Below are 55,811 nucleotides of genomic sequence, written 5' to 3'. Positions count from 1 at the left end.
CGGTCCAGTGCACCACCGCCGAGCCGGGGAAGTGCCCGCCGGGCTGGCTGAGCACCACGCCGGGCAGCACCTCGCGCTCGCCGTCCGCGCCGGGGGACCACGTCTCGATCACGGCGTCCGGGCGCGCGACCCACCCGGCGTCGGCCTCGCTCACGAGCACCGGGACGGTGCGCCCGGTGGCCTGTGCGAGACGTCGGCTCCACTCCACCTGCACGCCGAACATGTGCGGGTGGCTGGCCGCGATCACCACGTCGCCGCCGCCCGCGGCCTCCACGACCGCCGCGACGCCGCCGTCGTCCACGAACCCGAGCGGGTCCCACAGCAGCGCGCCCGCCTCGGTGCGGACCACCTTCGCCTGCTGCCCGATGCCGACGCGCGGCGTCGCGTGCAGGGCGAGCAGGCCGGGCTCGAGCTCGGCGACCTCGACGGCCAGGCCCTCCGCCGCGAGCTCGTCCAGGGTGGTCCACTCCTGGCCGGTCGCGGGCACCCACTGGCGCTCGTCCGCGCAGATCGCGCAGACCCCCGGGCGGGTGGCGTGCTCGACGGCGCAGGTGCGGCAGATCCAGAACTCCGACGGCGTGGGGAGGCTCATGGGCCCACACTTCCACCTCGCGGCGGAGGCGCCCACCCGGTGGTGCTCCCTAGGCTGGCCGGATGCCGCAGCAACCCGCCGGGTGGACCACCCGCCTCGCCGACTGGTGGGGGATCGACTCCGGGTGGGAGCGCGTGCCCGCCGACCCCGCCCGCGCCTACCGCAACGACCTGTGGCTGGGCGCGGCGTTCGTGGTCGTCTCCCTGGTGGGCGCCGAGCTCGCCCGCAGCTTCGGGTACTTCGAGGACGACCCCGCCCCGACCTGGCTGATCTACCTGCTCTCGGCCGTGGGCGCCGCGCCCCTCATGTGGCGGCGGCGGTTCCCGCTGGTCGTGCTGTCCGTGGTGTACCTGCACTTCCTCGTGGTCGGGCTGACCGTCCCGATGGTGACGATCCTCGTGCCGCTGCAGGTCGTCTACTTCGTCGCCCTGTTCAGCGCGGTCGCCTGGGCGCGCGACCGGCAGGCGATGGTGCTCGTCGTGGGCGCCGCGCTGCTGGCGATGTTCGGCTGGCTGGCCTGGCAGTTCGCCGTCGGGGCGGGCATCGACGGCATCGTCGAGCAGATGGGGCTGGCCGACGAGCAGCCCGGCCTCGTCGACCCCGGCGTGGCGTTCACCGCGTACAACCTGCTCATCAACGTCGCCTACTTCTACGGGGCGGTCGTGGCCGGCCAGCTCATGTGGCACGGCACGCGGCGCCGCGAGCAGCTCGAGGACCAGGCCGCGACCATCGAGCGCCAGACGGCGGAGCTGCAGCGGCAGGCGGTCGTCACCGAGCGGCTGCGCATCGCCCGCGAGCTGCACGACGTCGTCGCGCACCACGTGTCCGTCATCGGCATCCAGGCCGCCGCCGCCCGGCGGATGCTCGCCGCGGACCCGGCGGCGGCCGCCGGGCCGCTGGCCACCATCGAGGGCGAGTCGCGCGAGGCCGTGACGCAGATGCGCGGCCTGCTCGGCACGCTGCGGGGGGTCGACGACGACGACGGCGACGGCGACGGCGGACCCGGCGGGCGCGCGCCGGAGCCCGGGCTGGCCGACGTGCCCGCGCTCGCGGACGACGCCGGCCTCGACGTCGAGGTGCGGGTCGTCGCCGAGCCGGGTGCCGTCGACGCCGTGCCCGCGCCGCTGGGGCTCAGCCTGTACCGCACCGCGCAGGAGGCGCTGAGCAACGTGCGCAAGCACTCCACGGCCCGGTCCGCGCGCGTCGTCGTGCGCGTGGACCGCCGCCCGGCGCGGCGCGACGACCCGGCCGCGGACCGGTTCCCGCACGGCTTCGCCGAGGTGGAGGTGCTCGACGACGGCCGCCCTCGCCCCGGCTCCACGGGGACGGGTCTCGGCCTGGTCGGCGTGCGCGAGCGCGTCGCCACGCACGGCGGCATCGCCGACGTCGGCCCCCGCGCCACCGGCGGCTACCGTGTGCGGGTGCGCCTGCCCCTGCCCCGCTCGACGTCCCCAGACCGCCCGTGACCGGCACCGACGCGCCCACGCGCGTGCTGCTGGTCGACGACCAGAAGCTGGTGCGGTCCGGCTTCGCGATGATCCTGGGCGTCGAGCCCGACCTCCGGGTGGTGGGCGAGGCCGCCGATGGCGCGCAGGCGCTCGAGCAGGTCCGGGAGCTGCGCCCCGACGTCGTGCTCATGGACGTGCAGATGCCGGTGATGGACGGCATCGAGGCCACCCGTCGCATCGTCGCCGACGACCTCGCCCGAGTGCTCGTGCTCACCACGTTCGACGACGACGCCTACGTGGACGACGCCCTGCGCGCGGGCGCGTCCGGATTCCTGCTGAAGAACTCCGACGCCGACCGCCTCGTGGACGCCGTCCGCACCGTCGCCGCCGGGCACGCCCTGCTCGCGCCGGAGGTCACGAAGCGCGTCATCGCGCGGATGGTCGCGGGCGAGGTGCCGTCGGGCACCCCGGTCGAGCCGGCCGGTCCCGCGGTCCCGGCCCGCCCGTCCGGGACGGGCGGCGTGGACCCGTCCGGCGTCCTCACCCCGCGTGAGCGCGAGGTGCTCGAGCTCGTCGGCCAGGGACTGTCGAACGCCGAGATCGCGGGTGAGCTGTTTCTCGGCGAGGCCACCGTCAAGACGCACGTCTCCAACGTGCTGGCCAAGCTGCACCTGCGCGACCGCGTCCAGGCGGTCGTCTTCTACCACCGGTCCGTCCGCCCCTCGACGTAGCGATCGGCCATGGTTCCAGTCCGGGAACCACGGCCGATCGCTACGTCGACGTCGGCGGGCTGTGGATGAAGGACGCGCGACGGCGTGCGCATCGGGTCTGCTGGGCGGATGCCCCGAAGGATCGTGGTCCCGCCGGCGCTGCTCGACGTCGCCGCCCGCCAGCAGAGCCTGGTCTCCCGCCGCCAGTGCCGCGAGCACGGGATGACCGACCAGCAGGTCGACGCGCTCGTGAGCGCCGCGCGCTGGCGGCGTGTCCTGCCCGCCGTGCTCGACCCGCGTGTCCCCGCCGACGGACGCTTCGACGCCCTCGACCGCTCGCGGCGGCGCGGCGCGATCGTCGGTGCGCTCGCCCTCCCGGGTTCCGTCGTCACCGGCGTCCCCGCGCTCGTGCTGCACGGCGCTCAGGGGGCGCCGCGGCGGGTGCTGCCGGAGGTGACGTTCCCGAACGGCGCACCCCGCAGGAACGGCAAACCCGTGCGGGTGCGGCGGGAGCGCCTGCAGCGATGGACGTTCGTCGACGGGGTCCCGTGCGTGACGGCGGAGCTGGCGCTCGCCCAGGCCGTCCCCGGCCTCGACCGCAGCCATGCCATCGCCCTCATGGACTCCGCCCGCCGGCGGCGACTCGTCACGGAGGACGGCTTCCGCCGGGCGCGCGAGCTGGCACGTGGCCGGCGTGGCGCAGCCCGCACGACGGCGTGGTGGGACCTCTCCGACCCCCGGGCGGACTCGCCCGTCGAGTCGCAGGCGCGGGTCGACTTCGTGGACGCGGGCTACCCGCCGGACGCCGTCCAGCTCGAGATCTTCGACGAGCAGGGCCGGTTCCTCGCGCGCCCCGACCTGGTCTGGTTCCTGCCGGGCGGCCGCGTCGTGCCCGTCGAGCTGGACGGGCACGAGGCTCATTCGACGCCGGAGGCCCTCTTCCACGACCGCCGCCGACAGAACGCGTTGGTCGCCCGCGGGGCCCGGATGCTGCGGTACACCGGCCGCGACGTGACGCGGGGCGTCGTCGTCCCCGACGTCCGCCGGCTCCTCGACGTCGAGGGGTGGGCGCCGCGGCCGTGGACCGGAGACGGCCCGCTGATCCTGCCTCGTCGTGCGCCGACGTAGTGATCAGCCATGCCTCCCGGCCGGGAATCTTGGCAGATCGCTACGTCGAGCCCTGGTGAGCCGCGCCTCCTGGGCCTGACGCTCGACGCGGAGGCCGTGGCGGCGCTCGACGAGCTCGCCGGCCGCGTGGTGGGTGCCCGCTCCGACCAGTCGAACCCGGACTGGGTCTCCCACCACCCGCGAGTGAACGGGAGCAAGGGTCCGCCGGCAGGGGGAGGCGCGGATCTCCGCCGCCGGGCGGATCACACGGGGCCGCCCGGTCCGTAGCGTCGTCGTCATGGACAACGACTCCCTCGAGGTCCGGGGCCTGACCCGGACGTTCGGCGACCTCACGGCCGTCGACGACGTCTCGTTCGCGGCCCCTGCGGGGCTGCTCACCGGGTTCGTCGGCGGCAACGGCGCCGGCAAGACGACCACGATGCGCATGATCATGGGCGTCCTGGCGCCCACGGCCGGCGAGGTCCGGTTCGGCGGCGACCCGGTGACGCGCGCGGACCGCCGCGCGTTCGGGTACATGCCGGAGGAGCGCGGGCTCTACCCGAAGCAGCCGGTGCTCGACCAGCTGGTCTACCTGGCGCGGCTGCGCGGCATCGCGGCTTCGCGGGCGCGGGCCGAGGTGCTCGACATGCTCGACCGGCTCGGCCTGGCCGGCCGGTCCAAGGAGCACGTCGAGAAGCTGTCGCTCGGCAACCAGCAGCGGGTGCAGATCATCGCCGCGCTCATGGGCACGCCGCGCCTGCTGGTGCTGGACGAGCCGTTCAGCGGCCTCGACCCGGCCGCCGTCGACGGCATGGTCGACCTGCTCGCCGAGCACACCGCCCGCGGCGTGCCCGTGCTGTTCAGCTCCCACCAGCTCGACCTCGTGGAGCGGCTGTGCGAGCGGCTCGTCATCCTCAAGTCCGGCCGTGTCATGGCCGACGGCGCCCCCGCCGACCTGCAGCAGACCGGCGCGCTGCGGCACCGCCTCGTCACGAGCGGCGACGCCGGCTGGGTGCGCGGCGTCCCCGGCGTCCACGCGGTCGACGTCGACGGGCCCGTCGCGCTGCTCGAGGTTGCCGACGACGCCGCCCTGCAGCGGCTGCTCGCCACCGGCCTCGAGCGCGGCGGAGTCCGCGAGCTCACCCCCGTCCGGCCCACGCTGGCCCAGATCTACCGCGAGGTGACGGCATGACCACCACCCTCCCCACCCCCACCGGCACGACGGCGCCGGACGACGCCGCGGAGAGCACCCGCGGCGCGTGGCTCGTCGTGATGAAGCGCGAGATCGTGGTGCGCGCCCTCAACAAGACGTTCCTGGTCGGGCTGCTCGTCTCGGTCGCGATCATCGCCGCGCTGGCGGCGTTCATGGCCTGGCAGGGCAGCAGGACCGACAGCTTCACGGTCGCGGTGCCGGCCGGCGACGCCACCGCGACGGCGGCCGTGGAGGCCGCGGCCGCGATCCCGGAGGAGCAGGGCGGCGGCGCCGAGCTCACGACCCTCGAGGTGGCCGACGACGCTGCCGCCCGCGAAGCGCTCGCCGACGGCGGCGCCGACGGCTGGCTCCACCCGGCGAGCGGGAGCGACGCCGGCTGGGTCCTCACCGGCCAGGCCGCACCCGACAGCACGCTGACGCGCCTGCTCACGGCGGGGGTCGCGGGGCAGACGCTCGAGGCCAACGCGGAGGCCGCCGGCACCACCACCGCCGAGCTCACCGCGGGCGGCACCCTCACCACCGACCGGGTCGACGGCGACGCCGTGGACTCGCAGACCCTGTTCTTCGCGTCGTTCGCGCTCGCCCTGCTCTTCTTCATCGGGGCGCTGGGCTCCGGGCAGATGATCGCCGGCAGCGTGGTGGAGGAGAAGCAGTCGCGCCTGGTGGAGATCATGGCCACCGCCGTGCCGCTGCGGCACCTGCTGGCGGGCAAGATCCTCGGCAGCTCGGTCGTGGCGCTGGCGCAGAACGTCGTGTTCGCGGCCGTCGGCCTCGCCGCCCTGTCGTTCACGCCGACGGCGTCGATCCTGCCGTCGCTGTCGACGTCGCTCGTCTGGTTCGTGCTCTTCTTCGCGGTCGGCTTCCTCGGCCTCGCGGCCCTGTACGCGGTGGCGGGCGCGCTCGCGTCGCGCACCGAGGACCTGCAGCACACCACCACCCCGATGACGATGGCCATCATGGGCGTGTACTTCCTGACGTTCTCCGCCAGCGGCACGTTTGAGACGATCCTGTCCTACGTCCCCGTGGCGAACGTCGTCTCGATGCCCGTGCGCGTGTTGTCCGGCGACGCCGCCTGGTGGGAGCCGATCGTCTCCCTGCTGATCCTGGCCGCGTTCGCCGTCGTCGCCCTGCTCGTGAGCGAGCGGGCCTACCGCGGCGCCCTGCTGCAGACCGGGGGCCGCGTCGGGTGGAGGACCGCCCTCCGGCCGCAGTCCTGAACGGGGTAGGGGAGACCCCCGAATTCCGTCAGGGTTGCCCCCCGAACCTCCCCAGAACCCTGGGATCGCGGGCCTCGGGCGCCCTAGCGTCAGCCGCATGACCGCCGTCGACGCCGCCCGCCTGCAGTTCGCGCTGCTCGCCGGGACCCACTTCCTCTTCGTCCTCGTGACGCTGGGGCTCGGGCCCGTCGTGGCGATCCTGCAGACCCGGTGGGCGGCGGCCCGCGACGCCGGCCGGGCGGCGACGCTCGAGACCGCCACCCGCTTCTGGGGGCAGCTCTACCTCGTCAACTACGCGCTGGGCATCGCCGCCGGCATCGTCATGGAGCTTCAGCTCGGCCTCCACTTCCCGGGCCTGCTGGACGTGGCCGGCGGCGTGTTCGGCGCCCCGCTGGTGATCGAGACGATGGCGGCGTTCTTCCTGGAGTCCACGTTCCTCGGGCTCTGGGTGTTCGGGTGGCACGTGCTGCCGCGCTGGGCGCACACCGCGGCGTTCTGGGCGGTGGTGGTCACCGGCTACCTGTCGGCGTTCACGGTCATGGTGGCGAACGGCTTCCTGCGCAACCCCGTCGGCTTCGAGATGGTGGACGGCGTCGCCCACGTCACCGACGCGGCGGCCCTCGTCTCCAACCCGGCGGCGCTGCTGTCCGCGCTGCACGTGGTGGGCGCGTGCCTCATGGCCGGCGCATTCCTGCTGGTCGGGGTGAGCGCGTGGCACCTGCGCCGGGCGCCGTCCCGGCTGCCCGGCGTGGTCGCGGCCGGCCTGCCCGGCGCCGTCATGTCGCCGGAGAACGACCTGTGGCGGCGGTCGATGCGGATCGGGCTCGTCGCCGGCACCGTCGGCGCGTTCCTGGCGACCGCCTTCGGGTACGCGCAGTTCACCTACCTCGACGACGTCCCCGCCGGCCATCCGCCGGTCGTCGGTATCGGCTACGTGGTGATGCAAGGCGTGGGCGGGCTGGCGTTCGTCGTCGGGTGCGTGCTGCTGCTCCTGCTGCCGCGCGACGTGCTGTTCCGCATGTGGCGGCCGCTGCGCGTCGCCGTCTTCGGCACCCTCACCGCTCTGCTGCCCGTGCCGTTCCTCACGGGCCTGCTCGGCTGGGCGGCCCGCGAGATCGGCCGCCAGCCCTGGGCGATCGCGGGCGTGCTGCGCACCGAGGACGCGGTGTCCGACGCGTCGGCGGCCGCCGTGATCACGTCCCTCGTCGTCCTCGTGACCGTGATGCTCGCCCTCGCCGTCGTCGACTGGTCCGTCATGGCACGACTCGCCCGCCGCGGCACGACCCGCCTCGCCCTCGGCGCCCCGCCCGGCGTCGTGCTCCGCGACGTCGACGGCGGCGCCGACGACGCACCGGGCGGAGCGGACCACCGCACCGAGCTCCTCACCTTCGGAGGCACCCGATGAACGCCCTCGGCTGGGGCCTGCTGCTCGCCGCCCTGCTCGCCGGCTGGGCCGCGCTCGACGGCGCCGTCCAGGGCGGCGTGCCCCTGGTGCGTGCGCTCGGCGGCCGCGACGATTCCCGCCGCCGCACCGTGCTGGCCACGGTCGCGCCGTTCCTCCTGCTGGGGGAGGTGTGGCTCGTCGCCGCGGCGGGCGTGCTGCTCGCGGCGTTCGGGCACGTCGAGGCGACGCTCTGGTCCGCCGGGTACCCGATCGTGGTCGCGCTGCTCGTGGCCTGGGTCGTGCGCGACGCCGCGCTGTGGCTGCGCAGCCGCCTGCCGTCGCCGCGCTGGCGCCGCGGGTGGGACGTCGTCGGCCAGGCCGCGAGCCTCGCGCTCCCGGCGGCGTTCGGCGCCCTGGCCGGGGTCGCGTGGGTGCGGTTCTCCGTGGTCGGGGCGCAGGCCGACGGCGGCTCCGGCGCGGCGCAGGCGCTCGCGCTCGGGCTGCCGGTGCTCACCGCGGGGCTCGCCGTCGCGGCGGCGCAGGTGCACGGCGGGCTCGTCGTCGCGGCCCGGGCGCCGGAGGCGATCGCGCGGGAGGCGCGCCGCCGCGTGCGGCGCGCCCTCGTCCCGGCCGCCGCGCTGGCCGGCCTGGCGGCGCTCGGCGCGCTCGCGGTCGCGGCCCTGGGGACGGCGTCCGCGCTGGTGGCGGCCGTGCTGCTCGTCGCGGTGGCGGGCGTCGCGCTCGCGGCCCGGTTCGACCTGGACCGCGGCGTGCACCGCACCGGCGTCGTGCGCGCGGCCGGCCCGCTGCTGGCCGTGGTCCCGGTGGCCGCGACCGCCGCCGTCGTCGGGCCGGCCGTGCTCGCGCTCGCCGCGCCCGAGACCGTGCTGCACGGCCTGACGTGGCCCGTCCTGGGCGCCTTCGCCGCCGTGCTCGCGGCGCAGGCGGTGAGCTGGCGCGTGCTGGTGCGCCCGCTCGGGCCGCGCACCGCCGTGTTCCTCTGAGCGCTTCTCCGGGTCCTGACGCGGTCGTGACGCCGGGGCAACACCGCGGAAACGGCCGGCGCGCAGCATGGGAGGGAGCGGCCGCCCGGGCCGCGCGAAGGAGGCCCCGCCCATGGCTGCCACGATGCCCGTCCCCACCCCCGTGCCCGCCCCGTCGCGGGCGGTCCTGTCGTCGCCGCACCCCGCGCCCGCCGCCCCCGGGGCGGGTCGTCGTGCCAACCCGGGCGACCGGCTCACGGTCGACCCCGACGACCGCCGCCGCCGCGCCCGCACCGCGCTGCTGGAGCTGGCCGTCGCGCGCTCCGTCGAACGGCGCCGGACGGTCTGAGCAGCGGGGTCGTGCACGGGTCGCCGGGCACGGGGGGGCGGGCTTAGGTTCGAGACGTGGCCCGACGACGCGGCGCCCGCCCGGACGCCTACACGTTCGACCTCGACCCGGACGGCGCGGAGCCGGACGACCTCGAGGATCGCGCGGACGCGCCGGAGGACGCCCGCGACGGCGCTCTGGACGCCCCCGTCGCCCCCGTCGTCGCGCCGGCCGTGCACGCCACCCGCGGCGCCGGGCCCCGCGCTCCGCTCCTCATCGACCTCGAGCCGGACGACGTCGACGACGGGTTCGACGACCCCCCGCCGCCGTCGGGCGCGGGCCCCGAGCCGCTCACGTGGCGCCGGGCCCTGGACCGTGCCCGCGGGGCCCTGCGGGGCCGTCGGCTGGTGGCCGCGGTGGTGGTGGTCGCGGCGGCCCTCACGGCCGTGGTCGTCGACACGGTGGGCGACCGGGGGCGCCTCGCCGCCCTGCGCGCCGCGCCCGGCGGGGTGCTGGACCTGAGCGCCGAGCCGCGCGAGGTGTGGCAGGTCGAGGCGGAGGGCAGCGTGCCCGGCGGGCTCATGGCGATGGCCGGCGGGCTGGTGGTGGCGCAGCACCGGGACGCGCTCCTCGGCCTGGCGGTCGAGACCGGCGAGCGGCGCTGGCAGGTGGGCCTGCCGGCCGGCGCGAGCTCGTGCGGCCCGGGGATGCAGGTGTGGTCGGGCGGCTTCCAGCCGGACACGGCGGAGCGGATCGTGTGCGTGACGGCGACGGCCCCCGACGACGGTTCCTCCGACGGCGGCTCGCCGCGGGACACCGTGCGGCGCAGCACGGTGACCGTGGTCGCCGCCGACGGCACCGTGGAGGGCACGCGCGAGGTGGAGGGCTCCCCGGCCGAGGTCTACCCCGGGGGCGACGGCTCGCTGGTCTCCGTCGCGTGGGTGGGCGAGGCGTCGCCGGTCGACCCGCGGGTCGCGGACGACGTCGTGGCCGGCATCGCGGACGCGGGGGCCATCGCGGACGGCTACGACCTGCGGGTGCGGGTCGAGGACGCGGTCACGGGCGAGCGGCGGTGGCAGCAGACGGTCCCGTTCGACGCCACGGCGGACCCGTCGTTGTGCGTGCGCTGGTCGGACGACGGGACGACGTCGGGGGTGGACCTGCGCGGCGGCGTCCAGACGATGGTCACCGACCGTCTGATGTGGCTCGGCGGGTGCGGCGTCGACGCGTGGTTCACGCCGGACGGCGCCCGCCTGGACCGGCCGGCGGACCCCGGGACGTTCGAGGGGTTCTCCGTGGAGCCGCTGACGGGCGGCGGCTACGTGGTGCGCACGGACGCCGACGACCTTCGCGCCGACGACCCCACCGCCGCCGACCGCATCCTGCGCGACGACGGCACGCAGGTGCGCGAGGTGCGGGGGCGGTACCTCGTCCCGCTGAGCACGGACGGCGGCGGGGACGGCGTCCACCTCGCGCGGCGCGGCGCGGCGACCGTGGCGACCTCCGACGACGGGACCGAGCTGTGGCGGACCGACGTCCGCAGCACCAGCGTGCTGGTGCGGACCGCGCAGGTGGCGGTGGTGGTGGACGAGGGCCGGCGCGTGTACGGCGTGGACCTCGGCACGGGGGACGTGCTGTGGGCGCGGCCCGACCTCGTGGAGGGGCTCGACGCGATGGGGGCGTACGGCCCCCGGTTCGTCGACGCGGCGTTCACCGACGGGCGGCTGGCCGCGTTCGTGGTGCCGGACTACGCCCGAGGCGACGTCGTGCACTGGGTAGCGCTCGACGCCGCCTCGGGTCGTCAGCTGTGGCAGGTCGAGCTCGGCGGCGACGGCTGGGGGGTCCAGCTCGCGGTCGCCGGCCGGCTCGTCCGCTGGTCACCGACCGAGATCGTCGGCCTCGGCTGACGGGTCGTCGTCGGCGCCGTCCGCGCCGGCGGCGGTGTCGTCCGCGAGCACGAGGTAGACCTCGCGCCGCGCCTTGTCGAGCACCGCGGCCGCGGCCTCGGCCTGCGCCCGGGTGCCGGCGCGCGCGACCTGCTCGACGGCGCCGGCCAGGGCGCGCATCGCGTGGTGCAGCTCGTGCCCCTGGCGTCGCGGGTCGTCCGCGACCTTCTGCCACGGGGTGCCGAGCTCGTCGCGGTGCTCCTCGACGTAGGCGCGGCCGGAGTCGGTGAGCGACGCGAGGCGGCGTCCGCCGTCGTCGGCCACCGTGACGAGGCCCTCGTCCTGGAGCTGGGAGATGGCCGGGTAGACGGCGCCCGGGCTGGGGCGCCACCGGCCCTCGGTGCGCTCGGCGAGCTCGGTGATCACCTGGTAGCCGTGCATCGGCTGCTCGGCGAGCAGCAGCAGCAGGGCGGCGCGGATCTCACCGCGACCGGCGCGGCGGCCGCCGCCCCGATGGCCGCGCGGGCCGAAGCCGGGGCCGAAGCCCGGGCCGGGAGGGAAGCCGGGGCCGAAGCCTCCGGGGCCGGGGAAGTCGCCGCGGCGGCGGCGGTCGCCGCGCGGGCCGGGCTGACGGTCGAAGGGGTGCCGGTCGAAGGACCGGGGGTCGAAGGAGCGGGGGTCGAAAGAGTCTCGAGGGGTTCGCATGAGAGGTGTCCTCACTGGTTCTGAAGTCTGTGGTGGACGTCGTCGGGGGAGTGCGTCTCGACCCCGGCGACAGATCTAAGATAGAACGCGATATATCTTTAGACAAGCCCCGACCCGCTGTGACGTGGGTCACTCTGGTTCCGGTTCGGTGACGGGCCCAGGAGAACGCGCGGAGGTGCGCCTACGTTGTTCGGCATGGAGGTGCTACTCGTCGCGGTGCTCGCGGCGGTCGTCGTCATCGCCGTCACCGCGCTGGCGCCCCGGGCCGGGGTGGCCGCCCCGCTGGTCCTGGTGCTGATCGGTGTCGCCGTGAGCTTCGTCCCCGCCGTCGCGGCCATCGAGATCGATCCCGAGATCATCCTCGTCGGCGTGCTGCCCGCGCTGCTCTATGCCTCGGCGGCCTCGTTCCCGTCGATGGACTTCCGCCGCGACTTCACGGCGATCGGCGGGATGGCCGTGCTGCTCGTGGTCATCTCCGCCGTGCTGCTCGGGTTCGTCTTCTCGTGGGTCATCCCCGGCATCGACCTCGCCGCCGGCATCGCGCTCGGCGCCATCGTCAGCCCCACGGACGCCGTCGCGACGTCGATCATCAAGAAGCTCGGCGCACCGCAGCGCGTCGTCGTGATGCTCGAGGGCGAGGGCCTGCTCAACGACGCGACGTCGCTGGTGCTGCTGCGCTCCGCCATCGCGGCGACGGCGGCCAGCGTCAGCGTGTGGGGCGTGGTCGGGAGCTTCGCCAAGGCCGTGCTCATCGCCGTCGTCATCGGCCTGGTCGTCGGCCGCCTGGGCCTGTGGGTCCGTGAGCACCTGAGGCATGCGGCGCTGTCCACCGCGGTGTCGTTCGTCGTGCCGTTCGTGGCCTACCTGCCCGCCGAGGAGCTGGACGCGTCGGGCATCGTCGCGGCCGTCGCGGCGGGGCTCGTCACCAGCACGCTGTCCGCGCGGCACCTGAGCCCCCAGGACCGCGTGGCCGAGCGGATGAACTGGCGCACCATCGAGACGCTGCTCGAGGGCGGGCTGTTCCTGGCCATGGGGCTCGAGGTCTTCGGGCTGGTGCAGGACGTGCGCGAGGCGCACGGGTCGCTGTGGACGGCGGTCGGCGTCGCGGCGCTCGCGGCGGTCGGCGTGGTCGCGCTGCGGGCCCTGTTCGTGCTCCCGCTGCTGCGGTACCTCGCGGCCCGGCGGCGGCGCGCGGAGCAGGTCCGGGAGACCCTCGACCGGATGGAGCAGCGGGTCTCCGCGAAGCTGGACGAGTTCACGGACCCGAACGGCATCATCACGCCCGACGCCGCGAAGGCGCTCTCCGCCGTGTGGACGCAGGGCGACCAGCGGGTGTGGGAGGCGGGCAACCCGCGTCACCAGGTGCGGCGGGTGCAGCGCCGGGTGCAGGTCGAGGCCGCGAAGCGGCGCGCCGCGTCGGGGCAGCTGTCCGAGGACCAGCGGGAGCGGATGCGGCAGCGCCGGACGGACCGCGTCGCCGAGTTCCGCCGGCGGTTCACGCGCCGGATCGCCGACGTCGACTACCTGCTCGCGGCCCCGCTCGGGCCCAAGGAGGGCGTGGTCATCGTGTGGGCCGGCATGCGCGGCGTCGTGACGCTGGCGGCGGCGCAGACGCTCCCGCACGACTTCCCGCAGCGCTCGCTGCTGATCCTCGTCGCGTTCGGCGTCGCCGCCGGGACGCTCCTGGTGCAGGGCGGCACGCTGCCGTGGGTGGTGCGCAGGCTCGGGCTGGTGGGCGTGACGTCGTCACGGTTCGACGAGGGCACGCAGGGCCTGCGCGAGATCGTCGACGGCACCGCCCGCGACATGCTCGACGACCCCGAGCTGCGCCGCAAGGACGGCACCCCCTACGCGCCGTACGTCGTGGAGCGGGTGCGGACCGTCGTCGTGCGCGAGCAGGCCGACCAGGACGAGGAGGAGGCGACGCCCGAGGAGCTCTCCGACCAGTTCTTCGAGCTGCGCCTCGCGACCATCGCCGCGCAGCGCAAGGCCCTGCTCGAGGCCCGCGCCGTCGGGACCTACGACTCGGACCTGCTGAGCAGGGCCCTCGACCAGCTCGACGCCGACCAGATCGCCGTCGAGATGCGCGGGCACCTCGACGGCTGATCCGGCCGGCTGATCACGTCAGGACGACGAGATCTCGCTGCGCGCCGTCCGCCACAGGCCGCCCACCAGCGGTGCGACCACCCAGATCAGCGAGGCCGTGGCGAGCTGCGCCCACGCCTCGCCGGACATCGCGGCGTCGAACAGCAGCGGGGTGCTGGCGGTGCTGAGGTCGACCCAGGGCAGCACGTCGGCCATCCCCGACACGAGGCTGCCCACGATGCTGAAGATCGTGGGGGCCACCAGCAGGGTCACGATGGCGGCGGGCGTGCTGCGCAGCAGCAGCCCGAAGCCGACGCCCTGGGCCATGAACAGCACCACCGTGAGCGCCAGGTAGCCGACACCGCGCGCCGTGAGGTCCCACGCCGGGTCGGCGTCACGGAACGCGACGACCAGCAGGTGGGTCAGGGCGGCGAGGCCGACCGTCAGGGCCAGCAGCGCGAGACCGGAGCCGATGGCGGCCACCACCTTGGCGAGGCCGACGCGCGTGCGCCGCGGCTCCAGGGTGAACGTGACCAGCGCGGTGCGCTGCGACCACTCGGCCGTGGCGGCCAGCACCCCGACGATCGGCAGCAGCATGGCCATGGGCGTGGTGGTGCCGGCGACGAAGGCGCTGAACGAGTGGTTGCCGCCGTTGACGGCCATCATCACGGCGAGCACGCCGGCGGTGATGATCGCGATGATCGCGAGCATCCAGCGCCCGGCGCGGGTGTCGAGCTGCTTGCGCCACTCGACCAGGGTCAGGGTCGCGAAGGACACCGGGCGGAGGTCGGCGTCCGGCCGGTTCGTGCGGCTCGCGCCGGCGGCGCGGGTCGGGGTCGCGGTGGTCATGCCGACACCTCCATACGGGTCTGCTCGCGGGCGTCGTCGGCGGTCAGCTCGAGGAAGAGGTCCTCGAGGCCGCGGGAGTCGGCGGCGCGCAGCTCGGCGAGCACCACGCCCGCGGCGGCGGCCGCGCGCCCGACGTCGATCGGCTCGGCCTCGACGGACAGCCCGCCGGTGGCGAGCTCCTCGACGCCGGCCCCGGCCTGGCGCAGGGCGAGCGCGAGGGCGACGTCGTCGGTGGAGCGGACGAACGCGCCCGCCTGGCGCAGCAGGTCGTCCTTGTGCCCCTCGGCGACGACGCGGCCGCGGCCGATGACGACGATCCGGTCGGCGACGGCCTCCATCTCGCGCAGGAGGTGCGACGACAGCAGGACGGTGCCGCCGCGGCGGGCGAAGTCGTCCAGGAGGTCGCGCATCCAGCGGATGCCGGCCGGGTCGAGTCCGTTGGCCGGCTCGTCGAGGATCAGCACCTCGGGGTCGCCGAGCAACGCGGACGCGAGCCCGAGCCGCTGCCGCATGCCGAGGGAGTACTGGCCCACGCGGCGGGCGGCCTCGCGCTCGGTGAGGCCGACCAGGTCGAGCGTGGCGTCGATGCGGCGGCGGTCGACGCCGGTCATGAGGGCGGCGAGGGTGAGGACCTCGCGGCCGGTGCGGCCGGAGTGCTGGGCGCCGGCGTCGAGCAGCACGCCGACGCGCCGTCCGGGGTTGGCGAGCGCCGTGAACGGCTTGCCGAGCACGCGGGCGGAGCCCGACGTGGCGGGCGTGAGGCCGCAGATCATGCGCATCGTCGTGGACTTGCCGGCGCCGTTGGGGCCGAGGAAGCCCGTCACGTGACCGGGCTCGACGGTGAACGACACGTCGTCCACGGCCACGGCCGGCCCGTATCTCTTGGTCAGGTGCTCCACGGTGATCATGGCTCCACCCTGCCCGGGCGCGGGCGGGCGCCGCGTCCGGCGACGGGATGGTTCGTGTCCTCCTTCCGGAGGATGCGGCGCCGACCACCGGCGGATGCCCGCGGCCCCGCGGCTGCCTAGGCTCGACGTCGTGCCGACCGTCCCTGCCCGTCCGTCCCGAGCCCGCCGGGTGTGGGGCGAGACGTGGCGCCTGCTGGTGGCCCTCCTCAGCGGCCTGATGGTGATGGTGCTCGTCGCCTGGGAGGTGGACACCGGCCAGCGGCAGATGTCCGACACGCAGTGGGCCCTGGACTTCGTCGTCGGCCTGGTGGGCCTGGCGCTGCTGCCCCTGCGCCGCAAGGCACCCCTGACGATCGCCCTGGTGCTGAGCGCCGCGGCGACGGTCTCGTCCCTGGTGGTCGGCGCCGAGACGATCGCGGTCATCTCGCTGGCCACGACCCGGCGTTGGTGGAAGGTCGCCGTCGTCGGCGTCGTGTTCGTGGCCGCGGGGCGCGTGCACAGCTCGCTGCACCCGTACGTCACCCCCGAGCCGTACGACCGGTGGGTCGAGCTCGTCGGCGGTGCTGTCATGTACGCCCTGTTCGTCTGGATCGGCGCGTACATCGGCCTGCGCCGGGAGCACCTCGCGTCGCTGCAGGAGCGCGCCGAGACGGCGGAGCGGGAGCAGGCGAGCCGGGTGGGGCAGGCGCGGACGGCGGAGCGCACGCGCATCGCGCGGGAGATGCACGACGTGCTCGCGCACCGCATCTCGCTCGTCGCGATGCACGCGGGGGCCCTGGCCTACCGCACGGACCTGCCGCCGGAGAAGGTGGCCGAGACGGCCGGCGTCGTGCGGGACAACGCCCACGCCGCCCTGACCGAGCTACGGGAGGTGCTGGGTGTGCTGCGCGACCCGCTCGCGGGGGACGGGGCCGCGCCGCCGGAGCCGCCGCAGCCGTCGTTGGCCGACCTCGCCGAACTGTTCGCCGAGGCCCGCGCGAACGGCGCCGACGTCCGCGTCGAGGGGCGGGTCGACGACCTGGCGGAGCGCACGGGCGGCCTCGGCGAGGCGGTCAGCCGGCATGCGTACCGGATCGTGCAGGAGGGGCTGACGAACGCGCGCAAGCACGCCCCGTGGGCGCCGGTGGCCGTGTCCGTGGCGGGTGCGCCCGGCGAGGGGCTGACGATCGTCGTGCGCAACCCGGTGCGTACCGTCGGGCCGGTGCCCGAGGCGCCCGCGCCGCCTCCGCCGTCGGGCCTCGGCCTGGTGGGGCTGACGGAGCGCGTGGAGCTCGTCGGCGGCCGCCTGTCGTACGGCACGACGACGGACCCGACGTCGCGCGACGGGCGCGCCGCGGCGTTCGTCCTGGAGGCGTGGCTACCGTGGGCGGCATGAGCGAGAAGACGCGCGTGGTCCTGGTCGACGACGACGCGCTGGTGCGCTCCGGGCTCACCCTCATCCTGGGCGGCGACGCGGACCTCGAGGTCGTCGCGACGGCGGCGGACGGGCTCGAGGCGCTGGACGTCGTGACGCGTGAACGGCCCGACGTCGTCCTCATGGACATCCGCATGCCCCGCCTGGACGGCATCGAGGCGACGCGCCGGCTCCGGTCGGTGCCCGACGCGCGGGTCATCGTGCTCACCACCTTCGACGCGGACGACATGATCGTCGAGGCCCTCCGCGCGGGCGCCGCCGGGTTCCTGCTCAAGGACACCCCGCCGGACCGCCTGGTCGCCGCCGTCCGTGCGGCCGCGGCGGGCGAGCCGACCCTGTCCCCGCGCGTCGCGGAGCAGCTCATCGCGCAGGTCACCGACCGCTCCGCCCCCGACGGCCGGCGGGTCGCCGCCGCGCGGCTGGAGACGCTGACCGACCGCGAGCGCGACGTCGCCCTCGCCGTCGCGCGCGGGCTGTCCAACGCCGAGATCGCCGCCGAGCTCTACATGAGCGTCCCGACGGTGAAGACGCACGTGTCGCGCATCCTCACCAAGCTGGACGCCGCCAACCGCGTGCAGGCCGCCATCGTCGTGCACGACGCCGGGCTCGCGACCGGCTGAGCGGCTCCGACCCGTCGTCCGTCGGCGTGTCGCGCGCCGGCGGGTCGACGGCCCGCCGCCGCGCGAGCTCCAGGTCGTCCTCGGCGCCCTCGGGGCTGTTCCAGGAGGTGCTCACGCCACCGATCGTGGCGGACCCGCGCGTCCGTGGACGCCCGTCGTCCACAGGCCGTCAGGCGGCGAGGCGCTCCCGCAGCCAGGCGATGTCCGGACCCATGTCGCCGTGCGTCTCGCACACGACGGGAGCGCCGGCGGCCGCGATCACGCCCACGAGCAGCTCGGGCGGGATGTTCCCGTCGCCGAAGTGCGCGTGCCGGTCGGCACCGGAGCCCGCTGTGTCCCGGGAGTCGTTCGCGTGCACCAGGTCGATGCGGCCGGTGATCGCGCGGATGTCGTCCACCGCCGTGGCGAGGTCGATGCCGCCGGCCCAGGCGTGGCACGTGTCGAGCGTGAAGCCGACGTTCTCGGCGCCGTTCGCCCGCATCACCGCGGCCCACAGCTGCTCCAGCCGGTCGAGGCGGCGCGCCATCGAGAAGTCGCCGCCCGCGGTGTTCTCGATGAGCACCGGCACGTCGGTCTCGAGCGCGTCGATCGCCTTGCGCCAGTTCTCGAAGCCCACGTCCGGGTCGTCCTTCGCGGTGACGTGCCCGCCGTGCACGACGACGCCCTTGGCCCCGATCGCCTCGGCCCCGGTCATGATCTGCTGCAGCAGCTTGCGGCTGGGGATGCGGATGCGGTTGTTGGTGGACGCCACGTTGATGACGTACGGGGAGTGCACGAAGACGTCCAGCCCCGCGGCCGTCGTCTCCTCGCGGAACGCCTCCGCGCCGCCGGGGTAGTCGAGCGGCGGCACCTTCCACGCCTGCGGGTCGGACAGGAACACCTGGACCACCTCGGCCCCGATGTCCTTCGCCTCCGCCACCGCGTCCTGCAGCCCGACGTGCGCACCGATCTTCACGCTCATACGCCCCACCCTACGGAGTGCCGGCGACACCGTCGTAGGCTGGCCCACCATGAGCACCACGCCGCCGCTCGCGTACGTCATCGCCGGGTCCGAGGCCACGGGAGGGGCCGGGATCCAGGCCGACCTCAAGACCTTCCAGCAGCTCGGTACCTACGGGGTGGGGACGCTGACCTGCATCGTCTCGTTCGACCCGAAGCACGACTGGGGCCACCGGTTCGTCCCCGTCGAGCCGCAGGTCATCGCGGACCAGTTCGAGGCCGCGACGTCCACCCACGCGCTGGACGTGGTGAAGATCGGGATGCTCGGCACGCCCGCGACGATCGACGTCGTCGCCCGCTCGCTGGAGACGCAGCCGTGGCGGCACGTCGTCCTCGACCCCGTGCTGATCTGCAAGGGCCAGGAGCCCGGCGCCGCCCTCGACACCGACACCGCGCTGCGCGAGCGGGTGCTCCCGCTGGCCACGGTCGTGACGCCCAACCTGTTCGAGGCCAAGACGCTCGCCGGGATGGACGACATCACCTCCGTCGAGGAGCTGATCGAGGCCGCGCGCCGCATCCACGCCCGGCTGGGCGACGGCCACGGCCGCCGGTACGTCGTCGCGAAGGGCGGCGTCGAGCTGCCCGGCCCGGACGCCGTCGACGTGCTGTTCGACGGCGACGAGGTGACCGTCTACGCCACGCCCAAGGTGGGCGAGGAGCGCGTCTCGGGCGCCGGCTGCACGTTCGCCGCCGCCATCACCGCGGAGCTCGCCAAGGGTGCGGACGTGCCCGAGGCGGTCCGCGTCGCGAAGGACATGGTGACGCAGGGCATCGAGGCGCGCGTCGAGGCCCGCACGCCGTTCGACACCGTGTGGCAGGGCGCGTACGCCTCCTGACGGACCGAGGAAGGAGCCGCCGTGACCGTCGACGAGGACGTGCACGCGGGCGGGCACCGCACGCACGAGGTGACCAACCAGCCGCCGGAGCGGGTGGACGTCAACGAGTACCTCGACTTCCCGGTGCTGCGCGACGCCGTGCACGCCTTCGGCGGCGGCTGGGGCGAGGAGCGGCTCGTCGAGGCGGGAGCGCACGTCGGGAGCGCGGCGTTCCAGCGGGCCGCGGAGCTGGCGAACACCCACGAGCCCGTGCTGCGCACCCACGACCGCCGCGGGCGCCGGGTCGACGAGGTCGAGTACCACCCCGCGTACCACGAGGTGATCTCCGCGGCCGTCGCCCGCGGCGCGCACACGAGCGCGTGGGCGGACCCGCGGCCGGGGGCGGACGTCGTCCGCGGTGCCCTGTTCTCCTTGTTCGGGCAGGTGGAGCCCGGCCACGCCTGCCCGGTGTCGATGACGCACGCCGCCGTGGCCAGCCTGCGGCACGCGCCCGACCTGGCGGCGCTCTGGGAGCCGCGCCTGCTCGCCACCGGGTACGACGGCGCGCTGGCGGCGCCCGGCACCAAGCCCGGCGCGCTCGTGGGCATGGCGATGACGGAGAAGCAGGGCGGCAGCGACGTGCGGGCCAACACGACCCGCGCCGTGCCGGCCGGCGACGGCACGCACCTGCTCACCGGCCACAAGTGGTTCTGCTCGGCACCGATGTCGGACGCGTTCCTCGTGCTCGCGCAGGCGCCGGACGGCCAGTCCTGCTTCCTCGTGCCGCGGGTGCTCGAGGACGGCACCCGCAACGTGTTCCGCCTCCAGCGGCTCAAGGACAAGCTCGGCAACCGGTCCAACGCCTCGGGCGAGGTCGAGCTCGACGGCACGGTCGGGCACCTGGTGGGGGAGCCCGGGCGCGGCGTGCGCACCATCCTCGAGATGGTGCAGCGCACCCGGCTCGACTGCGTGCACGGCAGCGCGGCCGGGATGCGCCAGGGGGTCGCGGAGGCGCTGTGGCACGCCCGGCACCGGACGGCGTTCGGCGCCCGCCTCGTCGACCAGCCCGCGATGACGGCGGTGCTCGCCGACCTCGCGCTGGAGTCCGAGGCCGCGACGCTCACCGCGATGCGGCTCGCGGCGGCGTACGACGCAGGGGACGGTGACGGTGACGACGGCGAGCGGGCGTTCCGCCGCCTGGCCACCGCCGCCGCCAAGTACTGGGTGTGCAAGCGCGGCCCGCAGCACGCCTACGAGGCGATGGAGTGCCTCGGCGGCAACGGCTACACCGAGGCGTTCCCGCTGGCCCGGCGCTACCGCGAGCAGCCGGTCATGGCGATCTGGGAGGGGTCGGGCAACGTCGTCGCGCTCGACGTCCTGCGCGCCATGACGCGCGAGCCGGCATCGCTGGCCGCCGTGGACGCCGAGCTGGCGCTCGCGGCCGGCGCCCACCGGGACCTCGACGCGCACCTCGCCGCCACCCGCGACCTGCTCGCCGGGCTCGCCGGCGCGGACCCCGCCGAGCAGCAGGCCTCCGCGCGCCGCGTCGTCGAGGCGCTCGCCGTCGGGCTGCAGGCGTCGCTCATGGTGCGGTACGCGCCGCAGGCGTCGGCCGACGCGTTCGTGGCCGCCCGGCTCGGCCCGGGCCGCGGCCACGGGTACGGCGTCCTGCCGCGCGGCACGGACGCCGCCGCGATCCTGCGGCGGCACGCCGGGTCGTGACGACGCGCGTCAGTAGCCCGCGCCCATGTCCGGCGCCGTGGTGATCTCGGCGCCGTCGGGCGCCACCACCCACCAGACGTCCTCGAGGCCCTGGCCCGCGACGTCGCCCGGCGCGGCGTCGCCCGCGTACAGGTAGAGGGGGCGCCCGTCGAGGGTCACCTGCGGCTCGCCGTCGTTGCCGGTGATCGTGCCGACCTCGGCCGTCACGCCCTGCACCTGGGGCGTGCCGTCTCCGGCGTGCACCGGCGGCCACGCGGCCAGGCACTCGCCCGTGCACACGCTCTCGCCCGACCCGGGCTCGTCGGGCGTGTAGTAGTAGACGGTCATGCCCTGGCCGTCCACGACGATCGTGCCCAGGTCGCTGTCGGCGGTGGACAGCACGCCGGCGCCGGCCGCCCCGGTCGACGCGCCGCCGGTCGTGCCGTCCGTCGCGGGGCCGCCGCCCCCGTAGCCGCCACCGCCGCTGCTCCCGCCGCACGCGGCGAGGGACCCGGCGAGCGTCGCCGCGGCGGCGAGGGCGGCCAGTCGTGAGCTCGTGATGCGCATGATGACTCCTTCGGCTCGGGCGCCCGGGACAGGTGCTCCCGTGGAGGACGACGAGACCGCGGCGCCGGCGGTTCACCTGAACCCCGGGGCGCCCTGCCCCGTCGTGGGGGGTGGAGCCGCGCGGGCGGGCGCGGCCCGGGGCGGAAGGGGCGGTCGTGCGCCGACGGACGAAGGTGCTGGTGGGTGCGGGAGCCGGGCTGGTCCTGCTCGGCGGCGCCGCCGTGCTCGTCGGGCCCGGTCTGTACGCCGACCACGCCAACCGCGCCGCGGCGGAGGTCCCGACGCTCTCCACGTCGGGGGCTCCGCTCGCCGACCCGGCGGACCTCGACGGCACGTGGACCGTGGCGTCCGGGTCGGAGGCCGGCTACCGGGTCCACGAGGTGCTGCGGGGCGAGGACGTGACCGTCACGGGGCGGACCGACCGGGTGACCGGCAGCGTGACCGTCGAGGGCGGCGCACTGACGTCGGGCGAGGTGACGGTCGACGTCGCGAGCATCGCGACCGACGAACCGCCGCGGGACGCGTACTTCCGTGGCAGCGTGATGGAGGTGGGCACGTTCCCGACCGCAGGGTTCACGGTCACCGAGCCCGTCCCGCTCGCCGCCGGCGCCACCGAGGTGGACCTGCCGGGCGAGCTGACGGTGCACGGCGTGGCGCGCGACGTCGTGGCCGAGGCGCAGGTCGCGGCGGTCGGGGACGGCGTGCAGGTCGTCGCCGCCGTGCCGGTGACGTTCGCGGACTTCGACGTCGCGGCGCCGTCGCTCGGCTTCGTCCGCGTCGACCAGGAGGGCGCCGTCGAGATCTCGCTGGTGCTGGAGCGGTCGTGACGCCGCGGTCCCGCGCCGACGAGCGGCTCCTCGAGGCCATCCACGCCGCGCACGCCCCGGACCTGCAGCGCTTCGTCGCGCGGCTGGTGCCCGCCGACGCCGACGCGCAGGACGTGGTGCAGGAGTCGCTGCTGCGCCTGTGGCGGCACCCCGAGGTGCTGGAGCGCCCGGAGGAGTCCGTGCGCGCCTGGCTGTTCACGGTGGCGCGCCATCTCGTGGTCGACCAGCTCCGCAGCGCGCGACACGCCCGCGAGCGCACCACCGGCCACCTGCCCGAGCAGCCCGAGCCCGACCGCACCCAGGCCGTCCTGGACGCCTGGCTCGTCGCCGACGCGCTCGCGGAGCTCTCGGCCGAGCACCGCGCCGTCGTCGTGGGCGCCTACTACCGTGGCCGGTCGGTCGCGGAGCTGGCCGACGAGCTCGACGTCCCCGCCGGGACGGTGAAGTCGCGGATGCACTACGCCCTGCGCGCGCTGCGCCTCGCCCTGCAGGAGAAGGGAGTGACGCCATGACCGCGCCGACCGACCCGTACCGCGAGTGGGACGCCGCGTACGTCCTGGGCGCGCTCAGCCCGGCCGACCGGCGCGCCTACGAGCAGCACCTGGCCGGCTGCGACGCGTGCCGGGCGGCCGTCGCAGAGCTCGCAGGCATGCCCGGGCTGCTCGCCTCCGTGCCCGCGGAGCACGCCATCGCGACCGCCCCGCGGGACACGGACGCGGGCCCGGGCAGGGCGGCGGGCGGGGGCGACGACGGCGACCTGGCGGACGTCGTGCCCCTCGCGGCCCTGGCGGGGGCGGCCCGGCGCTCGCGCCGCCGCCGGCGGTCCCTGGCCGCCGTCGCCGCGTCGGCGCTGCTGGTGGGCGGCGTCGGCGCGGGGCTGGCGCTGGGCGGCGCGGGGGAGGGCCCGGGACAGGCGCCCTCGCCCCCGCCCGTCGCGCAGGTCACGGCCGTGGACCTCGAGCCGGTGGGCGCGGTCGACGTGCGGGCGTCGCTCACCGCGACGCCCCGGCCGTGGGGGACCAGCCTGGAGTGGAGCTGCACCTACCCGCCGCGCGCGGGGGCCTATGACGCCGCGGGCGTCGCGACCTACGAGCTCGTCCTGGTGGACGACGACGAGGGTCGCACCGTCGCCGCGACGTGGACCGGGTCGGGGACGGCCTCCACCGGCCTCGGCGCGGCGTCGTCGGTGCCGCTGGACCGCATCGCCCGCGTCGAGATCGCCGACGCGGGCGGCGAGACGCTGGCCTCGGCCGTGCTGTGAGGGTGGACCTCGAGAGGGCGGCGGCCGTGCGCCCGAGCGCGGCTACCGCACCCCGTCGTCGATCCGCCGGTCCCGCCAGTAGAACTCCCGGTCGTGGTCGCCGATCTCCCGCAGCACGCGGCAGGGGGAGCCGACGGCGACGACGCCGGCGGGGACGTCCCGCGTGACGACCGAGCCGGCACCGATCACGGAGTCGTCGCCGATGGACACGCCGGGCATGATCGAGACGCCGGAGCCGATCCAGACGTTGTCGCCGATGGTGACGGGGAGGTTGAACTGCGCGGCGTCCCTGCGGAGGTCGGGGTCGAGCGGGTGGCCCGCGGTCGTGATCGTCACGTTGGGGCCGATCAGCACGTGGTCCCCGATCCGGATCGGGCCGTCGTCGACGAGCGTCAGGTTGAAGTTGGCGTAGAACCGCTCGCCGACGTGGACCCGGCGCCCCGCCCAGTTCGCATGCAGCGGCGGCTCGATGTAGGCGTCCGTGCCCACGGAGGCGAACATCTCCCGCAGCAGCTCCGCACGGCGCGCGCCCTGCGACGGTCGGGTCGCGTTGAAGTCGTACAGCAGCTCCAGGGCCTGGGTCTGCTCGGCGGCGAGGTCGGCCTGGTTCGGGTCGTAGATCAGGCCGGCGGCCATGCGTTCACGGTTGTCCACGGGCGAGAGTCAAGCACTGTCGGGGCGGGAACGCCCAGGCCCGTCGTCCCACGTCCGGGGCCCATCGGGGAGACAATCGGGCCACCGACGGAAGGGACCGACGTGCAGGGGTACGTGCTGAGGCGCTACGGCCACCCGGGCGTGATGGAGCTGCGCGAGGTGCCGCGCCCGGCCGCGGGGCCCGGCGAGGTGCTGGTCCGCGTGCGGGCGGCGGGGCTCAACCCGATCGACTACAAGACGCGCGACGGCGGCCTGCGGGTGATCACCCGGCTCCGCCTCCCGCTGGTCGCGGGCAGCGAGCTCGCCGGCGAGGTGGCGGCGGTCGGCCCCGGTGTCACGCGGTTCGCCGTGGGGGACAGGGTCTTCGCGCGGGTCGACAAGCGGCGGCTGGGCGCGTTCGCCGAGTACGCCGCCGTCGCGGAGGACCTGGTGGCGGCCATGCCCGCGTCGCTCGGGTTCGTCGAGGCCGCGTCGCTGCCGCTGGCCGGGCTCACCGCCTTGCAGGCCCTGCGCGACGAGCTGACGGTGGCGCCCGGGGACCGGGTGCTCGTCACCGGCGGCGCGGGCGGGGTCGGCACCCTCGCGATCCAGCTCGCGGTCTGGCTCGGTGCGGAGGTGACGACGACGGCGTCCGCCCGCGGCACGGCCCTCGTGCGCTCGCTCGGCGCCACCCGGGTGGTGGACTACCGCGCCGAACGCTTCGCCGACGTCCTGCACGACTACGACGGCGCGTTCGACCTCACCGGCGGGCAGGACCTCACCGACGCCTTCACGATCCTGAGGCCGGGCCGGACCGTCGTCTCCGTGGCAGGCCTCCCCGATGCGACGACGGCGCGCGTCGACCTGGACGCCGGTCCCCTCAAGGCGGGCCTCCTGTGGGCGGCCAGCACCGCGATCCGCCGCCGGGCCCGGCGCGCGGGGGTGCGCTACCGGTACCTCTTCATGCACCCGAGCGGCGCCGACCTGACCGAACTCGCCGGCCTCGTCGACGGCGGCCACCTGCGGCCCGTGATCGACCGGACGTTCTCGTTCGCCGACATCCCGCGCGCCTTCGCATACCTGGAGCAGGGGCGCGCGAAGGGCAAAGTCGTCGTCGAGCTCTAGTCGCACCGGGCGCGCCCCGGGGCCGAAATTGCTGTGCCCGGCAGCGCGCCCCGCTGCGACGCTGGGCGCATGGACAGCCGCGCCACCACCGACCCCGCCCCCGTCCCCGTCGACCTGGACACCTGGCCGCGCCGCCAGCACTTCGAGCACTACCGGGCGTCGCCGTGCACGTACGCGATGACGGTGGAGCTGGACGCGACGGCGTTCGCCGCCGCGCTGCGGGCGTCGTCGCGCCGGACGTACGTGGCGCAGGTGTGGGCGCTGGCGACCGTCGTGAACCGGCACGACGAGTTCCGCATGGTCCTCACGGGTGACGGTGCGCCGGCCGTCTGGCCGGTCGTGCACCCGGCGTTCACGGTGTTCCACGTGGAACAAGAGACGTTCTCGTGCGTCTGGACGCCCTACGACGCCGACTTCGGCGCGTTTCACGACGCCACCACCGCGGTGCGGGCCGAGCACGGGGGGTCGACGGCGTTCTTCCCGCAGGGCGCGCCGCCGCCGAACGCGTTCGACGTGTCCAGCCTGCCGTGGGCGTCGTTCACCGGCTTCACGCTGAACATCCGGGACGCGTGGAACCACCTGGCGCCGATCGTCACGCTGGGCCGGTACGTCGAGCGGGACGGCCGGCTGCTGCTGCCCCTCGCCGTGCAGGTCCACCACGCCGCCGCCGACGGCTTCCACACGTCGCGCCTGGTGAACGAGCTGCAGGAGCTCCTCGACGACCCGTCCTGGGTGGGCTGAGCCACAGTGCCGGGGTCACCTGCCGGACGGCTCGACGCCCGCCCGGCGAGACGGCTTACCCTCTAGTCCCGTGAGCGAGAACCTGGGATCCACCGGCTCGATCGAACGCGTGGTGGCACGCCACGAGATGCCCGACCCTCTGCGCGACGACATCCGCCTCCTGGGCGGGCTGCTCGGCACCGTGCTGAAGGAGGCGGGCGGGCAGAGCCTGCTCGACGACGTGGAGCGTCTCCGCGGCCTGACCATCCGCGCCTACGGGGCGGACGACGGCGGCGCGACGCTGGCGGAGGCGGCCGAGGTCGTGGCCGGCTTCAGTCCGGAGCGAGCCGAGCAGGTGGCACGCGCCTTCACCTGCTACTTCCACTTGGCGAACCTCGCGGAGGAGTACCACCGCGTCCGCGTGCTGCGGGCGCGCGAGTCGGAGGCGGCGTCGGGCGTCGTCATCGAGGACTCGCTGCCGCAGGCCTTCACGCAGCTCGCGGAGGAGGTCGGCCGCGACGAGGCGCTGCGGCGCCTGGGCGAGATCGAGTTCCGCCCGGTCCTCACCGCGCACCCCACCGAGGCCCGCCGCCGCGCCGTCTCGGGCGCCGTCCGCCGCATCTCCGGGCTGGTGGCCGACCGTGACACGACGCGCCCCGGCGGCACCACGCTCGCCGAGAACGAGCGCCGTCTGCTCGCCGAGATCGACACCATGTGGCGCACGTCGCCCATCCGCGCGCACAAGCCGTCCGTGCTGGACGAGGTGAAGACCGCGATGGGCGTCTTCGACGCCACCATGTTCTCCACCTTCCCCGAGGTGTACCGCCGCCTGGACGACTGGCTGCTCGACGGCGAGGCCGGCAGCGTGCCGCCCGTCGCGCGCCCGTTCGTCCACCTCGGCTCCTGGATCGGCGGCGACCGCGACGGCAACCCGAACGTCACGGCCGAGGTCACGCGCCAGGCCGCGACCCTCGCCGCCGAGCACGCGCTCGGCGCGCTCGAGAAGGCGGCGGTCGAGACGGGGCGCAAGCTCACGCTCGACGAGGAGGGCACGCCGGCGTCGGCGGAGCTCAAGTCGCTGTGGCAGCGGATGCGGCAGCTCTCCGACGAGCTGGTCACCCGCGCCGCCGCCGACTCGCCGAACGAGCCGCACCGGGCCGCCGTGCTCGCCATCGCCGGCCGGGTCGCCGCGACCCGCCGCCGTGACGCCGACCTGGGCTACCGGGAGCCGGAGGAGCTCGTCGCCGACCTCGAGGTCGTGCAGCGCTCCCTCGTCGAGGCGGGCGCCCCGCGCGCCGCGTACGGCGACCTGCAGAAGCTCGTGTGGCAGGTGCAGACCTTCGGGTTCCACCTCGCCGAGCTGGAGGTGCGCCAGCACTCGCAGGTGCACGCCGCGGCCCTCGCCGAGATCGACGAGAAGGGCATCCACGGCGACCTGTCCGAGCGCACGGTCGAGGTGCTCGACACCTACCGCGCCCTCGGTGCCGTGCAGAAGCGGTTCGGCATCCGCGCCGCCCGCCGCTACATCGTGTCGTTCACGCAGGCGCCCGAGCACCTCGCCGCCGTCTACCGGCTCGCCGCGCTCGCGTTCGAGGGCAGCGACGACGCCCCCGTCGTCGACGCGGTGCCGCTGTTCGAGACCTTCGACGACCTGGAGAACTCGGTCGACATCCTCGAGGCGATGCTGGAGTTCCCCGAGGTGCAGCGCCGCCTCGCGGAGAACGGCCGGCGCGTCGAGGTCATGCTCGGCTACTCCGACTCGTCGAAGGACGTCGGCCCGGTCGCCGCGACCCTCGCCCTGCACAAGGCGCAGTCGCGCATCGCCGAGTGGGCGCAGCGCCACGACATCACCCTCACCCAGTTCCACGGCCGCGGCGGCTCGCTCGGCCGCGGCGGCGGCCCCGCCAACCGCGCGGTGCTCGCCCAGCCGCCGCACTCGGTGGACGGCCGGTTCAAGCTCACCGAGCAGGGCGAGGTCATCCTCGCCCGCTACGGGGACCCGACGATCGCCGCGCGCCACATCGAGCAGGTCGCCGCGGCGACGCTGCTCGCCTCGGCCCCGACGGTCGAGAAGCGCAACGCCGAGGCCCGGGAGCGGTTCGCGCCCCTGGCCGCCGCCCTCGACGAGACGTCGCGCGCCGCCTTCCACGGGCTGGTGAAGTCCGAGGGCTTCCCGCAGTGGTTCGCGCAGGTGACGCCGCTGGAGGAGGTCGGCCTGCTGCCGATCGGCTCCCGCCCGGCCAAGCGCGGCCTGTCGGTCAACTCGCTCGACGACCTGCGCGCCATCCCGTGGGTGTTCTCCTGGTCGCAGGCGCGGATCAACCTCGCCGGCTGGTTCGGGCTGGGCACGGCGCTGCGCGCGGCCGGCGAGCAGCCGGGCGGGCTGGAGGAGCTGCAGGCCGCGTACCACGAGTGGCCCCTGTTCACCACGCTGCTCGACACCGTGGAGATGGGCCTCGCGAAGACGCAGGAGGACATCGCCGCGCAGTACCTCGCGCTCGGCGACCGCGACGACCTCGCCGAGCTCGTGCTCGGCGAGCTGCGGCTCACCCGCGAGTGGGTGCTGCGCGTGACCGGCAACGAGTGGCCGCTCGCCAACCGCCGCGTCCTCGGCCGCGCCGTGCAGCTGCGCTCCCCGTACGTCGACGCGCTGTCGCTGCTCCAGGTCCGCGCCCTGCGCGCGCTGCGCAGCCAGGGCGTCAGCGAGGGCCTCACCGTGGACGACGGCGAGTGGGTGGACGGCGGCCACAAGGACCGCTGGCAGCACCTGCTGCTGCTCACCGTGAACGGCGTCTCCGCGGGCCTGCAGAACACCGGCTGACCCGGCCTGTCGTTGTGGGCGCTCGTTCGGCGCTGTTCCTCGACGGAATAGTGCCGAACGAGCGCCCACAGACGTTCTAGGGTGACCGGTCATGAGCCTCGTGACTTTCAAGGACCTGTGCGTCGACGCGACGGACGCTGCCGCCCTGGGCGAGTTCTGGGCGCGGACGCTGGGGCTGCGCGTGGAGCCGCTGGACGACGGCGACGTCGTCCTGCGTGACCCGGGCCCCGACGCCGTGCGTGAGCGGACGATCTGGGTCAACAGCGTGCCCGAGGCGAAGTCCGTGAAGCACCGCGTGCACCCCGACGTGCGGGCCCGGTCGCTCGACGAGTTCCCCGACCAGCCGCGCCTGTCCGAGCCCGGGCGGTTCCACTACACGACGCTGGCGGACCCCGAGGGCGGGGAGCTCTGCGTCTTCACCTATGACGAGGTGCCGGACTACCGGCTCAAGGACATCGTCGTCGACTGCACCGACTACGCGGTGGTCGCGGAGTTCTGGCACGGACTGCTGGGCGGCGACCTGACCTGGGACGGTCACGAGGGCGGCGCCTATGCGTACCTGGACCGCGGCGCGGGCGTGCCGTTCGAGTCGTTCGACTTCGTCCCCGTGCCCGAGCCGAAGACGGTCAAGAACCGCTGGCACTGGGACGTCACGCTGAACGACGGCGTGACGCTCGACGACCTCGTCGCCCGCGGCGCCCGCGTGCTGCGGGCGCAGGACGACGAGATCGGCTGGACCGTCATGGCCGACCCCGAGGGCAACGAGTTCTGCGTCTTCCAGCCCTGACCGCGATCAGCCCAGCGCCAGGTGCAGCAGGAGGGCATCGTCGAGGGCGGCCACCTGCTCGGCGGACAGGGCGCCCAGACGGCGCCCGAAGCGCGCCAGGTCGACCGAGCGCACCTGTTCCGCCTGCGCCTTGGAGTCGACGCCCAAGCCGTTGCCGTCGTCGGCGGCGATCAGCACCTGGAAGGGCAGGACCCGCGCCGTGTTGCTCGTCAGCGGCACGACGGTCCGGACTCCTCTGCCGCTGCGCTGCGCGGTGCGGTTGCGGGCGTCGTTCGACACGATCACCGCGGGTCGACGCTGGTCGGCCTCCGAGCCCGGCACCGGCATCAGGTCGATCTCCCAGACGTCACCGCGCCGCACGCGGGGTCTCCGTCCCGTCGCCGGTCACCGCGTCCCACGCAGCGGCGTCGTCCGAGGCGTACCACTCGTCGTCGGCCGCCTGGTAGGCGGCCTCCAGGTCGCGCTCACGCAGCGCGCGCACCGCGGCCTCACCTCCATACTCGGAATGCTGCCCCTGTTCCTACCGGTCGGGAAGGCGCACCGGTGCCGTCAGGGGCGGGCGGCGAGGGCGGCGAGCACGCGGTCCACGCTGGACCGGATGCCCCACCGCTCCGCGAGGACGTCCAGGGTCTCCGGGTCCTTCGGCTCCCGCGGCAGCGCGTCGTCCACCTCGCCGACGGGCGCGTCGTGCGCGACCTGCACCACCGTCGGTGCGACGTCGAGGTAGGCCGCGGCGTCGAGCAGCTTCTGCCGCTGGGTGGGCGTGAGGCCCTTCGCGCCGGACTCGGCGGCGGCGCGCAGACCGGCGAGGTCGCCGAACGCGTCGAGGAGCTTGGCCGCCGTCTTCTCGCCGATACCGGGCACACCGGGCAGGCCGTCGGACGGGTCGCCGCGCAGCGTCGCCATGTCCGCGTACGCCTGCCCGCTGGGCACGCCGTACTTCTCGGCGAGCTTCGCCTGGTCGACGACGTCGGGGTCACGCACGCCGCGCGCGGGGTACAGCACGCGCACGCCCGCGGCGTCGTCGACGAGCTGGAACAGGTCGCGGTCGCCGGTGACGATGTCGACGCTCGCCGGCATCACCATGCCGACCGCACCGGCCACGGGCAGCGCGGTCGCGGCGCTGCGGGCCACCTCGCGCGTGACGAGCGTGCCGATGACGTCATCCGCCTCGAAGCCGGGCGCGCCGACGCGGGCGATGCCGAGCGCGGCGAGCACGTCCACGATCACCGGGACCTGCGGGGTGAGCGCGTCGGGCACCTCCTCGACGTCCGGCTCGCCCGCCGGCGTGACCGCCGCGACCCGGTGCTCCTTGTACGACCCGATCGCCTCGACGCGGAACGCCGGCCGCCAGTCCTCGTCCCAGCACGCCACCAGCCGGTCCGGGCCGTGCTCGGTGACGAGGAACGCGATCATGTCCAGCAGGCCGCGAACCGCGTTGACGGGCTTGCCGTCGGGGGAGCGCAGCGTGTCGGGCAGGCCGTAGAAGGCGCGGAAGTACAGGCTCGCGGAGTCCAGCAGCATGAGGCTCACCGGGTCAGCGTGCCACAGCCCCTCCGAGAGGACGTTGTGGGCGCTTGCTTGGCGTTCTCAAATCCCGTGATAGCGCCAAAGGAGCGCCCACACCGGGTCAGAGCAGCCGGCCGACCAGGACTCCGAGGCCGATGCCCACGACGACGGCGGCCAGCGTGAGCACCATGGTGCCGAGCGCGTTGGCCGCGGCCAGGCGGCGTCGGCCGGAGCGGGCGAGGCGCACGGTCTCGACCATCGCCGTCGAGAAGGTGGTGTAGCCGCCGCAGAACCCGGTCGCGACGCCGAGGCGCCAGGGCTCGAGGTGCGCCGGGTCGCCGGCGCCGAGCAGCACGCCCGTGACCAGGCCGATGAGCAGCGAGCCGGAGACGTTCACCGCGACCGTCGCCCACGGGAACGCGGCGCCCGGCGTGCGCGCCCGCACCGCGCCGTCGACGACGAACCGGGCGGCGGCGCCCAGCCCGCCCGCCACGGCCACCAGCAGCAGGGTCGCGGCGGCGCTCATCGTGCCCCCCGTGCCGAACCACGGCGGGAGCCGAGCAGCACGCCGGCGAGGCAGGCGAGGTACCCGAGCAGGAGGGTGCCGCCCGCATACGCGAGACCTTGGCCGACGGCGCCCGCGGCCAGCAGCCGCTCGGTCTCCAGCGCGAGCGAGGAGAACGTGGTGAACCCGCCCAGCACGCCGGTGCCGACGGCCAGCCGCACCCGCTGCGCGGCGGGCGTCTCCGGCCCCCGGGCGGCGAGGGACTCGAGCAGCCAGCCCAGCACGAACGCGCCGAGCACGTTGGCGGCGAACGTGGCGACCGGCCACCCCTCGACGGCGGGCCATGCCTGCGAGAGCCCGAACCGGGCCGCCGTGCCGACGGCGCCGCCGGCCGCGACCAGCGCGACCAGCCCGGGTCGCCGGTGGGCCGGGCGCACGCGCGCGGGCGGGCTGCACGCCGTCACGAGGCGTCGCCCGCGTGCTGGTCCGGCAGCACGACCACCGGCCTCGGCTGGTCGTGGACGAGGCGCCCGGCGACGGTGCCGCCGACGAGGTGCGTGGCCCAGCCGCGCACGCCGGGCCGGCGCGCTCCCACGACGACGAGCACGGCGTCGTACGCGGCCGCCAGCCGGGCCAGCTCCGCGGCCGGGTCGCCGGCGGTGCGCTCGAGCCGCCAGCGCACGGGGCTGCCGGCGAGCGCGGCGGCGACCGCGGCGCTCAGGTCGCCGTCGTCGGCGGCGGGGCCGGCGTCGGGGTCCACCGGCACGACGCCGCCGGACGGCTCGCGCACCGACGCCTCGTCCACCGCCACGCACACCAGCTCGGTGCCGAGCGCGGCCGCCAGGTCGGCGGCGCGCCGGGGCACGCTCGGCCGGCCGTCGTGGGGCACGCCCACCAGCACCGGACCCGTCATCCCGTCATGGTAGGCATCGTCGTCCTCGGCACCGCGGTCGTCGGCACAGCGACGGTCAGGACGACCGGTCCAGCACCGGCAGGCCGTCGTCGTCGAGCCGCTCCCGGTCGTCGGAGCGCACCCCGAGCAGCTTCGCCACGGGCGTGCCGGTGAACCCGTAGACGATCGCGGTGAGCAGCACGACGCCGAAGATCACCGGCACCAGCTGGGGGAACGGCTCCCCGGCGTCGTCGAACCGCAGCGAGAAGACCGACGCCGTCGACGCGGCGACGATGCCGCGCGGCGCCATCCAGCCGATCATCGCCCGGTCCGACCAGCGCAGGTCGGTGCCGAGCGTCGAGAGGGCCGCCACGACGGGGCGCAGCACCAGCACGAGCGCCGCGACGATCAGGACGGTGGGCAGGGCGTACCGGGCCAGGGCGTCCAGGTCGATGCGGGCGGAAAGGACGACGAACAACGCGCCGATGAGCAGCAGGCCGATGTGGGTGCCGAACTCGTGCAGCGGCTCGGTGCGCGCCACCCGCTGGTTGGCGAGGACGGCGCCGAGCGCGGTGGTGGCGAACAGGCCGGCCTCGTCGTGCAGGCCCTCGGCGAGCGCGTAGGCCCCGAGCGCGAACGCGAACGCGAGCACCACCTCGGTCTCCTTCGGCACCCGGCCGAACCGGATGAGCAGCACGAGGACGGCGGCGGCCACGACGCCGATGAGCAGGCCCCAGCCGCCCGTCTCGAACAGGCTGACGGGCTCGGCGTGCAGCACCACGTTCGCCACCGCGAGCGCCACCGTGGCCCCGATGGGGTCGATGAAGATGCCCTCGAACGCGAGCACGGACTCCACGGGCTGACGGGGCCGGATGATAGCGAGCAGCGGCCCGACGACGGTCGGGCCGGAGACGATGAGGATGGCGCCGATGACGGCCGCCCGCCCCCACGTCACGTCGAGGAACAGGTACGCGACGGCGGTCGCGCCGAGGCCGGTGACCAGGGCGCCGGTGGTCACCAGGCCGAGCACGGGCCGCCGCGCGCCGCCGCGCAGGCGCCCGAAGTCCAGCTTGAGCGACTCCTCGAAGAGCAGCAGGCCGACGGCCATCGACACCAGCGGGAAGAGCGCGTCGCCGAACACCGCGTCCGGGTCGAGCCAGCCGAGGATCGGTCCGACGAGGAGCCCGAGCGCGAGCAGCAGCAGGATGGACGGCACGCGCAGCGACCGGGCGGCGACCTGCCCGGCCACCCCGACGATCACGACGAGGGCGATGCCGCCGACGAGGTCCATGCTCACTCCTCCGCGCCGTCGCGACGGCGGGCCTCGGCCTCGCGTGCGGCGCGCTCGCCGGCCTCGAGGTTGCGACGTCGTCGCGACGACCACGGCCCGGAGCCCCCGGCGGGGGCGTCGGGGTCGCGCAGCAGCTGCGACTCGACGAGCTCGTGCCGCTGCAGGTAGGTGTTCCCGAGAGCCTGCACCGTGGCGAGGATCGGCAGGGCGAGGAAGGCGCCGAGCGCGCCGAAGACGGCGCCGAAGCCGAGGACGCCGACGAACGACACGGCCGGGTTCATCTCCAGCGCCCGGGCGCTGACCCGCGGGGAGAAGATCAGGTTCTCCACCTGCTGGTACGCGACGATGAAGACCAGGACGGCGATCGCCTGGGGCAGCCCCTGCGCGGCCAGCGCGACGGCCACGGGCAGCGCGCCGCCGATGTACGTGCCGATGGTGGGCACGAACTGCGACACGACGCCGGTGAACACGGCCAGCGGCAGCGCGTACGGGGTCTGCACGATGAGCAGGAAGACGAACGTGAACACGCTCGACAGGGCGGCGAGCACGACGCGCGAGCTGATGAAGTCGGAGACCTTCACCTGCGTGATCTCCCACAGGGTGAGCACCTCCTGCTGCCGGTCGGGCCGCAGCCACGCGCAGATCGCGGCGCGGAACTTGGGGCCCGCCGCCATGAGGTAGTACGTGATGAGCAGGATCGTCGTGATCGCGAACAGGACCCCCACGATCGACGCGCCCACGCTGAGCGCGCCCGTCGCGACGTCCTGCCCCCACTGGTCGAGGGCCTGCGCGACGAGGTCGTCGGAGTCGGGGACGGTGACGTCCCAGCGCTCCTCGATGCCCTCCTGGATGCTGCTGTAGAGGGCGGGCAGCGACGAGACGAGCTGGATCAGCTGCTGCACGAACAGGTTGCCGAACAGCGCGAACACCCCGAGCACGACGACGATCGCGCCGCCCAGCGACACGCCCGCGGCCGCGCCGCGCCGCCACCCGTGCCGCACCAGCCACACGACGATCGGCTCCAGCGCGAGCGCGACGAAGAAGGAGATGAGCACGTTGACGGCGAGCCCGCCGAGCTGGCCGAACGCGTAGGACAGGAAGGTGGCGACGAAGACGGCCACCACGACCATCGCGAGCGCCCGCGGCAGCCACCGCGGCGGGTTCTTGCTGTCGTGCTGGACGGGGCGGACGGAGTCGTCGACCTCGTCGGGCTCGCCCTCGGGGTGCGGGGCGTCCGTGGTCATGCGGGAAAACGTAGCCCAGCGCGGCCCGCGGGGCGCGCTGGGCCGCAGGTCAGAGGGCGGGCAGCCGGTCGGGCAGGCCGAACCGCGGGAACCAGGTGGCCGTGTCGAGGAACGTCGTGATGCCGGTGATCCGGCCGCTGCCGTCGTCCTCCAGCACGGCGAGCCCCCACGGCGACCAGCCGCCGGTCGGGTCGCGCCGGTACTGGCCGTACGCCATCGACCCGTTCGCCTGCACGGGCACGCACCGGGACCCGCGGCATCCCTCGCCGGGCCCCGTCATCCAGCGGATCACCTCGGAGCGCCCGTGCACCCACATCGTGTACGGCGGCATGTTGAGCACGGCGTCCTCGTGCAGCAGCGCCACCAGGGCGTCCATGTCGTAGCGCTCGAACGCGTCCAGGTACCGCTCGAGGAGCTCCTGGTCGATCGCGTCCCACTGCGGCTCCGGCGCCTCGCCGTCGTCGTCCCCCGCCCGGCGCAGCCCCTTGCTGCCGAGCGTGGCGCGGGCGCGCTGCAGCGCGCTGTTCACGGACGCGACCGTGGTGTCGAGGAGGGCCGCGACCTCGGCGGCCGACCAGCGCAGCACCTCGCGCAGCACCAGCACGGCGCGCTGCCGGGCGGGCAGGTGCTGCAGCGCGGCGACGAACGCCAGGCGGATGGACTCGCGGCCCACCGCGACGTCGGCCGGATCGCCCTCGCGCGGCAGGACGGCGTCGTCGGGCACGGGCTCGAGCCACCGGTCCTCGGCGAGCACGTCGCCGAAGTACTGCTCCTCCGCGGGCTGCGGCCCGCCCAGCCCCATCGGGCGCTCGCGCCGCTTGGACGACCCGAGGTGGTCGAAGCACACGTTGGTCGCGATGCGGTACAGCCACGACCGCAGCGACGACCGCCCCTCGAACCGGTCGTAGGAGCGCCAGGCGCGCAGCAGCGTCTCCTGCACCGCGTCGTCGGCCTCGAACGCGCCGCCGAGCATGCGGTAGCAGTAGCCGGTGAGCTCGCGCCGGTACGGCTCGAGCAGGGCGCCGACGTCCTCGCCCCGACCGTCGGACGCAGGCGTGGGGGAGGCGCCGGTCGCCGTCGCCCGGGGTCGGGGCGGTGCGGCGGTGCGCTGGGCGGTGTGTGTCACGTCTCACACCGTACGTCGTACCGCCGACACCCGGGAGGGGTGTCGCCCGGGGCGACGGAGCCGCCGCGCGACGAGCGCCCGGGTCGCTCAGCGCCGGTCGTCGCGCAGCACGCGCTCGACCAGGGGCACGGCGCCGGTGGCGGGCGTCGGGGGCCGCACGCGTGCGACGGTGCCCGTGAGGGGCCGGGCCTCGCGGTCGATCTCGAACCACACGGTCTTGCCCTCGACGACGCCGGAGTGGCGCCCGACGGCGTCGGAGCCGTCGTGCAGCTGGACGCCCCAGCGGGACGCGAGGCGGTCCAGGAAGAGCACGCCGCGGCCGGACAGGTCCTGCGGCCGGGGGGACTGCAGCTCCGGCTCGGCCATGCTGCCGTCGCGGACCCCCACGCGCAGGCGGCGGCCGTCGACCTCGACCGTGGCGGTGATCGGCCCCTCGCCGTGCTCCAGGGCGTTGGTGAGCACCTCGCTCGTCAGCAGCATCGCGGTGCGCCGCTGCTCGTCGGACACGTCGCACGACTCGAGCACGTCGTCCACCCACCGGCGCGCGGGCCCGAGGTCGCTGAGGTCGTCGTCGGCGACGCGGCGCTCCGCCTTCGCCGGCCCGTCCGACGACGGCGGACCGGACGGCGCGGGCACGCGCACCCGCAGCGCGAGCACGGCGACGTCGTCGCGCTGCGCGTCGCCCACGAGCCCGCGCACCAGGGCGCGGGGGACGGCGGACGTGGCCTCGCCGTGGGCGGAGCGCAGCACCTTCTCCAGGTCGGACAGGCGCTCGTCGCTCGGCACGCCGCGGCGCTCCACCAGCCCGTCGGTGTAGAGCACGAGGGTGTCGCCCGGCAGGAGGCGGGCCGACCGGTCCACGCGGGGCGTCGTCGGCACCACGCCCAGCAGCAGGTCGGGGGTCTCCGACAGCCGCTCCACCCGGCCGTCGCGGCGCAGGACCATCGGCGGCGGGTGGCCGGCCACGGACCAGGTGAGCGTGTAGGCGCGCTCGGGCCGCTCGGCCGGCGGCGCCCCCTCCAGGGCCTCCTGCGGGCACGGCGCCGGGTCGCGGTCCAGGCGCGCGACGACGGCGGTCGCCATCGCCCGCGGGCCGAGCCGCGCATTCGCCTTGTCGAGCCGGGTCAGCAGCCCGGCCGGCGACTCGTCGTGGCTCCACGCGAGCGCGCGCAGCATGGAGCGCAGCTGGCCCATCTGCGCGGCGGCGTGCACGTCGTGGCCCGCGACGTCGCCGATCATGACGATCGCGGTGCCGTCGTCGCGCACCACCGCGTCGTACCAGTCGCCGCCCACCTGGTCGGTGCGCGCCGCGGGGGAGTAGGTGGTCGCGATGTCGAGGTGCGCCACGGTGGGCGGCGCGGTGAGCATCGACTCCTGCAGCGTGGTCGCGACCCGCCGCCGCGCCTCCAGCAGCGCCACCCGCTCCAGCGCGAGCGCCACGTACCGGCTGATCGTCGACTCGAGGGCCGCGGTCTCGGCGTCGTGCTCCCGGGCCTGGTCCCACACGCACGCGATGACGCCCACGACCATGCCGTTCGACATCACGGGGAGGAACGACCGCGCGCCCTCGGACACGGACCCCACGGGGCCCATCTCCGGGTAGGTCGCCACCATCTCCGCGTGGTCGCGGAACCGCAGCGCGGCGCGGCTGCGCACGACGTGCGTGTCGGGCCGGGGCGCGTCGAGCCGCGTGCTGCGCAGCGCCGGCTCGCCGGGGTGGTGGTGCCCCACGGTGAAGAACGACAGGTGCCGGCGGTCGGCGTCCACCAGCGCCAGCGACACCCAGCGGGCGCCCGTGCCGGTGCCGATGACGTGGGCGATGGCGTCCTCGACCTCGTCCAGCGTGGTGACGCGGGCGAACCGCTCCGAGAGCCCGAGCAGGAACCGCGACCGGCGGTGCGCACGGAACGCCACCTGCTCGGCCAGCCGTGCCCGCTCCCGCTCCGCGCGCAGCCGCAGCTCGCCCGATGCCGCGGCGGACAAGTCGGCGAGGGTGGCGAGGTCCGTCTCGGTCCAGGTGCGCGGCACGGACGAGACCGCCCACAGCGCGCCGACCACGTGGCCGCGGGCGTCCTCGATCGGGTAGCCCGCGTACGCGGCGAGCACGAGGTCGCCGATGGCGTGGCGCCCCGCCACGCGGGGGTCGGCGTCCGCGTCTCCCACGACGAGCGGCGTGCGGGTGCGCGCGACGGTCGCGGTCAGCGGGCGGGGGAGGTCGAGGCGGCGGCTGCGCTGCGCGTCGTCGGGGAAGCCGACGGCGCCGGGCAGGGTCTTGACGTCGCCGTCGTCCGTGAGCATGACGACCGCGGCCGCGGGCACGCCGAGCTGCCGGTGCACGAGCCGCGCGATGCGGTCGAACACCTCGTCTGCGACGGGCTCACCGTTGGCCGGGCCGGGCGGCGGGCCGGTCACGCGGTCGGACGCGGGACCGGGCAAGGGGCCGGGCGACGGGCCGGACAGGGAGCCGACAGCCTGGGCTTCCGGCACGGGCCCAGTATGGACCTTGCCGGCTCAGACGCCGATCAGCCCGCGCCGGTGCGCGACCGCGACCGCCTCCGCGCGCCCGGACACGCCGAGCTTCGCGAGCAGGTTCGACACGTGCACGCTGACCGTCTTCGTCGAGATGTACAGCCGCTCGCCGATCTGCCGGTTGCTGAGCCCCTGCGCGACGAGGACCAGCACCTCCTCCTCGCGCTCCGTGAGGACCGACGTCGTGCGGCGCGCGCCCGGCAGCGGCACGCGGGCGCGCCGGCCCCACGCGTGGATCGCGTCCGCGAGGGGCGTCGCCCCCATGTCGACGGCCTCGCCGAGCGCCTCGGCCGCCTCGACCTCGGCCGCCGGCACGTCGCCGGACGTACGCAGCGCCTGCGCCCAGCGGAACCGCGACCGGGCCACCTCGTACCGGTAGCCGAAGTCGAACTCGCGCACGGTCGCCTCCCACAGGTCCGGGTCGGCGCGGGCGTCGGTGAGCGCGGCCCGCAGCCGGGAGTGCTCCGCCGCCGCACGGCTCAGCCACGCCCGGCCCTCGGGGCCGAGGCGTCCGCCACGCGGGCGCCCGCGCCGCGCGGTCTCCTGCGCGACGGCGAGCAGCGTGTCGCCGCGGTCGAGCAGCTCCTGCGCGGCGTCGGCGCCGTGCGGGCCGCTCTCCGCCTGCTCGGCGAGCGCCGCCAGCGCGAGCGCGGACAGCCAGATGCGGCCGAGGAAGAACTCCGACCAGGTCGCCCCGACGTGCGCCGCGACCTCCTCCGCCGTCGCGACGGCCTCGTCGTACCGGCCGGCCCACGTCAGCGCGTCGGCGAGCAGGCCGCCCGCCACGAGCGCGATCTGCCCGTCCGCTCCCCACGACGGGCGCAGCGCCTCCGCCGCCGCGACGGCGCCGCCGCCCTCGCGGGCGACCGCCGCGTAGAGGCGGCCGCTGTCCAGGTAGACGAGGGCCGGCGCGGGCGCACCCTCGGGGATGGGCTGGTCGGAGAGGTCGCCGCCGAAGTACGACACCAGCAGCGCGAGGTCGAGCAGCTGCACCCCGTACACGCCCCAGATGACGCCCGTGGCGCGGCCGCGCTCGATCCCCGCCGCGAGGATGCGGGCGGCCTCGTCGAGGTGCCCCGCGTAGAAGTGGGTGGTGGCGAGGCCGTACCAGCAGCGCATCTCGGTGCGCAGGTCGCCGGCGACGACGGCGCGCTCGCGGGCGCGGTCGACCAGCTCGGCGGCGGTGTCCGGGGTGCCGACCTCGAGCACGGCGAGCGTGGTCAGCGCGTCGGCCTCCGCGCCGGGGGCGTCCGCGCGGCGTGCGACGTCGACGGTCTGCCGGGCGAACACGCCGGCCTCGTCGTCGCGGTCCTCGGTGAGCAGGACACGCGCGTGCACGGCGAGCGTCCAGGCGAGCTCCGGCGTGGCGTCGGCCTCGGCGACCTCGGGGAACGTCCCGGTGGCGCCGGCGTCGGTCGCGCCCGGGAGCAGCACGTCGAGGGCGCCGCTGGACTGGGCCAGGGCGTCGTCGAGGGACTCGAGGTCCAGCACGTAGCGCACCAGCAGGTGGCGCAGGCGGGCCTGCCGGCCGGGATCGCCCGAGAGGCCCTCCACGGCGCGCCGGGCGAGCTGCTCGGCCCGCGTCGCCAGGCCGGCGGAGCTGGCGGCCGCGGCCGTCTCGAGCGCCAGCGCCACGCGGTCCTCCCCGAGGAGCGCCTCGGCGTCGGGCACCGACTCCCACAGGGACAGCACCTGCTCCAGGTGCCGGAGCTCCTCGGCGGGGGCGAGCAGCTCGGCGGCGCTGCGGGCCGCCTCGCGCGACGCGACGAGCGCGGCGGTCAGGTCGTGGCCCTGCAGCGCGTGGTGGGCGCGCTTGGCGGCGGAGCCGAGCGCCGGTTCGGCGCACAGCGCCTCGAGGTAGGCCCGGTGCATGGTGGTGCGCTCGCCGGGCAGCAGGTCGAGCACGAGGGCCTCGGCGACGAGGGCGTGCCGGAACGCGAGGTGCTGGCCCTCGACGCCCAGCACCTGCTGGGCCACGGCCTCGCGCAGGGCGGCGTCGGCGACGCCCGGGGCGTCGAGGCCGGGCAGGCGCGGCGCCGCGGCGCGCAGCAGCGACTCGTCCACCTGGCGGCCGGCGACCGCCGCGAGGCGCACCAGCTGCTGCACCGCGGGGTCGAGACGCTGCAGCCGCGTGTGCAGCACGTCGGCCAGCGACCAGGGCAGCCCGGTGCTCGGCTGACCGGCGTCGAGCAGCTCCTCGGCGAAGAAGGCGTTGCCGTCCGAGCGGCTGCGCACGGCGTCGAACTCGGCGTCGTCGAGCGGCTCCCCGCGGGTGGCGGTGGTGAACTCGCGCAGCTCGTCGGGCGTGAAGGGGGCCAGCTCCACGTGCTCCACCGGACGCTGCCGGTACAGCTCCGCGAGGACGGGGCGCAGGGGGTGGCGCCGGTGCACGTCGTCGCTGCGGTAGGTGGCGACCACCAGCAGGTGCTCCGAGCGCAGCCGCGCGACGACGAACCGCAGCACGTCCCGCGTGGACTCGTCCGCCCAGTGCAGGTCCTCGACCACCAGGACCAGCGGGGAGCCCGCCCGCCCCGCGGCCGCGAGGCTGCCCGCCACGCCGTCGAGCAGCTGCAGCCGCTCCGCGTGGTCGGTGCCGGAGCCGCTGGCCGGGTCGAGCAGGCGGGTCAGGGCGGGCCGCTCGGCGATGACCTCGGCCACGGCCGGGACCGTCCGCAGCTCCCCCAGCGCCTCCGTGAACGGCAGGTACGGGATGCCGACGTCGCCCAGGTCCACGCAGTGCGCGACGACGACGCGCGCGCCGGCGTCGCGTGCGACGTCGGCGAGGTGGGTGACGAGGCGGGTCTTGCCCACGCCGGCGTCGCCGCCGAGCAGCAGGACGCCGGGCGCGCCGTCCGCGGCGCGCGCCAGCGCACCGCGGAAGGCCGTGACCTCCTCCTGGCGGGCGATCAGGGGCACCTCGCTGGAACGTCGCACCAGGTGATCGTCCCACCGGGCGCCCACACCCGCCCCGGCTTTTCCGGGCCCGCCCGCCGCCGCCGTGGCCGTGCCGTGCACGGTCAGGCGGCCCGGCGTCCGGCGCCGTCCTGCGGCCGCAGCGCGTCCAGCCCGTGGGAGATCTGGTCGGCCCGGCGGGTCACCTGGACGTCCCACGCGTGCGCGTCCGTCCGCGCCGCGACGGCGTCGAGCGTCGCGCCGAGGCGCTGCACGGCCTCGCGGTCCGCCGCCCGCGAGCGCGCCCGTCGGGCCAGGTCCCGGAGCCCGCGGCCCACCCTGCGCGCCCATGCCGGCGTCCCGCGCTGGTACGTCTCGGCCATCCGCTCGCGCCGGTAGTCCAGCTCCGCCAGGACGGCCAGGTCCCGCGACGTCATCTCGTTCATGTCCTCGTCCCCTCACCGGCCGGGGTCCCCGGCCCTGCGTGCCGGCCACCGCCGGCTCCTCGATCTCGTGGTGACCACGCTCGTCCTGAGGCCCTGGTCCGGGGATCGGGCAACTGCCCCGTCTTCGGCGCCGGGGGTACCTCAGACGGCGCCACGACCAGGGCCTCCGCCCGTCTGAGGTACCCCCAGGGGCGGTCGGTGAGGGGCGTGGCACCGGGGTCGTCGGCCCTTCGCCCGCGCCAGCCGTTGCGACCTGGGTCACAGCGGTCGCACACTGGGGGAAGACCGGACCTATACGGGGGTGGACTCGTGGCTGGATCTGTTGCAAGCGCCTTCGACGCGCTGCCGATGCTCGGGCGTGGCAAGCACCGCAACCCCAAGAAGGGCGCGTGCTTCATGGAGCTGGCGTCGTTCCTGGCCGGTGAACGCTGGAGCGACCATCCGCAGTGCACGCACCCGCTGCTCGCGATGCTGGCCCGTGCCGTGAACGACCTGACCTCCGACGGGAACCGGCCGCAGCTCGCGCCGCTCATCCCGTCCGTCATCGGGCTCACCAGCAGCGACCCGCGGTGGGACGTGCGCATCGCGCTGCGTGCCGCGCAGACGGCCCTGCCCGTCGCGCCCGCCGACCGGCAGCAGACTCTCGCCGTGGCGATCATCGGCGCGGAGCGCATGCTCGACGCCCTGGACGGGCGCCCCGAGGGCACGCTCGACCCGGCCAGCGCCGACGCGCTCGCCGCGTCGCCGAAGACGGCCGAGTGGGCGTACCGGTTCTGCGAGGGCACGCGCGTGCGGCCCAAGCGGTTCGTGCGCGACGCCGCGCCGTCCGTCGTGTCCACCGCGGTGCAGGGCATCAGCGAGGCGTTCGTGCCCGACACGGACGCCCGGCTGCGCACCCTGCTCGCCGCGACCATCGAGGACGCCCGGCGCTGGGCCGGCCACACGGACGAGGACCGCCCGGCGCTCGTCGAGGAGCAGTGGGCCCCGGTGGTGAAGACGGTCCCGTCCGCGTGACCTGCCGAGATAGTTCCGGTCGCGCCGAGGTAGTACGCGGCCGTCTCTGGTAGACCGGAGCCGTGACCGACAACCCCCTGGAGCAGCTCGCCCTCGACGACCTGCGCCGTCGCACGTCCGTGAAGTGGCGCGCCTACCCGCCGGACGTGCTGCCCCTGTTCGTCGCCGAGATGGACACGCCCGTCGCCCCGCCCGTCGTCGACGCCGTCCGTGCTGCGCTCGCCCTCGGCGACACGGGCTACGACGTCGGCACCGCGTACGCGGAGGCGCTCGCGCCGTTCGCGCAGGAGCGCTGGGGCTGGGCGCCGGACGTCGCGTCCGGCCGCACGATGCCGGACGTCATGGTGGCGATCGTCGAGGTGCTGCGCGTGCTCACCGCCCCCGGCGACGCCGTCGTCGTCACGCCGCCCGTGTACCCGCCGTTCTACGGCTTCCCCGGCAACGAGGGGCGGCAGGTCGTGGAGGCGCCCCTGGGCGCCGACCTGCGGCTCGACCTCGACACTCTCGAGGCCGCGTTCGCGCGCGCCACGGGCGCCGCCGCCCACGGCACCGGGCCCGGCTCCGGCCGGCGCGCCGTCCTGCTGCTGTGCAACCCGCACAACCCCACCGGGACGGTGCACACGCGCGCGGAGCTCGAGGCGGTGCTGGCGCTCGCGGACCGGTACGGGGTGCGGGTGGTGGCCGACGAGATCCACGCCCCGTTCACGTTCGAGCGCGTGGCCGACGGCGCGCCCGCGTTCGTGCCGCTGCTGTCGGTGGCGGGCGCGGAGCGGGCGATCGTCGTGCAGTCGGCGTCCAAGGCGTTCCACCTCGCGGGGCTGCGCGCCGCCGTCGCGCTCGCCGGGCCGGGCGCGGCCGACGACCTGCGCCGGATCCCCGAGGAGGCGGGCCACGCCGTTAACCACCTCGCGGTGCTGGCGCACGCCGCCGCCTACCGCGAGGGCGGGCCGTGGCTGGACGCCCTGCTGGTCGGGGTGCACGCCAACCGCGCGCTGCTCGGCCGCCTGCTGACGGAGCACGCGCCCGCCGTAGGGCTGCAGCCCGCCGACGCCACCTACCTCGCCTGGCTCGACCTGCGCGCCGCCCTGCCCGGGGGCGTCCCGGCCGCCGACGCCGCCTCGTTCGTCCTGGAGGGCGGTCGCCTCGCCCTCGAGGACGGCGTGCGCTTCGGCGCCGGCGGCGCCGGGTGGCTGCGGCTCAACCTCGCGACGTCGGCGGCCGTGCTCACCGAGGCCGTGGAGCGGTTGGGACGCGCCCTCGCTCCGCCGAGGTAGGTCGAGACCCCGCGAGGGGGCCCCATGCCGTCAGGACGCGTACTACCTCGGCAGGCCTGGTACTACTTCGGCAGGCCTGGTACTACCTCGGCTACTACCTCGGCGCGGCGTAGTCGGGGGCCGGGCCGACGCCGAAGGCCTCCTCCAGGGTGGTGGTGCCGGCAAGGTGCATCGGGACCGTCAGGCCGGTGCCCACGTAGCGCAGGTGCCAGGGCTCGGGGGAGTAGCCGGTCACGGTCTGCCCGCCCTTCGGGTACCGCACGACGAACCCGTAGCGCCACGCCTGCGCCGCCACCCAGCGCCCGGTCTCGGTGCGCCCGAACTCGGTGTACGGGGTGCCGGCCTGGGCGACGTCGGCCGCGAGGCCCGTCTGGTGCTCGGAGTACCCCGGACGCGCGGAGAAGGCGTCGGCGGCGCGGCGGCCGTGCGCGTCGACGTACCGGGCGTACAGCCGCCGCTGGTAGTCCGCCGACCGGAAGCCGGAGGCGAGGACGAGCTCGTGGCCCGTGGCCTCCCGGGCGTCGACGGCGAGGCGCTCCAGCGCCCGCGCGGCGTCGGGGCGCAGCAGGTCGTGCTGGCCGAGCGCGGCGACGTCGGGGCGCACGAGGTCGTCCGGTGCCCAGCCCGCGGGGGTGACGGGGTGGGTCTTGTTCACCAGCACGGTCGGGTCGGCGGGATCGAGGGTCGGCGTCCACGTGCGGCTCAGGATCGACTCTCCGCCCGGGCGCGGGTCGGGCAGCGTGGCGCTCGCGGCGCCCGCCGGCACGACGGCCCCCGCGACGGTCAGGACTCCCGCCACGGTGCCCGCCACGACAGGGCCACGAAATCTATGCAGGACCGTGACCACGACACGGGGGGACATGCCGTCCAGGTTGCCAGGAAGCCGATAATCTCGCCAAGGTGCGCCGTCGCTACCGCCTCGCCCTCGCCGTCCTGCTGACCCCCGTCGTCGGTGTGTCCCTGGTGGCGTGCACCGGACCCGACGTCCCGTCCGCCGACCCCGCCGCCGAGGCGCTCGCGACCGCGCTCCGGGCGGGCGACGTGAGCGACCTGGCGCTGCAGGCGCCCGGCTCCGTCGACGTGCAGACGCAGCTCACCCAGGTGCTCGAGCCGCTCGTCGACGCCTCGGGCGAGCGGGAGCGCAGCGTCACCGTGGCCGACGTCGGCAAGCCGGTCACGAATGACGGCACGACGACGGCGGTGGCCACGCTGGACTGGTCGTGGCCGGTGGGGCGCGACGTCACGTGGAAGTACAGCACCGACGTCGACCTCGCCTACACCCCTCCGGAGAGCGGCGACGGCGAGGGGACCTGGCGCGCCGTGTGGCGGCCGGACGTGCTGGTGCCCGACCTGAAGCCGGGCGAGCGGCTCACGGTGAAGACCCTCGAGGCGGACCGCGGTGACCTGCTGGACGGCGACGGCGAGCCGATGGTCACCGAGCGCGGGGTGTGGCACCTTGGCGTGGACAAGACGGCGGTCGAGGGGCTGGGGCAGGAGTCCGCGGCGCGCGACCTCGCGCAGCTCGTGGGCCTCGAGCCGAACGAGTTCTTCGCGCGCGTCGACGCGGCCGGGGAGAAGGCGTTCGTCGAGGCGATCACGATCCGCCAGAAGAACTCCGGCGTGGACTTCTCGGTGGACGACGCCCGGGACATCGTCGGCGTGCGGGCCGTCGAGGACACCCTCGAGCTGGGCCCGACGAGCACCTTCGCCGTGCCGATCCTCGGCCGGGTCGGCGAGGCGACCGAGGAGGTCGTCGAGGAGTCCGACGGCGCCGTGCAGGCCGGCGACGTGGTGGGGCTGTCCGGTGTGCAGCGTGCCTACGACGACCAGCTCACGGGATCGCCGGGGGTCCTGGTGAGCGTGGTCCCGGCCGAGGACGGCGACGTGGGCCTGGACGGGGAGCCCGAGGAGGACGGGGACGAGGGCCGCGAGCTGTACCGCGTCGACGCCGTGGACGGCACGCCGCTGGCCACCACCCTCGACCAGGATCTCCAGAAGCACGCGGAGGCCGTGCTGGAGGACGTCGACCCGGCCAGCGCGATCGTCGCGATCCGGCCGTCCGACGGCGCGGTGCTCGCCGCGGCGAGCGGGCCGGGCAGCGAGGGTTGGTCCACCGCGACGCTCGGCCAGTACCCGCCGGGGTCGACGTTCAAGGTGGTGGACGCGCTGGCGATGCAGCGCGCCGGCCTCACCCCGGACACGAAGGTCGCCTGCACGGACAGCATCACGGTGGACGGCCGCACGTTCGGCAACGTGCCCGGATACCCGTCGTCGGCCACCGGGAACGTGCCGCTGCGCACGGCGTTCGCGCACTCGTGCAACACGGCGATGATCGCGCAGCACGACAAGGTGGCGCAGGCGGACCTCGCGACGGCGGCGTCCGATCTCGGGCTGGTGGACGACGAGGTGGCGTCGCCGGTGCTGGGCGTGCCCGCCTTCCTCGGCGCCGTGCCCGCGGAGGCGGAGGGCACGGAGCACGCGGCGTCGATGATCGGCCAGGGCAAGGTGCAGGCGTCGCCGCTGGGCATGGCGACGGTGGCCGCGAGCGCCGCCGCGGGCCACCGGGTGCAGCCCGTGCTGGTGCGCGACGAGGCGGGCGAGGGGGCCGAGGGCGGGGCTTCCGCGTCGCCGTCGGCGGAGGCCTCGGCCGAGGAGCCGGCGCCGAAGGAGCCGTCGACGCCGGGGGTGGCGGAGGACGAGGCGGCGGTGCTGCGGGACCTGATGCACGGCGTCGTCACCGAGGGCAGCGCGGACATGCTGCGGGACGTGCCCGGCATCGTCGGTGCCAAGACCGGCACGGCGCAGTACGGCGACGGCTCGAAGCAGCACGTGTGGATGCTCGCGATCGTCGACGACCTCGCGGTGGCCGTCTTCGTCGAGGACGGCCACCGGGGGTCGGACACCGCCGGCCCGCTCATGGAGGACTTCCTGGCGGGCCTGTGACCGGTCAGGCGCCGTGCTTGTGCGGCACGCCCGCCACGAGCCCGCCGTCGACGACGAACTCCGACCCCGTGGAGTAGCTCGACTCGTCGCTGGCGAGGAAGACGATGGTCTGCGAGACCTCCTCGGGCCGCGCGCCACGACCGAGCGGGATGAGCAGGTCGCCCGCGTCGATCCCGGCGGTCATCGGCGTCTCGATGAACCCGGGGTGCACGGAGTTGACCCGCACGCCGTGCGGCCCGAGCTCGAGGGCGACGGACTTGGTCAGCCCGCGGACGCCGAACTTGGAGGCGACGTAGCCGTGCAGGCCGCGGCTCCCGCGCAGGCCCTCGACCGACGAGATGTTGATGATCGAGCCCGAGCCCGCCTTGACCATGACCGGCGAGACGGCACGGATCCCGAGGAAGACCCCGGTGAGGTTGATGTCGATGATCCGGCGCCAGGCGTCGGTGCCGAACTCGGTGATGGGCCCACCGTTCGCGATGCCCGCGTTGTTCACGAGCACGTCGAGGCGGCCGAACTCCTCGAGCGTGTAGGCGACCGCGCGCGCCCAGTCGTCCTCGCTCGTGACGTCGAGGTGGACGTAGCGGGCGACGTCGGAGCGGCCGCCGCCCAGCTCGGCGGCGAGGGCCTCGCCCTTCGCGTCGTCGAGGTCGGCGACGACGACCTTGGCGCCCTCGGCGACCAGCGCGCGGGCGTGGGTGACGCCCATCCCGCCGGTCCCGCCGGTGACGATCGCGACCTTGTTGAAGACTCGGTTCCCGGTGCTGACGGCCGTGCTGGCAGCCATGCTGGCCTCCTTCGTGGTTCTGCTGCGAGTGGGTGCACCTGCCCGCCCGGGACCTCGTCCCGGGACGGAGGGGACGTCAGGGGGAGGGGGTGGTCCACCAGGCGGGCAGGGCGTCATGGGCGACCCGGGCGAAGAACGCGGGGTCGCGGGGCGGGGGAGCGGCGAGCCAGACCTCGAGCGCGCCGACGGTGCCGAGCCCGACGTACGTCGCGAAGGCGCGGGCGTAGCGGTCGGCCTGGTCGGCGGGCGTGCCCGGGTCCAGGGGCATCAGGCCCGGGTGGGCGCGCAGGTGGTCGGTGAGGGTGCCCGTCACGTGGTCGGCGAGCAGCCGGGCCAGCGGGGCGCTGAGGCCGCCGTCGAGGGCCCGCTCGTACACGGGCAGGTGCGCCTCGACGTGGGCCTGCAGCGCACCGGTGTACCGGGCGACGACGTGCTCGGCGTCGTCGTGGGTGGCGTGCCCGGCGACCTCGCGCACGGAGGCGTCGAACGCGGCGCGGATGCGGTCGAGCTCGGCGCCGAGGACGCGGGCGAGCAGGTCGGCCGGGCCGGCGGCGTGGTCGTAGAAGGTGGCGCGGTTGATCCCGGCGCGGGCGGCGACCGCGGACGCGGTGAGGTCGGCGACGTCCTGCTCCGCGGCCAGCTCGAGGACGGCGGTGCGCAGGGCCGCGGCCGTCCGCTCCACGCGCTTGTCCATCGCCGTCACCTCCCGAGGGCATTGACGGTACGCCGAGGAAACCATCTAGGCAACAGGTGTCGTCTAACTCACGCGGGGCGCGCCGACGGCGCGGTCAGCGGGCGAAGCGCTCCCCGCGCTCGACGACGCGCCCGGCGCCGCGGCCGCCGTCGGCGTCCCGGTCCCACGTGTAGACCTCGGTGCCGGTGACGAAGACGTGCTCGGCGCGCGAGCCCACGTCGAGGGGGTCGCCCGACCAGACGACGACGTCGCCGTCGAGCCCGGGCGTCAGGGCGCCGACGCGGTCGTCGAGGCCGAGGAACGACGCCGGGTTCACGGTGAGCGCCTCGAGCGCGACCTGCGGGTCCAGGCCCTCCTTCACGGCGAACGACGCCTGGTGCACGAGGAAGTTGATCGGGACCACGGGGTGGTCGGTCGTGATGGCGACGCGCACGCCGGCCTCCGCCAGGCGGGCGAGGTTGGCGACGTCCCGGTCGCGCAGCTCCACCTTGGAGCGGGACGTGAGCATCGGGCCGTAGATCACCGGCACGTCCCGCTCCGCGAGGACGTCGGCGATCGCGGCGCCGTCCGTGCCGTGGTTGACGACGAGCCGGTAGCCGAACTCGTCGGCGAGGCGCAGGGCGGTCGCGATGTCGTCGGCCCGGTGGGTGTGCTGGTCCCAGGCGAGCTCGCCCGCCAGCACGCGGGCGAGCGTCTCCTTGCCGAGGTCGCGCGCGAACGGCTCACCCTTCGCCTCCGCCGCGTCGCGCTGGGCCGCGTAGTGCTGCGCGTCGAGGAACGCCTGCCGGATGACGGCGGCCACGCCGAGCCGGGTGGAGGGCGCCTTCTTCTGGTCGCCGTAGACGCGCTTGGGGTTCTCGCCGAGGGCCGACTTCACGGAGACGGCGTCGCTGATCACCTGCTCGTCGACGGTGCGCCCGCCCCACGTCTTGATCGCGACGGTCTGGCCGCCGATCGGGTTGGCCGAGCCCGGCTTCACGACGACGGACGTCACGCCGCCGGCGAGGGCGTCGCGGAAGCCCTCGTCCTCGACGTTGATCGCGTCCAGCGCCCGCAGGTGCGCGCCGTCGGGCCCGGTCTTCTCGTTGGTGTCGTCACCGGCCCAGCCCTCCGCCTCCTCGTGCACGCCCACGTGCCCGTGCGACTCGACGAACCCGGGCAGCACCCACCGGCCGCCCGCGTCGAGCGTGCGCACGCCGTCGGGCACCGCGACGTCGGCCCCCACGGCGGTGATGACGCCGTCGGTGACGAGGACGGTGCCGCCCTCGATCGGCAGCCCGTCCACCGGGACGACGTACCCGTTCGTGATCGCGACGGACGAGCGGGCGGTGCGGATCGGAGAGGTCATGCCCGCCATCATGCCCCCGCTCCCGAGTGCTCCCGAGTGCCGGCGGGGCGGTGGCTACAGGTAGTGCCCGACGGCGGGGGTCGGCTTCCAGCGGCCGGTCGCGGTGATGTCGAGGATGCGGCGCGTCGTGAGGCCCTCGATGCCGTGCTCGAGGACGGCGCGGCGCGCGACCTCGCGGATCTCCGCCCCCGTCGCGCCGTCGAGGCTCCCGGCGATCGCCGCGAGGTCGAGGCCCTCGCCCTGCCGGGGCAGGTAGATTTTCAGGATCGAGACGCGGCCCTCCTGGCTCGGCAGCGGCACCTCGAGGATCGTGTCGAACCGCCCGGGCCGCTTGACGGCCGGGTCCAGGGAGCCGGGGTCGTTGGTGGTCGCGAGCGTGAGGACGTCGTTGCGCACCCGCGCGCCGTCGAGCGCGTTGAGGAACTCGGAGAACCCCGACGAGCTGCGCATCTCGGCGTTCGCGACGCCGTCGATGTCCTCCATGACGACGAGGGTGGGGCCGAGCCGCTCGACCTCCTTGTAGAGGTTCTCCGACGCCTGCCGCAGCACGTCGGGCTCCACGATCATCACCGTCATCGCGCCCGCGACCTCCGCCGCGAGGATGCGGCCGAGCTTCGTCTTGCCGACGCCGGGCTTGCCCGCGAGCAGCAGCCCGCGCGTCGTCGGCAGACCGAGGGAGAGCAGGTCGTCGCGGCGCGTGGTGCCGGAGGACAGGAACAGGTCCACCTCGCCCCAGACGGCGTCCGCGAGCACGAGGTCCGCGCGCGTCTCGTGCGTCGCGCGCACGGGCTCGAAGCCGACCTGGTTGCCGTAGCTGCTCACGGAGACCTGCAGGATCCGGCCCCGGTACGGGTTGCCCTCGCCCTTGAGCGCCGTGAGGAAGTCGTCGAGCACCGCCTCGGCGAGGTCACGACGCCCCTCGCCGGTGTAGACCGTGACGTCCGCAGGGTGACCGCCGCAGATGTGGATCACGACCGGCTCGTCGCGCAGCGTGCCCGCCGGGAAGAACACCGACAGGTGGAAGGGCACCGACACGGTGTGGTCCTCGCCGAGGCTCAGCGGACGCCACTCCGGGGTGTTGCCGTGCGGCCCGAGGATCTTGACGGCGCCCTCGTGCTCCTTCATCCAGCGCGCGAGGACGTGCCCGTGCAGCAGGAGCTGCGCGTCGGAGACGTCGCGCTTCACCTCGGACATGCGGGCCTTCTTCACGCCCAGCCTGCGCGCCGCCCAGCCGGACGCCGTCGTCGGCTTGCTCTTCTTCTTGCGGCGCGGCGCGCCGAGGATCTCCGCGAGCACGCGGATCGTCTGGCGCACCTCGGTGGGGTACGGGCCGAGCTTCGGCCACAGCAGGCTGCGCTCCTGCTCCTCCGGCGTCGCGACGCCGTCCGTGATGGTCCCCGAAGGCTGCCGCTCGCTCATGTCGCTCCCCGCGCTCCTGCCGCCGTCCCCGGCGGAACGGCCCGCAGCACCCTATCCGCCGCCGCCGCCGCCGACGCGGGCCGAGCCGATAGCGTCGACGGATGCCGACCCGACACCTGCACGTGCTGCGCCACGGCGCCGCGGACCCGTTCGGCGAGCTGACCGACCAGGGGGAGCGGCAGGCGGCGCTCGCCGGCCGCCGCCTCGCCGCCCTGCCCGTCGACGCCGTCTGGCACTCGCCCCTGCCGCGGGCCGCGCGCTCCGCCGAGGTGCTGGGCGCCGAGCTCCCCGGCGTGCCCGTCGCCGAGGCCCCCGAGCTCGTGGACCACGTGCCGTACCTGCCCGACCCGATGCCACCCGCGTGGGCGGGGTTCTTCGACGGCTACGACGCCGCCGAGGCGGCCGAGGGCGAGCGGCTGGCCGCCGCGCTCACGGCGCGGTTCGCGCGCCCCGCCGACGCCGAGACGCACGAGGTGCTGGTCACGCACGCGTTCCAGGTCGCCTGGCTGGTGCGCGACGCGCTTGCCGCCCCACCCGCGAGCTGGCTGGGGCTGCCGTACGGCAACGCCGCCCTCACCACCCTGGAGTACCGCGACGACGGCAGCGCGTCCCTGCTCGTCTACAACGACATGGGCCACCTGCCGCCCGAGCTGCGCTGGACGGGGTTTGGGCCGGCCGCGCGCCCCTGAGCCGCGCCGTCGGGTTCACACCGTCGTCGGGACGTTCTCCTCCAGCTCGGCGAGCCACGCGGCAGCGGAGGCGTCGGACGGCATCCGCCAGTCCCCGCGCGGGGAGAGCGAGCCTCCGGCCGCGACCTTGGGTCCGTTCGGGATGGCGGACCGCTTGAACTGCGACGAGAAGTAGCGCCGGAAGAACACCTGCTCCCACCTCCGGATGGTCGCCAGGTCGTAGGCGGACCGCTCGTCGTGGGGGAAGTTCGGCGGCCACTCGCCGGCGTCGGGGTCGCGCCAGGCGTGCCAGGCGAGGAAGGCGATCTTCGACGGCCGCAGCCCGTGCCGGAGCGTCCAGAAGAGCGTGAAGTCCTGCAGGGCGTACGGGCCGATGGCCGCCTCGGTGGACTGGGGCGCCTCGCCCTCGCCGGCGGGCACCAGCTCGGGGGAGATCTCCTGCCCGAGGATCTCGAGGAGCAGCGCGTTCGTCGCCGCCTCGAACTGGCCGGAGTCCCCGACCCACCGGATGAGGTGCTGGATGAGCGTCTTCGGCACGCCCGTGTTCACCGCGTAGTGCGACATCTGGTCGCCCACGCCGTACGTGCACCAGCCGAGCGCCAGCTCCGACAGGTCGCCCGTGCCGAGCACGATGCCGCCGCGGTGGTTCGCGAGCCGGAACAGGTAGTCGGTGCGCAGGCCGGCCTGCACGTTCTCGAACGTGACGTCGTAGACCTTCTCGCCCGCGCCGTACGGGTGACCCAGGTCGCGCAGCATCTGCTCGGCGGCGGGCCGGATGTCCAGCTCCTCGAAGTGCACGCCGAGCGAGGTCGCGAGCCGGGTGGCGCGGTCCTTCGTCTCCGACGACGTCGCGAAGCCCGGCATGGTGATCGCGTGGATGTCGGTGCGGGGGCGGCCGAGCCGGTCCATCGCGCGGGCCGCGACGATCAGCGCGTGCGTCGAGTCCAGCCCGCCCGAGACGCCGATGACGATCTTCGGCTGCCCGATCGACCGCAGCCGCTGCTCCAGCCCGGCCACCTGGATCGAGTAGGCCTCGTAGCAGTCCTGGGCCAGGCGCTCGGGGTCGTCGGGCACGAAGGGGAAGCGGTCCACCTTGCGGCGCAGGCCGACATCGCCCGCCGGCGGGTCCACGGTCCAGGTCACGCTGCGGAACCCCTCGACGCGGGCGCCGAGCGCGCGGCGGTTGTCGTCGAACGTCCCCATCCGCAGCCGCTCCTGGCGCAGCCGGTCGAGGTCGACGTCGGCCACGGAGCGCCGCGCGCCGTCGGGGAAGCGCTCGGTCTCGGCGAGCAGGTCGCCCACCTCGTAGACCATCGTCTGGCCGTCCCACGACAGGTCCGTGCTCGACTCGCCCTGCGCCGCCGCGTACGCGTAGGCGGCCAGCCCGCGGTGCGACGCCGACCGGACCATGAGGCGCCGGTCCTCCGCGCGCGCCACCGTGATGGGGCTGGCGGACAGGTTGAGCAGCACCGTCGCGCCGGCCAGGGCGGCCTCCGCCGACGGCGGCACCGGCACCCACAGGTCCTCGCACACCTCGACGTGCACGACGAGGCCCGCGACGTCGTCGGCCGCGAAGAGCAGGTCCGGACCGAAGGGCACAGGCTCGTCCGCGAACGGCAGCGTGACGGTGGCGCCGCGCCGGTCGTCGCCGGGGGCGAACCAGCGCTTCTCGTAGAACTCGCGGTAGTTCGGCAGGTACGACTTGGGCGCGACGCCGAGCACCCGGCCGCCCTGCACGACCACGGCGCAGTTCAGCAGCCGGTTCCCCACCTCCAGCGGCGCGCCCACGACGAGCAGCGGCCGCAGGTCGGCGCTGGCCTCGACGATCGCCGCGAGGGCGTCCGACGTCGCCTCCAGGAGCGTGTCGGCGAGGTGCAGGTCGTCGATCGCGTACCCCGAGACGCAGAGCTCGGGGAAGACGGCGACCGCGACGCCGTCGTCGTGGCACGCGCGCGCCTCGGCGAGGATCGCGGCGGCGTTCGCGCCGGGGTCGGCGACGGTGACGGGGACGGTGCAGGCCGCCACGCGGGCGAAGCCGTGGGCGTAGGCCGAGGTGAAGTCCACCCCCCGAGTGTAGGAACGCCGCCCGTGCCCGCGAGACTTGTCAGGACCACGGGCACATATACCTTGCGCTGGCCCTGACAACTCGCGCGCCCTCGGACCTGTCAGGGCCAGGGCCACACATACCTTGCCCTGGCCCTGACAACTCGGCGGGTCGCTAGGGTCGGGCCGTGCACCCGAACCTTCCGCGCCGCCGTCGCGCCGCCGTCCTGATCGCCGCCGCGCTGGCCGCGGCGCTGAGCCCGGTGCTCGGCGTCGCCGTCGCGCAGCCCGCGAGCGCGCACGACCGGCTCCTCTCGTCCGACCCGGCCGACGGCGCCACCGTGGACGAGGCGCCCGGCCGGATCACCCTCGTGTTCAGCGCCGACGTGCTGGCGGCGGGCGCGCAGGTGGCGGTCACGACGCCGGACGGCACGGTGCCGGCGGAGGTGACCGTCGACGGCGACGAGGCCGTCGCCGCGCTGCCCGACGACCTGCCCGGCGGCGAGTGGGACGTGTCGTGGCGCGTCGTCTCCTCGGACGGCCACCCCATCGAGGGGGAGCTCGCCTTCACGGTCGACGCCCCGTCGCCGTCGCCGAGCCCCTCGTCGAGCGCGCCCTCGCCGAGCCCGACGGCGAGCACGACGGCGAGCCCGTCGCCGTCGTGGGACGCGACCGCGTCCGCGGGGCACGTGCACGGCGGCGGTGGCACGCCGGGGGTGGACCTGAACGCCGACGGCGAGGCGGGGTGGGCGACGGCGTGGCTGTTCCCCGTGGCCGTGCTGGCGGTCGTGGGCGTGGCGGCCGCCGTCCTGCTGCAGCGCCGCCGTCGTGCGGCTCTCGACGCGCACGAACCGGGCGCCCACCAGGGCGACGACGAGCGCCCGACGCCCTGAGAGGCCTTCGAGCACGTGATCTGTCCCGTCATGACGGCAGATACCGGGACAGATCACGTGCTCGAAAGGTTCCCGAATCCAGGTGTCCGGCACGCCACGCGGGGAAAAGTCGCAGGAATCCGCGGATGTTCCCTAGTGTGTTCCCCGTCCTCCCGGCGCGAGCCGGGGTGGCGTACGAACGTGACGACGCGCGGGTCGCGTGCGTCGTGAACCGGAGAAGGGATGCACATGTCGCTGAACAAGTCCGAGCTGGTCTCGGCCATCGCCGGCAAGGCTGAGCTCAGCAAGGCGGACGCGGAGAAGTTCCTCAGCGCCTTCCAGGAGGTGCTCGAGGAGTCGCTCGCCAAGGGCGAGGCGGTCAAGGTCACGGGTCTGCTCTCGGTCGAGCGCGTCGAGCGCGCGGCCCGTACCGGTCGCAACCCGCGCACGGGCGAGGAGATCCAGATCCCGGCCGGCTTCGGTGTGAAGATCAGCGCCGGCTCGCTGCTGAAGAAGGCTGTCGCCAAGTGATCCTTCGCTGACACGACGCGTCGTGTCAGCGCTCCGGAGGCCCGCCGCTCGCATCGCG

Annotated in this window: 52 protein-coding genes (1 of these 52 running past the window's edge); 27 read left to right on the top strand and 25 right to left on the bottom strand. The window is 75.3% G+C overall.

The genetic code is table 11. The features are described from left to right. Positions 1-592, bottom strand: partial view of a hydrolase gene (locus ACFUVW_RS01555; RefSeq protein WP_430569586.1) — the 5' portion only. It extends 269 nt beyond the left edge of the window; 592 of the gene's 861 nt are visible here — the first part of the coding sequence; it begins with the start codon at positions 590-592; its stop codon lies off the left edge, out of view. A gap of 62 nt (positions 593-654) precedes the next feature. Here ACFUVW_RS01555 and ACFUVW_RS01550 point away from each other — a divergent pair, with 62 nt between their 5' ends. From ACFUVW_RS01550 to ACFUVW_RS01510, 9 genes are all read left to right on the top strand, one after another. Next, complete coding sequence (locus ACFUVW_RS01550) at positions 655-2,058, top strand: sensor histidine kinase (protein WP_430569585.1); 1,404 nt, start codon at positions 655-657, stop codon at positions 2,056-2,058. A gap of 68 nt (positions 2,059-2,126) precedes the next feature. Continuing rightward, positions 2,127-2,771: a response regulator gene (locus ACFUVW_RS01545; RefSeq protein WP_430569594.1), complete on the top strand. Its 645-nt coding sequence runs from the start codon at positions 2,127-2,129 to the stop codon at positions 2,769-2,771. Between the two features lie 108 nt (positions 2,772-2,879). Then, positions 2,880-3,878 carry a hypothetical protein gene (locus ACFUVW_RS01540; RefSeq protein ID WP_430569584.1) on the top strand — a complete coding sequence of 333 codons (999 nt, stop codon included), beginning with the start codon at positions 2,880-2,882 and terminating at the stop codon, positions 3,876-3,878. 277 nt (positions 3,879-4,155) lie between these two features. Next, positions 4,156-5,049 carry an ABC transporter ATP-binding protein gene (locus ACFUVW_RS01535; protein WP_430569583.1) on the top strand — a complete coding sequence of 298 codons (894 nt, stop codon included), beginning with the start codon at positions 4,156-4,158 and terminating at the stop codon, positions 5,047-5,049. Continuing rightward, complete coding sequence (locus tag ACFUVW_RS01530; RefSeq protein ID WP_430569582.1) at positions 5,046-6,287, top strand: ABC transporter permease; 1,242 nt, start codon at positions 5,046-5,048, stop codon at positions 6,285-6,287. Before ACFUVW_RS01535 ends, ACFUVW_RS01530 begins: the two co-directional genes overlap by 4 nt. Before the next feature lie 97 nt (positions 6,288-6,384). Continuing rightward, entirely contained in the window at positions 6,385-7,692 is a 1,308-nt protein-coding gene (locus ACFUVW_RS01525) for a cytochrome ubiquinol oxidase subunit I (protein ID WP_430569581.1), read from the top strand. After that, the gene (locus ACFUVW_RS01520) at positions 7,689-8,675 is read left to right on the top strand and encodes a cytochrome d ubiquinol oxidase subunit II (protein WP_430569580.1); all 987 of its coding nucleotides are present in this window, start codon (positions 7,689-7,691) and stop codon (positions 8,673-8,675) included. Before ACFUVW_RS01525 ends, ACFUVW_RS01520 begins: the two co-directional genes overlap by 4 nt. A 112-nt stretch (positions 8,676-8,787) precedes the next feature. Continuing rightward, complete coding sequence (locus ACFUVW_RS01515; RefSeq protein ID WP_430569579.1) at positions 8,788-9,003, top strand: hypothetical protein; 216 nt, start codon at positions 8,788-8,790, stop codon at positions 9,001-9,003. A gap of 56 nt (positions 9,004-9,059) precedes the next feature. Continuing rightward, a complete protein-coding gene (locus ACFUVW_RS01510) occupies positions 9,060-10,889 on the top strand; it encodes a PQQ-binding-like beta-propeller repeat protein (RefSeq protein WP_430569578.1) in 1,830 nt (609 codons plus the stop codon). On the opposite strand, the gene ACFUVW_RS01505 is transcribed toward ACFUVW_RS01510, so the two are convergent. Next, positions 10,860-11,573 (bottom strand): PadR family transcriptional regulator, encoded by a 714-nt coding sequence (locus tag ACFUVW_RS01505; RefSeq protein ID WP_430569577.1) that lies wholly within the window; start codon positions 11,571-11,573, stop codon positions 10,860-10,862. The genes ACFUVW_RS01510 and ACFUVW_RS01505 overlap by 30 nt on opposite strands. 195 nt (positions 11,574-11,768) lie before the next feature. On the opposite strand from ACFUVW_RS01505, the gene ACFUVW_RS01500 reads away from it, so the two are divergent. Beyond that, complete coding sequence (locus ACFUVW_RS01500; protein WP_430569576.1) at positions 11,769-13,679, top strand: cation:proton antiporter; 1,911 nt, start codon at positions 11,769-11,771, stop codon at positions 13,677-13,679. Positions 13,680-13,697: 18 nt separating this feature from the next. Here ACFUVW_RS01500 and ACFUVW_RS01495 read toward each other — a convergent pair whose 3' ends face one another. Together ACFUVW_RS01495 and ACFUVW_RS01490 are read right to left on the bottom strand one after the other, a co-directional pair. Then, entirely contained in the window at positions 13,698-14,507 is an 810-nt protein-coding gene (locus ACFUVW_RS01495; RefSeq protein ID WP_430569575.1) for an ABC transporter permease, read from the bottom strand. After that, positions 14,504-15,415, bottom strand: a complete 912-nt coding sequence (locus ACFUVW_RS01490) for an ABC transporter ATP-binding protein (RefSeq protein ID WP_430569574.1) — start codon at positions 15,413-15,415, stop codon at positions 14,504-14,506. Before ACFUVW_RS01490 ends, ACFUVW_RS01495 begins: the two co-directional genes overlap by 4 nt. Before the next feature lie 130 nt (positions 15,416-15,545). Here ACFUVW_RS01490 and ACFUVW_RS01485 point away from each other — a divergent pair, with 130 nt between their 5' ends. Both ACFUVW_RS01485 and ACFUVW_RS01480 read left to right on the top strand, forming a co-directional pair. Then, positions 15,546-16,790 carry a sensor histidine kinase gene (locus tag ACFUVW_RS01485; RefSeq protein ID WP_430569573.1) on the top strand — a complete coding sequence of 415 codons (1,245 nt, stop codon included), beginning with the start codon at positions 15,546-15,548 and terminating at the stop codon, positions 16,788-16,790. Then, positions 16,787-17,449, top strand: a complete 663-nt coding sequence (locus ACFUVW_RS01480) for a response regulator (protein ID WP_430569572.1) — start codon at positions 16,787-16,789, stop codon at positions 17,447-17,449. The genes ACFUVW_RS01485 and ACFUVW_RS01480 overlap by 4 nt, the downstream gene beginning before the upstream one ends. 169 nt (positions 17,450-17,618) lie before the next feature. Here the strand turns inward: ACFUVW_RS01480 and ACFUVW_RS01475 are convergent, their stop codons facing one another. Beyond that, the gene (locus ACFUVW_RS01475) at positions 17,619-18,410 is read right to left on the bottom strand and encodes a deoxyribonuclease IV (RefSeq protein WP_430569571.1); all 792 of its coding nucleotides are present in this window, start codon (positions 18,408-18,410) and stop codon (positions 17,619-17,621) included. A 49-nt stretch (positions 18,411-18,459) separates the two neighbouring features. On the opposite strand from ACFUVW_RS01475, the gene ACFUVW_RS01470 reads away from it, so the two are divergent. Both ACFUVW_RS01470 and ACFUVW_RS01465 read left to right on the top strand, forming a co-directional pair. After that, entirely contained in the window at positions 18,460-19,284 is an 825-nt protein-coding gene (locus tag ACFUVW_RS01470) for a hydroxymethylpyrimidine/phosphomethylpyrimidine kinase (protein WP_430569570.1), read from the top strand. Between the two features lie 21 nt (positions 19,285-19,305). After that, positions 19,306-20,985 carry an acyl-CoA dehydrogenase family protein gene (locus ACFUVW_RS01465; RefSeq protein WP_430569569.1) on the top strand — a complete coding sequence of 560 codons (1,680 nt, stop codon included), beginning with the start codon at positions 19,306-19,308 and terminating at the stop codon, positions 20,983-20,985. A gap of 9 nt (positions 20,986-20,994) precedes the next feature. Here ACFUVW_RS01465 and ACFUVW_RS01460 read toward each other — a convergent pair whose 3' ends face one another. Then, positions 20,995-21,531: a hypothetical protein gene (locus tag ACFUVW_RS01460; RefSeq protein ID WP_430569568.1), complete on the bottom strand. Its 537-nt coding sequence runs from the start codon at positions 21,529-21,531 to the stop codon at positions 20,995-20,997. Positions 21,532-21,686: 155 nt separating this feature from the next. Between ACFUVW_RS01460 and ACFUVW_RS01455 the strand changes: the two genes are divergently transcribed. From ACFUVW_RS01455 to ACFUVW_RS01445, 3 genes are read left to right on the top strand one after another with little or no spacing between them, the layout of a single operon-like run. Further along, the gene (locus tag ACFUVW_RS01455; RefSeq protein ID WP_430569567.1) at positions 21,687-22,358 is read left to right on the top strand and encodes a YceI family protein; all 672 of its coding nucleotides are present in this window, start codon (positions 21,687-21,689) and stop codon (positions 22,356-22,358) included. Beyond that, on the top strand, positions 22,355-22,870 hold the full coding sequence (locus ACFUVW_RS01450; protein ID WP_430569566.1) for a sigma-70 family RNA polymerase sigma factor: 516 nt from the start codon (positions 22,355-22,357) through the stop codon (positions 22,868-22,870). The genes ACFUVW_RS01455 and ACFUVW_RS01450 overlap by 4 nt, the downstream gene beginning before the upstream one ends. Continuing rightward, positions 22,867-23,619: an anti-sigma factor family protein gene (locus ACFUVW_RS01445; RefSeq protein WP_430569565.1), complete on the top strand. Its 753-nt coding sequence runs from the start codon at positions 22,867-22,869 to the stop codon at positions 23,617-23,619. The genes ACFUVW_RS01450 and ACFUVW_RS01445 overlap by 4 nt, the downstream gene beginning before the upstream one ends. A gap of 42 nt (positions 23,620-23,661) precedes the next feature. Here the strand turns inward: ACFUVW_RS01445 and ACFUVW_RS01440 are convergent, their stop codons facing one another. Continuing rightward, positions 23,662-24,273 (bottom strand): sugar O-acetyltransferase, encoded by a 612-nt coding sequence (locus tag ACFUVW_RS01440; RefSeq protein WP_430569564.1) that lies wholly within the window; start codon positions 24,271-24,273, stop codon positions 23,662-23,664. Positions 24,274-24,375: 102 nt separating this feature from the next. Between ACFUVW_RS01440 and ACFUVW_RS01435 the strand changes: the two genes are divergently transcribed. The 4 genes from ACFUVW_RS01435 to ACFUVW_RS01420 all read left to right on the top strand — a co-directional run bounded on the left by ACFUVW_RS01435 (position 24,376) and on the right by ACFUVW_RS01420 (position 29,705). Beyond that, complete coding sequence (locus ACFUVW_RS01435) at positions 24,376-25,377, top strand: NADP-dependent oxidoreductase (RefSeq protein ID WP_430569563.1); 1,002 nt, start codon at positions 24,376-24,378, stop codon at positions 25,375-25,377. A 69-nt stretch (positions 25,378-25,446) separates the two neighbouring features. After that, complete coding sequence (locus ACFUVW_RS01430) at positions 25,447-26,118, top strand: CatA-like O-acetyltransferase (protein WP_430569562.1); 672 nt, start codon at positions 25,447-25,449, stop codon at positions 26,116-26,118. A gap of 127 nt (positions 26,119-26,245) precedes the next feature. Then, positions 26,246-28,918, top strand: coding sequence for a phosphoenolpyruvate carboxylase (locus ACFUVW_RS01425; protein ID WP_430569593.1), 2,673 nt, complete (start codon positions 26,246-26,248; stop codon positions 28,916-28,918). Between the two features lie 91 nt (positions 28,919-29,009). Further along, a complete protein-coding gene (locus ACFUVW_RS01420) occupies positions 29,010-29,705 on the top strand; it encodes a VOC family protein (RefSeq protein WP_430569561.1) in 696 nt (231 codons plus the stop codon). A 6-nt stretch (positions 29,706-29,711) separates the two neighbouring features. On the opposite strand, the gene ACFUVW_RS01415 is transcribed toward ACFUVW_RS01420, so the two are convergent. The 12 genes from ACFUVW_RS01415 to ACFUVW_RS01360 all read right to left on the bottom strand — a co-directional run bounded on the left by ACFUVW_RS01415 (position 29,712) and on the right by ACFUVW_RS01360 (position 42,139). Then, complete coding sequence (locus ACFUVW_RS01415) at positions 29,712-30,065, bottom strand: type II toxin-antitoxin system PemK/MazF family toxin (protein ID WP_430569560.1); 354 nt, start codon at positions 30,063-30,065, stop codon at positions 29,712-29,714. Next, entirely contained in the window at positions 30,052-30,186 is a 135-nt protein-coding gene (locus ACFUVW_RS01410) for a hypothetical protein (protein WP_430569559.1), read from the bottom strand. The genes ACFUVW_RS01415 and ACFUVW_RS01410 overlap by 14 nt, the downstream gene beginning before the upstream one ends. Positions 30,187-30,254: 68 nt before the next feature. Beyond that, positions 30,255-31,229, bottom strand: a complete 975-nt coding sequence (locus ACFUVW_RS01405; RefSeq protein WP_430569592.1) for a 5'-3' exonuclease H3TH domain-containing protein — start codon at positions 31,227-31,229, stop codon at positions 30,255-30,257. A 106-nt stretch (positions 31,230-31,335) separates the two neighbouring features. Next, on the bottom strand, positions 31,336-31,740 hold the full coding sequence (locus ACFUVW_RS01400; protein WP_430569558.1) for a fluoride efflux transporter FluC: 405 nt from the start codon (positions 31,738-31,740) through the stop codon (positions 31,336-31,338). Next, a complete protein-coding gene (locus ACFUVW_RS01395; RefSeq protein WP_430569557.1) occupies positions 31,737-32,183 on the bottom strand; it encodes a fluoride efflux transporter FluC in 447 nt (148 codons plus the stop codon). Before ACFUVW_RS01395 ends, ACFUVW_RS01400 begins: the two co-directional genes overlap by 4 nt. Next, on the bottom strand, positions 32,180-32,632 hold the full coding sequence (locus ACFUVW_RS01390) for a universal stress protein (RefSeq protein ID WP_430569556.1): 453 nt from the start codon (positions 32,630-32,632) through the stop codon (positions 32,180-32,182). Before ACFUVW_RS01390 ends, ACFUVW_RS01395 begins: the two co-directional genes overlap by 4 nt. Positions 32,633-32,687: 55 nt before the next feature. Continuing rightward, a complete protein-coding gene (locus ACFUVW_RS01385) occupies positions 32,688-33,902 on the bottom strand; it encodes a cation:proton antiporter (RefSeq protein ID WP_430569555.1) in 1,215 nt (404 codons plus the stop codon). Positions 33,903-33,904: 2 nt separating this feature from the next. After that, entirely contained in the window at positions 33,905-35,146 is a 1,242-nt protein-coding gene (locus ACFUVW_RS01380; RefSeq protein WP_430569554.1) for an AI-2E family transporter, read from the bottom strand. 49 nt (positions 35,147-35,195) lie between these two features. Further along, a complete protein-coding gene (locus tag ACFUVW_RS01375) occupies positions 35,196-36,272 on the bottom strand; it encodes a sigma-70 family RNA polymerase sigma factor (protein ID WP_430569553.1) in 1,077 nt (358 codons plus the stop codon). 87 nt (positions 36,273-36,359) lie between these two features. After that, complete coding sequence (locus ACFUVW_RS01370; RefSeq protein WP_430569552.1) at positions 36,360-38,759, bottom strand: SpoIIE family protein phosphatase; 2,400 nt, start codon at positions 38,757-38,759, stop codon at positions 36,360-36,362. Positions 38,760-38,783: 24 nt separating this feature from the next. Beyond that, entirely contained in the window at positions 38,784-41,735 is a 2,952-nt protein-coding gene (locus ACFUVW_RS01365) for an AAA family ATPase (protein WP_430569551.1), read from the bottom strand. Positions 41,736-41,818: 83 nt separating this feature from the next. Continuing rightward, positions 41,819-42,139: a hypothetical protein gene (locus ACFUVW_RS01360; protein WP_430569550.1), complete on the bottom strand. Its 321-nt coding sequence runs from the start codon at positions 42,137-42,139 to the stop codon at positions 41,819-41,821. 309 nt (positions 42,140-42,448) lie between these two features. On the opposite strand from ACFUVW_RS01360, the gene ACFUVW_RS01355 reads away from it, so the two are divergent. Continuing rightward, positions 42,449-43,153 carry a hypothetical protein gene (locus ACFUVW_RS01355; RefSeq protein WP_430569549.1) on the top strand — a complete coding sequence of 235 codons (705 nt, stop codon included), beginning with the start codon at positions 42,449-42,451 and terminating at the stop codon, positions 43,151-43,153. A gap of 62 nt (positions 43,154-43,215) precedes the next feature. Next, entirely contained in the window at positions 43,216-44,427 is a 1,212-nt protein-coding gene (locus ACFUVW_RS01350) for a MalY/PatB family protein (RefSeq protein WP_430569548.1), read from the top strand. Positions 44,428-44,521: 94 nt separating this feature from the next. On the opposite strand, the gene ACFUVW_RS01345 is transcribed toward ACFUVW_RS01350, so the two are convergent. Then, a complete protein-coding gene (locus tag ACFUVW_RS01345; RefSeq protein WP_430569547.1) occupies positions 44,522-45,289 on the bottom strand; it encodes a M15 family metallopeptidase in 768 nt (255 codons plus the stop codon). A 38-nt stretch (positions 45,290-45,327) separates the two neighbouring features. Between ACFUVW_RS01345 and ACFUVW_RS01340 the strand changes: the two genes are divergently transcribed. Continuing rightward, positions 45,328-47,370, top strand: coding sequence for a penicillin-binding transpeptidase domain-containing protein (locus ACFUVW_RS01340; protein WP_430569546.1), 2,043 nt, complete (start codon positions 45,328-45,330; stop codon positions 47,368-47,370). Between the two features lie 4 nt (positions 47,371-47,374). Here the strand turns inward: ACFUVW_RS01340 and ACFUVW_RS01335 are convergent, their stop codons facing one another. From ACFUVW_RS01335 to ACFUVW_RS01320, 4 genes are all read right to left on the bottom strand, one after another. Then, a complete protein-coding gene (locus tag ACFUVW_RS01335; protein ID WP_430569545.1) occupies positions 47,375-48,157 on the bottom strand; it encodes a glucose 1-dehydrogenase in 783 nt (260 codons plus the stop codon). A 76-nt stretch (positions 48,158-48,233) separates the two neighbouring features. Further along, complete coding sequence (locus ACFUVW_RS01330; RefSeq protein WP_430569544.1) at positions 48,234-48,851, bottom strand: TetR/AcrR family transcriptional regulator; 618 nt, start codon at positions 48,849-48,851, stop codon at positions 48,234-48,236. 94 nt (positions 48,852-48,945) lie between these two features. Continuing rightward, a complete protein-coding gene (locus ACFUVW_RS01325) occupies positions 48,946-50,199 on the bottom strand; it encodes an amidohydrolase (protein WP_430569543.1) in 1,254 nt (417 codons plus the stop codon). Positions 50,200-50,253: 54 nt separating this feature from the next. Continuing rightward, positions 50,254-51,618: an AAA family ATPase gene (locus ACFUVW_RS01320; RefSeq protein ID WP_430569542.1), complete on the bottom strand. Its 1,365-nt coding sequence runs from the start codon at positions 51,616-51,618 to the stop codon at positions 50,254-50,256. Positions 51,619-51,719: 101 nt separating this feature from the next. On the opposite strand from ACFUVW_RS01320, the gene ACFUVW_RS01315 reads away from it, so the two are divergent. Then, complete coding sequence (locus tag ACFUVW_RS01315) at positions 51,720-52,307, top strand: histidine phosphatase family protein (protein ID WP_430569541.1); 588 nt, start codon at positions 51,720-51,722, stop codon at positions 52,305-52,307. Positions 52,308-52,322: 15 nt separating this feature from the next. On the opposite strand, the gene ACFUVW_RS01310 is transcribed toward ACFUVW_RS01315, so the two are convergent. Then, on the bottom strand, positions 52,323-54,371 hold the full coding sequence (locus ACFUVW_RS01310; RefSeq protein WP_430569540.1) for an NAD(+) synthase: 2,049 nt from the start codon (positions 54,369-54,371) through the stop codon (positions 52,323-52,325). Between the two features lie 167 nt (positions 54,372-54,538). On the opposite strand from ACFUVW_RS01310, the gene ACFUVW_RS01305 reads away from it, so the two are divergent. Next, positions 54,539-55,243, top strand: a complete 705-nt coding sequence (locus ACFUVW_RS01305; protein ID WP_430569539.1) for a copper resistance protein CopC — start codon at positions 54,539-54,541, stop codon at positions 55,241-55,243. 228 nt (positions 55,244-55,471) lie between these two features. Further along, a complete protein-coding gene (locus tag ACFUVW_RS01300; RefSeq protein ID WP_429763137.1) occupies positions 55,472-55,753 on the top strand; it encodes an HU family DNA-binding protein in 282 nt (93 codons plus the stop codon). The last annotated feature ends 58 nt before the right edge of the window (positions 55,754-55,811 follow it).

The organism is Isoptericola sp. NPDC057391 (genome assembly GCF_042668085.1).
Lineage (GTDB): Bacteria > Actinomycetota > Actinomycetes > Actinomycetales > Cellulomonadaceae > Isoptericola.
Note: the sequence above shows the minus strand (reverse complement) of the source record. Positions and strands in the feature narration are given on the sequence as shown.

Excerpts from the sequence above, each read along its gene's own strand:
- ACFUVW_RS01460 (WP_430569568.1), bottom strand. The coding sequence starts at position 21,531 with ATGCGCATCACGAGCTCACGACTGGCCGCCCTCGCCGCCGCGGCGACG.
- ACFUVW_RS01425 (WP_430569593.1), top strand. The coding sequence starts at position 26,246 with ATGCCCGACCCTCTGCGCGACGACATCCGCCTCCTGGGCGGGCTGCTC.
- ACFUVW_RS01520 (WP_430569580.1), top strand. The coding sequence starts at position 7,689 with ATGAACGCCCTCGGCTGGGGCCTGCTGCTCGCCGCCCTGCTCGCCGGC.
- ACFUVW_RS01540 (WP_430569584.1), top strand. The coding sequence starts at position 2,880 with ATGCCCCGAAGGATCGTGGTCCCGCCGGCGCTGCTCGACGTCGCCGCC.
- ACFUVW_RS01380 (WP_430569554.1), bottom strand. The coding sequence starts at position 35,146 with ATGACCACGGACGCCCCGCACCCCGAGGGCGAGCCCGACGAGGTCGAC.
- ACFUVW_RS01500 (WP_430569576.1), top strand. The coding sequence starts at position 11,769 with ATGGAGGTGCTACTCGTCGCGGTGCTCGCGGCGGTCGTCGTCATCGCC.
- ACFUVW_RS01445 (WP_430569565.1), top strand. The coding sequence starts at position 22,867 with ATGACCGCGCCGACCGACCCGTACCGCGAGTGGGACGCCGCGTACGTC.
- ACFUVW_RS01475 (WP_430569571.1), bottom strand. The coding sequence starts at position 18,410 with ATGAGCGTGAAGATCGGTGCGCACGTCGGGCTGCAGGACGCGGTGGCG.
- ACFUVW_RS01335 (WP_430569545.1), bottom strand. The coding sequence starts at position 48,157 with ATGGCTGCCAGCACGGCCGTCAGCACCGGGAACCGAGTCTTCAACAAG.
- ACFUVW_RS01530 (WP_430569582.1), top strand. The coding sequence starts at position 5,046 with ATGACCACCACCCTCCCCACCCCCACCGGCACGACGGCGCCGGACGAC.
- ACFUVW_RS01345 (WP_430569547.1), bottom strand. The coding sequence starts at position 45,289 with ATGTCCCCCCGTGTCGTGGTCACGGTCCTGCATAGATTTCGTGGCCCT.
- ACFUVW_RS01545 (WP_430569594.1), top strand. The coding sequence starts at position 2,127 with ATGATCCTGGGCGTCGAGCCCGACCTCCGGGTGGTGGGCGAGGCCGCC.
- ACFUVW_RS01470 (WP_430569570.1), top strand. The coding sequence starts at position 18,460 with ATGAGCACCACGCCGCCGCTCGCGTACGTCATCGCCGGGTCCGAGGCC.
- ACFUVW_RS01495 (WP_430569575.1), bottom strand. The coding sequence starts at position 14,507 with ATGACCACCGCGACCCCGACCCGCGCCGCCGGCGCGAGCCGCACGAAC.
- ACFUVW_RS01490 (WP_430569574.1), bottom strand. The coding sequence starts at position 15,415 with ATGATCACCGTGGAGCACCTGACCAAGAGATACGGGCCGGCCGTGGCC.
- ACFUVW_RS01505 (WP_430569577.1), bottom strand. The coding sequence starts at position 11,573 with ATGCGAACCCCTCGAGACTCTTTCGACCCCCGCTCCTTCGACCCCCGG.
- ACFUVW_RS01330 (WP_430569544.1), bottom strand. The coding sequence starts at position 48,851 with ATGGACAAGCGCGTGGAGCGGACGGCCGCGGCCCTGCGCACCGCCGTC.
- ACFUVW_RS01390 (WP_430569556.1), bottom strand. The coding sequence starts at position 32,632 with ATGACGGGTCCGGTGCTGGTGGGCGTGCCCCACGACGGCCGGCCGAGC.
- ACFUVW_RS01300 (WP_429763137.1), top strand. The coding sequence starts at position 55,472 with ATGTCGCTGAACAAGTCCGAGCTGGTCTCGGCCATCGCCGGCAAGGCT.
- ACFUVW_RS01480 (WP_430569572.1), top strand. The coding sequence starts at position 16,787 with ATGAGCGAGAAGACGCGCGTGGTCCTGGTCGACGACGACGCGCTGGTG.
- ACFUVW_RS01400 (WP_430569558.1), bottom strand. The coding sequence starts at position 31,740 with ATGAGCGCCGCCGCGACCCTGCTGCTGGTGGCCGTGGCGGGCGGGCTG.
- ACFUVW_RS01325 (WP_430569543.1), bottom strand. The coding sequence starts at position 50,199 with ATGACCTCTCCGATCCGCACCGCCCGCTCGTCCGTCGCGATCACGAAC.
- ACFUVW_RS01360 (WP_430569550.1), bottom strand. The coding sequence starts at position 42,139 with ATGAACGAGATGACGTCGCGGGACCTGGCCGTCCTGGCGGAGCTGGAC.
- ACFUVW_RS01320 (WP_430569542.1), bottom strand. The coding sequence starts at position 51,618 with ATGAGCGAGCGGCAGCCTTCGGGGACCATCACGGACGGCGTCGCGACG.
- ACFUVW_RS01430 (WP_430569562.1), top strand. The coding sequence starts at position 25,447 with ATGGACAGCCGCGCCACCACCGACCCCGCCCCCGTCCCCGTCGACCTG.
- ACFUVW_RS01385 (WP_430569555.1), bottom strand. The coding sequence starts at position 33,902 with ATGGACCTCGTCGGCGGCATCGCCCTCGTCGTGATCGTCGGGGTGGCC.
- ACFUVW_RS01535 (WP_430569583.1), top strand. The coding sequence starts at position 4,156 with ATGGACAACGACTCCCTCGAGGTCCGGGGCCTGACCCGGACGTTCGGC.
- ACFUVW_RS01525 (WP_430569581.1), top strand. The coding sequence starts at position 6,385 with ATGACCGCCGTCGACGCCGCCCGCCTGCAGTTCGCGCTGCTCGCCGGG.
- ACFUVW_RS01515 (WP_430569579.1), top strand. The coding sequence starts at position 8,788 with ATGGCTGCCACGATGCCCGTCCCCACCCCCGTGCCCGCCCCGTCGCGG.
- ACFUVW_RS01420 (WP_430569561.1), top strand. The coding sequence starts at position 29,010 with ATGAGCCTCGTGACTTTCAAGGACCTGTGCGTCGACGCGACGGACGCT.
- ACFUVW_RS01550 (WP_430569585.1), top strand. The coding sequence starts at position 655 with ATGCCGCAGCAACCCGCCGGGTGGACCACCCGCCTCGCCGACTGGTGG.
- ACFUVW_RS01315 (WP_430569541.1), top strand. The coding sequence starts at position 51,720 with ATGCCGACCCGACACCTGCACGTGCTGCGCCACGGCGCCGCGGACCCG.
- ACFUVW_RS01405 (WP_430569592.1), bottom strand. The coding sequence starts at position 31,229 with ATGCTGCTGGACTCCGCGAGCCTGTACTTCCGCGCCTTCTACGGCCTG.